Genomic DNA, 49260 nt, shown 5'->3' on the forward strand with positions numbered 1-49260 from the left:
AGCTGCTCGCGCGCACCGGAAACCAGCAGGACCGGCCGCGCGACCTCGCCTACGACGACCGGACCGGCGTGCTCGTGATGCCGACCCAGCCCGAGCCCGGCCACATGAACGGCGCGCTGTCCTTCTACTCCCCGCGCACCGGCGAGTACGTCACCCAGCGCCCCGCCGTCGAGCGCCAGACGGTCTACTCGGTCGTCACCCGGAAGGGCATCGCCTATCTCGGCACGCTCACCCAGGAGGGCCTCGGCCTGCCGCCGGTCACCTCCACCGCGCGCCTGGCCGCCTACGACCTGTCGGCGCGGGCGTTGTTGTGGGAGGTCGAACCGGTCCCCGACGCCCGCTACATCTCCTCGCTCGCGCTCGGCCCGCGGCATGTGTACGGCATGGCGAGCACGGGCGTGGTCTTCGAGTTCGACCCGCGGACCCGGAAGGTGACCCGTACGCTCCAGGTCGGCGCGAAGGGCGGGGACCTGTTCGTCGTGGGCCGGGTGGCGTACTGCGGCGACGGCGACAAGGTGTACAAGATCGACCTGGCGGGGTTCACCGCGAAGGCCATCGTGACCGGGCTGGCGGGTCAGTGGTTCGGCGGCGAGCCCAAGCTGGCCCTCGACCCGTCCCGTCGCGCCCTGTACGGAGTCAAGAACCGCAATCTGGTGCGCATCGCCATCAGCGGCAAGGGGTGAGCTCGGCCAGCGGCCACCACGTGATCCGGCTCTGACGGAGCACGTGGTGGCCGTCCTCATGTCCGCCGCAGCACCGAAGATCGTGAACGACCACGAGGAGCACGAACTAGAGAAAACTCGCGATTTTTTCTCCGCAGAATACTGGCTAGTAGTGCAGATTTCAGAAATTTCCGTGAATCTTATCTTCGTCGCCGACTTTCGACCGGGTGTCCGGGGGCAGAGACTCGGCGTAAGCCCCAGGGGACGACGAAGGAGTGATCATGACGGATCGCCTCAAGGGAGCTGCGGAGCAGCTGCAGGACGAATGGGACGGGGACCCGCGCTGGGCGGGCATCGAGCGCACCTACAAGGCCGAGGACGTGATCCGGCTGCGCGGCAGCGTCCAGGAAGAGCACACTCTGGCCCGGCTCGGCGCCGAACGGCTGTGGGGCCTGCTGCACACCGAGGACTATGTCGCCTCCCTCGGCGCGCTGACCGGCAACCAGGCCGTCCAGCAGGTGAGAGCGGGCCTCAAGGCGATCTACCTGTCCGGCTGGCAGGTCGCCGCCGACGCGAACCTGGGCGGGCAAACCTACCCGGACCAGAGCCTCTACCCGGCCAACTCCGTGCCGGCCGTCGTGCGCCGGATCAACAACGCGCTGCTGCGGGCCGACCAGATCACCTGGTCGGAGGGCGTCGAGAGCCCGTACTGGCTGGCGCCGATCGTGGCCGACGCCGAGGCCGGGTTCGGCGGGGTGCTGAACGCCTTCGAGCTGATGAAGGCCATGATCGCGGCTGGTGCCGCCGGCGTGCACTGGGAGGACCAGCTCGCCTCCGAGAAGAAGTGCGGACACCTCGGCGGCAAGGTGCTGATCCCCACCGGCCAGCACATCAAGACGCTCAACGCCGCCCGCCTCGCCGCCGACGTCTGCGGCGTCCCCTCACTGATCATCGCGCGGACCGACGCCCAGGCCGCGACGCTGCTGACCAGTGACGTGGACCCGCGCGACCAGGCGTTCACCACCGGCGAGCGCACCGCGGAGGGCTTCTACCGGGTCAGGAACGGCCTGGAGGCGTGCATCGCGCGCGGCCTGGCGTACGCGCCGTACTCCGACCTGCTCTGGATGGAGACCGGCACGCCCGACCTGCAGGTGGCCCGCGAATTCGCCGAGGCGATCAAGGCCGAGCACCCGGAGCAGATGCTCGCCTACAACTGCTCTCCGTCCTTCAACTGGAAGAAGCACCTGGACGACTCCACGATCGCCAAGTTCCAGCGGGAACTGGGGCACATGGGGTACAAGTTCCAGTTCATCACGCTCGCCGGGTTCCACTCCCTCAACCACTCCATGTTCGACCTGGCCCAGGGGTACGCCGGCGACGGCATGCCGGCGTACGTGGAACTGCAGGAGGCGGAGTTCGCCGCCGAGGCGCGCGGTTACACCGCGACCCGGCACCAGCGCGAGGTCGGCACCGGCTACTTCGACCTGGTCAGCACGGCCGTGGCCCCCGACTCCTCGACGACCGCGCTCAAGGGCTCCACCGAGGAGGAGCAGTTCACCCGCTGAGCGCCTGAACGCGCCGGCCACCTCCAGGGCATGGGGGGTTCCCCGGCGTCTCACAGGGAAAGGCCGCGCCAGTCCTCCCCAGCACTGGCGCGGCCTTTCCTCATGACGAGCCTGTGGGCGTCGGCGTCGGGGTGTCCTGGCCGGGCGTGGAGGGACCCGGCGACTCGCCGGGTCCGTCCTGGGGGATCGTGGTGATCGACGATGACGGCCGCGGGCAGTCCCCCCTGGCCATGGGGCCGCGCCTCCTGCCGGCCGGGTCCGCGCACGCGCCGGGGCCGTCCTCGCGGGGCTCCTCCGGCCTGGCAACGCCGGACGGGCGGCCTCCCGGCGGCCGGAACGTGTCCCACCGATGGGATGAAGGGCTGCGCACGCCCTCCTTCGTACGGGTGCGCGTGACGAACACCGTGGGCGTGGCGGGCGCCGTCGCCGGCACGGTCCGGGTGGGCGGCACGCGCCCTGCCGGGGTGGCGACGGGGCGTGTGGTGGACGCGCCGCTGCCCTCCGACCGCACGGCGGGCGGCGGGTCACCGGGCAGCAGCGAGCCGCCACCGACGGGCGCGCCGTCCGCCCCCGACGCCGCGATCACCGTGATGGCCGCGATCGAGACCGTGGCCAGCGCGGCGAAGCTGGCGTGCGACAGGCTCGCTCCGGCTTTGGCCCTCCGGCGCTTGCGGGATCGTTCCAACCCCGTCTCCGCGGCGAGCGCGCCGGACCCCGTCCCGGCACCCCCGTGCCCTACCCGCCCCCCTCCTGGCGGGTACGGCACGGGGGTCCAGATCTCTGTCAGCACCTCGTCGACCGCCTGGCGCAGATCCCACGGATCGCCCACGCCGCCGGCGGCCAGTAACACCCGCAGCAGGTCGGCGGCCCTGGGCCGGTCGGCGGGATCCTTGGCCAGCGCCGCCTCGACGGCGGGCCGCAGCAGGGCGGGCACGCCATCGATCCGCGGCGGCTCGAACAGGATCCGCCGGGTCAGCGCATCCGCCTCCCCGCTCCCGAACGGGTGGTGGCCCGTGGCGGCGAACGCCACCAGGCACCCCCACGCGAACACGTCGGACGCCGGCAGCGCGCCCCTGCCCTCCGGCCGGCCCGTCAGCCGCTCCGGCGCCACCCACCCGGGACTGCCCATGACCTGCCCGGCCTGCGTGTGGGCAGACAGCGTGTCGACGTCGCGGGCGATGCCGAAGTCGATGACCCGCGGCCCTTTCGTGGACAGCAGCACGTTGCCCGGCTTGAGGTCCCGGTGCACGAGCCCGGCCTCGTGGACCGCGACCAGCGCGGCGGCGACGCCGAGCGCCACGCCGTAGGCGCGGTCGGGCGTCAGCGGCCCCTCCGCCAGGACGACCTGGGAGAGCGCGGGGCCCGGGATGTACTCGGTGACCAGGTAGGGCCGGCCGTGGTCGGCGCCGTCCTCGACGACGGCGGCCGTGCAGAACGGCACCAGTCTGCGCGAGAAGGCCACTTCCTCGGCGAAGCGGGCGCGTAACGTGGCATCGTTGAGATGCACCGTATGTGGTGTCTTGAGCGCCACCAGGCCACCACGAGGGTGTTCGGCCAGATAGACGGTTCCCATCCCGCCCGCGCCGAGGCGGCCCAGCAGCAGATATCGCCCGATGATGACCGGGTCGCCCACCGTAAGCGGTCGCACGCCGGCAGGCAGGTCGCTCGCACCACGCGCCATCCGGGTTTCGCCCTTCCTGTCTGGAACACGGCACAGCACACTGTGACCGCATCCAGGCAGGCTTTGCGCATGTCTTGCACAAGCGGTATCAGAGGTAAGGCGTTCGTTCCTCCGAGGTGAGGAAGCCGTGTGGCGGAAGTGGCGTCATGCCCCTGGGGATCAGGAGGCGATCGCGGCCGCCTCCTCCGCCTCGACCTGGCGGTTCCAGTCCTTCTTGACCGCCCGCCAACCCTCGTCGTCCACCCCCGCGCGCCAGTAGCCGGATATGGAGAGCCGGTCCAGCGGGACGCCCCGCTCGAGCCGCAGGTGCCGGCGGAGCTGCTTCACGAACCCCGCCTCCCCGTGCACGAACGCGTGCACGTCGCCCTCGGGGAAGTCCAGTTCCCGCACCGCCCGCACGAGCGCGTGGCCCACGGGACGGTCGCCTCGATACAGCCACAGGATCCGCGCGTCGGCGGCGGTGTCGAGCTTCTGCTCGTCGCCGGGCCCGTCCACCTCCACCAGGACGTGCGCGATCGCCCCTTGGGGCAGCGCCTCGAGCGAGGCCGCGATCGCGGGCAGCGCGCTCTCGTCGCCCACGAGGAGGTGCCAGCCCGCCTCGGAGGCGGGCGCGTAGCCGCCGCCGGGGCCCAGCATGAGCAGGACGTCGCCCGGCTTCGCCGCGGCGGCCCACGGCCCGGCCAGCCCCTCGTCGCCGTGCACGACGAAGTCGAGGGTCAGCTCGCGCGCGTCGGGGTCCCAGGCGCGCACGGTGTAGGTGCGCAGCCGTGGCCAGTGCTCGCGCGGCATGGTCTCGCGGCACGTCTTCACGCTGAACGGCTCGGGATAGTCGACGTCTTCGTACGGGAAGACCAGCTTCACGTAGTGGTCGGTGAGCCCCGTGGTGGCGAAGCCGGACAGCCCGTCGCCCCCGAGCACGACGCGGACCATGTGCCGCGAGATCCACTCGGTCCGCAGGACGACGCCCTTATGATGATCTGTGGGCTTATCAGCCATTCGCACAGCCCCCTGACTCAGGTTAGGTATACCTAACCTTACATGGTGTCGATCTGCCGCCGCATGCCGATCGCCGGAAAAAGGACACGACACTATTCAAGCCACTGCCGGATCCCCCAGCGAACCCGGCCGGTCGGCCACCGCCCCCAGGAACGTCGCCATGTGCCGGAATGCCAGCCGCGCCTCCGGCAGCACGTCCGCCAGGATCGGGAAGACGTGCGGCATGCGGTCCCATTCCTCGTACCTGACCGGCACCCCGGCCTGGCGCGCCCGCTCGGCGACACGCTTGCCCTCGTCGCGCAGCACCTCCGTCGACCCCGTCACGATCATGAGGGGCGGCAGCGCCGTGAAGTCGCCGTGCACCGGCGACACCAGCGGATCCCGCGGATCCAGCCCGGCGGTCCATCTGCGGGCCAGCCAGCGCACCCGGCCGGCCGGCAGCATGGGGTCCTGCCAGCGGTTCGCCTGGCGCGGAGCGTCGGTCAGGTCCGTCCACGGCGACAGGCAGATCGCCGCCGCGGGCAGCGGCAGCCCCTGGTCGCGCAGCGCGAGCAGGGTCGCCAGCGTCAGGTGACCGCCGGCCGAGTCGCCCGCGAGCACGATGTCCCCGGCCTCGTGGCCGCGCCGCAGCAGGCAGTCGTAGGCGCCCATCGCGTCCGCCAGCGAGTCGGCCAGCGTGTGCACGGGCCCCTGCCGGTAGTCGAGCGCCAGCACCGGACGCCCGGCCGCCGCCGACAGCCGCCACGTGATGGGCCGGTGCGTGCCCGGCGAGCACGAGAAGTATCCGCCGCCGTGGAAGTAGAGCACCACCTTGTGCTCGTCTAGCCCCTCCCCGCCGCGCACCCACTCGCCGCCGCACGACGAGAGCGACGCGGGCGCGATCGCGACATGCTCGGGATACGGCATCTGCACGAGCCGCGCGAGATCCCCGAGCCTGGCCGCGCAGACCAGTGCCAGCGGATGGCGCATGAACAGGAGGGACGCGGGCTTCAACGTGCCGCGCATGAAACCGGTGAGCGCGCGGGCCTGCCAGCTCAGAGGGTATTCAGGAACTACGTCCCCGTCGATCCGCATATCGGTCCTCCGATACGTTCCCTTCCCCCTCTCGCCCGCTCCTACCGGCCAGTAAGTAACTGATCCCCGCAGCGCGAAAAACGCGTTGCGAGCCGCCGGGGCCGCAACGGATAATTTCCTGCTTCTCGCCGGCAGACCCGTGCACGGGTCCGGACACGGTGTGTCACCGTGCCATCACCCCCCGGAGGTGCAAAACCATACCGCTCTATGCCCGGCTCGTCCGGTACGGCTTCAGGAAACACGCCACCTACGTCGCAGCCGCGCTCGCCGGCGCCTTCACCAACAGCGTGTTCGGCATCCTGCGCGCCTCCATCCTCATCGCGCTGTGGCAGGCCCGCCCGGGCCTGGCCGGCTACGACATCGCCGACGCCGTCACGTACTGCTTCGTCACCCAGGCGTTCATCGCGCCGATGCAGCTGTTCGGCGGCGGCCTCGGCATACCCGAACGCATCCGCAGCGGCGACATCGCGCTCGACCTCGTCCGCCCCGCCCCGCTCCAGGCCTGGGCCCTCGCCGAGGACGTCGGCAGGGCCGCCTACCTCTTCCTGGTCCGCGGCATCCCGCCCATGCTGGTGGGCGCGGCCGTGTTCGGCGTCGTCGTCCCCGGCGACCCCGGCAGGTGGGCTGCCTTCATGACCGGGTTCGCGCTCGCCGTCGTCGTCAGCTTCGGCTGGCGCTATCTGATCGCGCTGTCGGTCTGCTGGCTCATCGACGACCGCGGCGTGGCCGTGCTGTCGATGGTGCTCACCACGTTCTTCAGCGGCATGATGGTGCCCCTGCACATCTTCCCCGGCTGGCTGGCCGACGTCGCCAGGTCCCTGCCGTGGGCCGCCATGGTCCAGTTGCCCACCGACCTCTATCTCGGCAAGGCCCCCGTCATGGAGACGCTCGCGTTCCAGGTGTTCTGGGCGGCGGTCCTGCTCGGCCTCGGCGCGCTGGCCACCAGGGCGATCCGCCACAAGGTGGTGATCCAGGGTGGTTAGCACCTATGTCCGGCTGGCCTGGACCTGGACCCGCGCCGCCGCCGCATATCCCGCCTCGTTCGCGCTGATGACCGTGCTCGGCTTCGTCACGACCGGGCTCGAACTCGCCGTGGTCCTGATCATCTTCGCCAACACCACCACCCTCGCCGGATTCTCCCGCGACGAGGTCCTTTTCCTGTACGGCGCCGCGGGCGTGTCCTTCGCCCTCAGCGACATGTTCGTCAGCAACATCGACCGGGTCAGCCAGCACATCAAGGCCGGCACCTTCGACACGTTCCTCATCAGACCGGTGAGCGCGTGGCTGCAGCTCACCGCCGACCGCTTCAACGCCAACAGGATCGGCCGCGTCCTGCAGGCGGGGCTCGTGCTCGGATACGCCGTCGCGGCGCTCGGCCTCGAGTGGCGGCGCGCCTGGATGATCCCCGTCATGGTGGCCACCGGGTTCGTCATCTTCGCCGCGCTCTGGACGCTGGCCGGCGCGGTGCAGTTCGTGCTCACGGACGCGCCGGAGCTGGCCAACGCCTTCACCTACGGCGGCCAGCAGCTCACCCAGTACCCGTTGAGCATCTACGGCCGCGACCTGGTCAGCGGCGTGACCTACGTGCTGCCGATGGCCTTCGTCAACTGGCAGCCGGGCCTGTACGTCCTGGACAGGGGCGACCCCCTCGGCACGCCCGAGTTCATGCGTTTCCTCGGGCCGGCCGCCGCGCTGGCCCTCGCCCTGGCGGCCGCGCTGGCCTGGCGGCAGGGCATCAGGCACTACCGATCCACGGGGAGTTGACCATGATCGAACTTGATCGGGCCGGGCGCTCGTTCAAGGTGAAGAGAAAACTCGTCCACGCCGTGCGCGACCTGTCGTTCACCGTGTCGCCGGGAGAGTTCGTCGGCTATCTCGGCCCCAACGGCGCCGGCAAGTCCACCACGATCAAGATGTTGTGCGGCATCCTCACGCCGACCTCGGGCACGGTGCGGGTGGCGGGCCTGGATCCGTCGCGCAGGCGCACGACTCTGGCCCGGCGGATCGGCGTGGTGTTCGGGCAGCGCACGACGTTGTGGTGGGATCTGCCGCTGGCCGACAGCTTCGAGCTGATCCGGCACCTTTACAAAGTAGATCGCAGCGCGTTCCGTTCGAGGCTCGCCGAGCTGGCCGACACGCTCGACCTCGGCGCGTTCATCCGCACGCCGGTGCGCCAGCTCAGCCTCGGGCAGCGCATGCGCGGCGACCTCACGGCGGCGCTGCTGCACGCGCCCGACGTGCTCGTGCTCGACGAGCCGACGATCGGGCTCGACGTGGTCAGCAAGGCCGGCATCCGCGACTTCCTCAAGCGGCTCAACGCCGAACGCGGCACGACCGTGCTGCTGACCACGCATGACCTCGGCGACATCGAGCGCCTGTGCCGCCGGGTCATGCTGATCGACCATGGGCGGCTCGCGTTCGACGGGACGCTCGACGACCTGATGGCCACGGCCCCCGACCAGTCCAGCATCGAGGACGTGGTCGCCCGCCTCTACACCGGCAGCGGCGCCACCTAGTAGTAGCTGCTCTCCGGCGTGGTCTCGTACTCCTCGTCCAGGTCGTCGTCCCGCCTCGACCAGCGCGACGGCATCAGCACGGGGATGAACAGGGCCACGCCGAGGAGGGCGAACACTCCTGTCGTCAGCAGCGTCCTGGCGCCGGCGCCGGCCTCCCTGACCAGCTGGTGCATCGAGGGTTCGGCCGGGATGAACGACAGCGCCCTGTTCACGTCGAGCGCGTAGACGATCGTCCAGGCCAGCAGCACCATCGACGGCAAGAACGTCGCCAGCGGCGAGACCCGGCCCGCCACCACGAGGCCGACCACCAGCCCGACCGCGGCCATCGAGCCCAGCGCGATCCACAACGTCTGGCTGTCGGGTGCGGTCGCCACGGAGCTTCCGGCCGCCTGCTGGACGGCCCATCCCCCGCCGGCCAGCACAGCCGCCGTCACCACCACTCCGATGAGCAATCCAGCTAAGTGCCGCAACGTTTCTCACCTCAATGTCGACGTGGTGGGCACGACCCTAGCGACAAAAGCCATATTCGGCCCAGGCATTGCACAGCTTCGGCCTCAGGACCTCATGAGCCCCCGCCCCGTGAGAACATGGGGCACACTCATGCGCGCGCGACTTCCCCTCAGGCTCGCGCGGACGGCCGCCTTCGCCGCCGTCTGCGTGACCCTCGCCGCCCTGGCCCACGTGCTGGGCGGCGGCGTGGCCCCCGCGCCGTGGACCGCCGCGCTCGGGCTCGCGGGCGTGTCCGCGCTGGGGCTGGCGCTGTGCGGCAAGGAGCGCTCGGCGCCGACGATCAACCTCGTGCTCGTCGGCGCGCAACTCGGGCTGCACGAGCTGTTCGCGGGCGAGGGCGCCTCCTACGTCTCGGTGCACGGCCACGCCCAGGGCGGCCTGGCCGTCGGCACCGGCATGCTGCTCACGCACCTGACGGCCACACTGATCACGGGCCTGTGGCTCTCGCGTGGCGAGGCCGCCATCTGGTCGTTGCTGCGCCGCGTCGGCCGCGGGCTCGTGCTGCTGCTCGCACCGGCCGCCGTGCCCTCCGCGCGGCCCGCCGCACCGATCGTCCGCACCCGGGTGGTGCCGCTCCAGCCGGGCTTCCGGCACTGCGTGGCCAGGCGTGGTCCTCCACTTCCCGCCTGACCGTCTGACGCCCCATCACCTTTCGACCAAGTGGAGATTCCGCATGTCCTTCGTACGCCGTGCGGCGACCGTGCTCGCCGCCGCCACCGCTCTCACCGCCGGCCTCGCCCTGCCGGCGCTGGCTCACGTCACCGTCCAGCCCGGCACCGCCGAGCAGGGCTCGTTCACCAAGGTCGCCTTCCGGGTGCCGAACGAGCGCGACGACGCCTCGACCACCAAGATCGAGGTCTCCTTCCCCACCGACCACCCGCTGGCCTTCGTGTCGGTCAAGCCCGTGCCCGGGTGGGAGGTCAAGGTCACCGAGGGCAAGCTGCCCGCGCCGGTCAAGACCGAATACGGTGACCTCGAGGAGGCCGTCACCAAGGTCGTCTGGTCGGGCGGCACGATCGAGCCGGGCCAGTTCCAGGAGTTCGAGGTGTCCATGGGTCAGCTGCCCACCGGCACCGACTCGCTGATGTTCCCGACGAAGCAGACCTACTCGGGGGGCGAGGTCGTCGACTGGTCCGAGGCCCCCAAGGCCGACGGCACCGAGGCCGAGCACCCCGCCCCGCTGCTCAAGCTCGTGCCCGCAGCCGGCGACGGGGCGGCCTCCGCCTCGCCGTCCGCGGCCGCATCCACCGCTGGGACCGCCGCCACGCCGTCGGTCGCCCCCGTGGCGGCCGCGTCGTCGTCCGACGGGACGGCCCGCCTGCTGGGCGGCGCGGGTCTGGTGGCCGGCGTGGCCGGCGTGGTGATCGGGTTCCTCGGCCTGCGCCGCCGTCCCACCTCCTGACGACCCGCCCCGCAACCCCCTGGCGGCCCGCCCCGCGGGTCTCCTGACGGCCCGGGCCCGCGGGCGCCTCTTCTGACGGCCCGGGCCCGCGGATCCCCTCCGCCCGCGGCCCGGGCCGTCCGACGCGCGCCCGGGGCCGCGGCCGGCCGGGCGCGGAGGTCAGGAGGTGATGTCCTTGCCGGAGAACCTGGCCCAGGCGATCGAGCCGAACAACACGATGTACGCCCCGAACGCCAGCAGCCCCTCCCCCAGCGCCGCCGTGTCGATGGGGCTGCGCAGCACCGCGTCGAAGTTCGTGAACCGCGTCGGCAGCAGGTACGGCGTGATCGAGCCGAGTTCCGGGATCGCGCGCAGCACCTGGCAGACGATGATCAGCACGATGGTGGCGGCGATGGCCCCGATGGACACCTCGGTGAAGGTCGACAGGGCCAGCGCGACGGCGGCCAGGGCGGCCATGCCCGCGCCCACGTAGCCGACGGCGATGAGGATGCGCAGCAGCCCCTCGCCCATGGGGATCGTGGTGCCCGACAGCAGTGTCACGTCCCCGGCGGGGAAGAGGGCGAGCCCGGTCGCCAGCGCCGACAGCGCCACCACCGCGGTGACGGCGTACGCGAAGACGACCGCGTTGAGATATTTGACGGCCAGCAGCCGGGTGCGCCCGGCCGGCGCGGCCAGCAGGTAGCGCAGCGTTCCCGCCCCCGCCTCGCCCGCGATCGAGTCGCCCGCCACCACGCTGACGACGACCGGCATCAGCAGCAGCACGAGGAACGAGAACGAGACGAACGTCAGCATGAGGCTGTTGCCCGCGACGTCCTCGATGATCCCGCCCATGCCGTCCTCGCCGGCCACGACCCGCAGCGCGACGCCGATGACGACCGGCACGACGCCCAGCGCGGCCAGCATCAGCAGGTTGCGCGGCCGGCGGAAGGTCAGCCCCAGCTCCGAGCAGAGCAGCCGCCAGAACGACCACGGCGTCCGGGCGGGCGGCGTGCCGGGCTCATCGGGCTGCCGCGGCCGGCGTTCGGTGCTGCGCAGGGTCTCCTCCACCGGCACGAGCCCGGGCGTGCGCCTGGCCTGCGACCCGGCCGCCGTCCCGGCCGTAGACCCGGCCGCCGTTCCGGCCGTCGTTCCGGCCGTCGTTCCGGCCGTCGTTCCGGCCGTCGACTCGGCGGTCGATTCAGCCGTCGACATCGAAGCCCTCCCCTGTCAGTCCGACGAACACGTCCTCAAGGCTGGGCCGTATCACCGCCAGCCCGCGCACGGCCACGCCCTCCCCCACCAGCGTGGCGTTGATCTGCTCCGGCGCGCGCCCGTCCAGCTCGGCCGTGACCTCAGCGCCGGATCGCCGTACGTCGGCCAGGCCCAGCGCGCCGAGCACCCGCGCCGCGTCGTCGGCGTCCGGCGTCTCCACCCGGACGCGGGTGACCAGGCCGCTGCGGAGCGAGGCGATCGTGCCCTGCGCCACGAGCCTGCCGGTCCGCATGATCGCGGCGTGCGTGCACATCTGCTCGACCTCGGCCAGCAGGTGGGAGGAGACGAAGACCGTGGTGCCGTCCGCGGCGATCTCCTTGACCAGCGAGCGGACCTCGCGCGTGCCCTGCGGATCGAGGCCGTTGGTCGGCTCGTCCAGGATGAGCAGCTCGCGCGGGCCGAGCAGGGCGGCGGCGATGGCCAGGCGCTGGCGCATGCCGAGCGAGTAGTTGCGGTAACGCTTGCCCGCGGCGGCCGACAGGCCCACACGCTCCAGCGCCTCGGCGATGCGCCGCCCCGCGGAGCCGCCGCGGGCGGTCGGGTCGGCGGCGTCGAACCGCCGCAGGTTGGCCTCACCCGACAGGTACGGGTAGAAGGCCGGGCCCTCGACCACCGCGCCGACCCTGGGCAGCGCCTGGGCCAGGGGAAGGCCGAGCACGGAGTAGTCGCCGGACGTCGGCGCGACCAGGCCGAGCAGCATGCGGATCGTGGTGGTCTTGCCCGAGCCGTTCGGCCCGAGGAAGCCGAACACCGAGCCGCGGGGCACGGCCAGGTCGAGCGCGTCCACGGCGACCTGGCCCCCGCGGAAGCGCTTCGTCAGGCCGCGCGTGACGATGGCGCTCTCCCCGGAGTCGTCCCCCGGGGGCGGGGCCGCCCCGAGAGGCGCCCCCGCTTCCTGTGTGACGGCGGTCACCTGATGCCCGCCGCCTTGGTGATCTCCTCCGGGCTGACCGGGCCGACCAGGAGGCGGCCGTCGTCGGTCAGCAGGGCGGTGACGAGCTTGGTCCTGATCAGCTTGCCGGAGCCCCACGGGCCGCTCACCGGGGTGGCGGACTTGAGCACGCTGTCGAGCAGCGCGCCCGGGTCGGCGTCGCCGCCGAACCGCTCGCCGCTCTCCGGCGTCCGCTCGGCCTTGGCCGCCAGCTCCTTCTGGTCGAACGGCAGCACCGCCACGCTCGCCCAGCCGTCGCCGACGACCTTCACGCGGTCCTTGACGTCCTCGGCCTTCTCGGCGCGCTTCTCCGCCTGCTCGCCGGACTGCCCGCCGAGCGTCTTCTCCTCCACCTTGGCGCCCGCGGGCGGGGTGAAGGCGAAGTTCTCGGGGGCCGGCGGCGTGAACGTCACCTGCGTGAAGCCGACCTGGAACGCCGGCTCAGCCGAACCCTTGGCGTACACCTGGACCTGGAGCGGGACGTACGTCTCGCCGTCGAGCGCGATGCGCACCTCCTGGACCAGCGAGCCCTCCGCCTTGGGCGCCAGCACGAGCTGGTAGGCCGGGCGGCCCGCCACCTCCGCCGTGTTGATCACCCGGACGTCGGTGTACTTCTCGGCGTCGGCCAGCAGCCGCTCCGCCACCTGCTGCGGCGTCAGATCGCTCGGCCGGGGCATCGGCGTCCTGTGCTCCTGGCCGGCGCCCTCCTTGACCGTCAGCCTGGTGGCGGTGTTGGTCGAGCTGTCCCAGTACCAGCCCTGCTTTCCGTTGAGGATGAGGTTGGTCTCGTTCAGCTGGGTCGGGATGGCCACGCGCATCTTGTCGTGGGCGCCGTACCAGACCTTGACCTCGTGCGAGCCGGACAGCAGGCTGAGCGGCGAGGTGTCGGCGGTCTGCGGCAGCGTGGGCAGGCCGAGCGACGCCGTCTGCTGGACGGTGCCGGACATCGGCGGGACGCCGCCCGCCTTGCTGTTGGCCGCCGCCGCGTCGGCCAGCAACTGCTGGGCCGAGCGCTCCGGCAGCACGGGATCGCCGCTCACGGCGGCGATCACGGGGCCGACGCCGATCGCCGCTCCGATGACGGCCGCAGCCGCGACCGGGACCCCCCACCTCACGTACGTTCCTCTGCGCATCTCACTCCTTTACCGTATGTCGATGCTCAGAGCCTGCGTCATGCATCCTTAGGCGGACCTGAGACTTTCTGAGACGGCTCTCAGCCTTCTCAGCGCCGTCTCAGCCAAGGACAGGAGAATCGCCACATGAGAGTGCTTGTCGTCGAGGACGAGCGGCGGATGGCCGCCGCGCTCCAGCGGGGGCTCCAGGCGGAGGGGTTCGCCGTGGACCTCGCCCACGACGGCGAGGAGGGACTGCACGCCGCCCGGCACGGCGACTACGACGTCGTGGTGCTCGACATCATGCTGCCGAGGTTGTCGGGCTACAACGTGTGCAAGCGGCTGCGCGCCGAGGAGAACTGGGTGCCCATTCTCATGTTGTCGGCCAAGGACGGCGAGTACGACATGGCCGACGGGCTCGACCTGGGCGCCGACGACTATCTGACCAAGCCGTTCTCGTACGTGGTGCTGGTGGCCAGGTTGCGGGCGCTGCTGCGGCGCGACTCGGGGCGGCGGCCGTCGGTGCTCGTGGCGGGCGACCTGTCGCTGGACCCGGCGCGGCGCAGGGTGGAGCGGGGCGAGCGGCCGGTCGAGCTGACGCCCAGGGAGTTCGCGCTGCTGGAATTCCTGATGCGCAGGCGCGACGAGGTGGTGTCGAAGTCGGAGATCCTCGAGCACGTGTGGGACACCTTCGACACCGACCCCAACGTGGTCGAGGTGTACGTCGGCTACCTGCGGCGCAAGATCGACGCCCCCTTCGGCAGGAACGCTCTGCAGACCGTGCGCGGCGCCGGCTACCGGCTGGCGGGCGACGGTGGCTGACTCGCCGCTGGACTGGTGGCGGCGGCAGGGGCTGCGGTTCCGCCTCACGGTGGCGGCCGCCGCGGTGCTGGCGCTGGCGCTCGCGGTCTCGGCGTCGGTGCTGCTCAGCGTGCTCGACCGGGCCCTGATCGACACCGTCGACGAGTCGACGAGGGCGCAGGCGCAGGCCGTGCGCGTAGCGGCCGACGCCGGGACGCTCACCAGCCCGATCACGACCCACGACGGCACGATCGTGCAGGTCATCGACGACCGCGGGCGGATCACGCACGTCACGTACGGAGCCGACCGGCTGGTGCCGCTGCTCGACGCGGAGGCCAGGGAGAAGGTGCTGGCGGACGGGCAGGCCACGCTGCTGGATGGGCGGCCGTACGCGATCCCGGGGTTCCTGCGGGTGATCGTGCTGCGCGCGGACCGCGGCCAGACCGTGGTGGCGGCCCGGCCCGTCAGCGAGATCCAGACGAGCCTCGGCACGGCGGCCAGGGTGCTGTTCGTCGGCACGCCCGCGCTGGTCGTGCTGCTCGCGGTGGCGAGCTGGCTGATGATCGGCCGGACGCTGCAGCCGATCGCCGCCCTGCGCAGGGGCGCCTCGGAGGTCACGCACACGGCCAGGTCGCGGCGGCTGCCGGTGCCGCAGTCGCGGGACGAGGTGCACTCGCTGGCCACCACGCTCAACGACATGCTGGCCAGGCTGGAGGAGGCGGAACAGCGCCAGCGGGCGCTGGTCGCCGACGCCGCGCACGAGTTGCGCAGCCCGCTGGCCAGCATCCGGCTGCAGTTGGAGGTGGCGCTCGGGCATCCGGAGGGCCAGGACTGGCAGGAGACCGCCGAGGGCGTGCTCGAGGACACGATGCGGCTGTCCAGGCTGGCCGAGGACCTGCTGGCGCTGGCCCGCCTGGACGAGCGCGGCGGCGTGCCCGCCAGGCGCGAGCCGGTCGACCTCGACGAGGTGGTGCGCCAGGTCGTGGACCGGTACGGCGAGGCGCGGCTGACGGTGTGCGACCCGGTCGTGGTGCGCGGCGACGCCCTCGACCTGAGCCGGGTGCTGACGAATCTGATGGACAACGCGGTACGCCACACCACCTCCAAGATCGAGGTGGCGCTGACCGCCGACGGCGTGCTGACGGTGACCGACGACGGCCCCGGCATCTCCGAGCAGGATCGCGATCGGGTGTTCAACCGCTTCACCAGGCTCGATTCCGGGCGCAGCCGCGACGAGGGCGGCGCCGGCCTCGGGCTGGCGATCGTCCGCGAGACCGTGCGGGCGCATGGCGGCACGGTCTCGCTGGAGGACGCCGGCCCGGGGTTGCGGGCCGTGGTGCGGCTGCCGGTGTCCCGCTAGGCCTAATCCGTTGGACCTGAGCGGCCACAGCCCTGGCGCGGGCCGGGTGCGCGTGTCAGGCGGCGCGGGTGATCCTGCCGGAGCCCTGCGCCGCGTCGTACGCGAGGACGCTCACTTCAGGCGGGCTTCGCCGGGGACTGCCTGGACGGCGTCTGTCACGTGCCGGGAAGGCACACGCCGGCGGGGGTTTCCGGGAGGTGCTGGAGGATCGAGGGCCGGCGACGACGTCGTCTGCGGCCTTCAGGGGCCCTGCAATGGCGCGGTGTGCTCGCCGGGCCCCCGGGCTCGGATGATCCGGGCCCTGTCGGGTGGACGTGGAGGGAGATGGAGCGTTCCGAAAGTGGTCAGGCGGCGGTCCCCTTCTCTGCGGTGGTCAGGAAGTCCTGGGCGATGAGCGGCAACCGGCGGCGGGCGTGGACGACCGCGATGACCCGGCGCACGGCGGGGTCGAGCGAGCGCACCACCAGACCGGCGCGACCGGCCTGCTCGGCCATGCCGCGATACCACAGCAGGGACGCCTGACCGGCGCGTACCGCGTTGAGCCAGCCGTTGCGCTCGTCGGTTTCGAGCACGACGACGGGCGTCACCGCGAACTTGCCGAACATCGCGTCGAGTTCCCTGCGGCGCAGGCTGCCGCGGGCGGGCAGCGCCAGGCGCATGCCGTTCAGCTTGCCCATCGGCACGGGGTTGGGGAGTTCGAGCCCGGGCGGGGAGATCAGCACGATCTCCTGGCGTTCGAGCGGGTGGGTGATGAGGTCGGTGGGCACGGGGAGATCGGTGAGCCCTAGATCGGCCCGCTGATCCCTGATGGCGCTGACGACGCCGTCACGGCCGTCGCAGCGGACGATGTGCACGCGCACTCCCGGGTGGTGGGCCGCGTAGGCGGGCAACAACCGCCCCGCGAGACCGGGTTCGAGGCTGGGTGTGGCGGCGATGCGGAGCTCGGCCTCGGTGGTCCCGGCCTGGTTGGCCAGTCCCTCGATCTCGTGAACCGCGTCGAGTGCCTCCCTTGCCAGCTTGACCACCCGGCGACCCTGCGCGGTGACGACCACGCCGCGGCCGGAGCGAGCGAAGAGCGTCATGCCGAGCTCTCGCTCCAGATCGCGAATCGCGCGGGAAAGCGCGGGTTGCGCGATGTAGAGCGATCTTGCCGCGTCGGTCATGGTGCGGTGCTCCGCAGTCGCGACCACATAGCGGAGCTGCTGGAGATTCATGCCAAAGAAGCTAGGACACCACCCGCCGCCGGGACCGAAAGATAGCGGAGATCACCTCGAATGATTTCGGACCGTAACCGAGTACCGCTACATCCGTGACGGGTGAGAAATCAGTATGCTTTTGCCCCAAATTTGGCAAAGGTCCGCCAAGTCGCGGCGCAAAGCCACTGAAAGCAGACAACCACGTGAACGGGGAGACACGGTGACAGGGAACGGGCAGTATCCACCCCCGCCACAAGGGCCAGGGCAGCCACAACGGCCACCGTCCTTGCCGTGGCCGCCGCCGGGCTACCGCCAGCCGCAGCCACAGGGGGGCGGCCCGCACCCGCCGCCGCAACCGCCACCGCCGCCCCAGCGCCCCCCGCACCATCCCCCTCGGCATTCCCCCCAGCACTCCCCTCAGGGCCCTCCTTACCAGGGGCCGCCGCAGGGCGGCCGGCAGTACGGGCAGCAGCCCCCTTACGGGCACCAGCCCTCGTACGGGCAGCCGCCGCACCGGCAGCAGCCCTCTCCGCCCCCGCCACCGCCTCCCTTGCCGCCGGCGCAGCGCTGGCCGCATCCGCCGCCACGCAAGAAGTCCGGCATGGGCGCCGTCGGGGTGATCGGCGCCGTGCTCGGCTCGGTGGCGGCGCTGTTCGTGCTGATCGTCGTGGGGGCGGCGTTCTTCAAGGGCACGTCGCGGTCGGAGACCTCGAGGCCGATCGCGATCCCGACGTACGAGCCTTCGGAACGCGCCACCGACGACGAGCCGTTCCCCGAGCGCACGCGGACCCAGGAGCCGACGGACGAGCCCTCCACCAGCGAGCCCACGAGCCGGCCGACGGAGCGGGAGACGGAGGAGGCGGAGCAGGAGCCGCGGCAGACCGTCACGCTGAACACGAGCCTGAAGAACAACACGATGTACCGTGCGGGCATCCTTCCCAGGCTCAGATGCCCGGCGGGCAACGCGAGCATCTTCAGCCACAGCCAGCTCAAGGCGCTGATCCTGAAGACCGGCAAGTGCATGGACCGGGCGTGGAAGCCCATCCTGGAGAAGCAGGGCATCAGGTTCAGCCCGCCCGGCTACGCCATCGCCGCCAGGCGGGGCAGGGGCGCGTGCGGCGACTACCCGTCGCCGGGGAACATCGTCCCGTACTACTGCCCGCAGAACAACACGATCTACGCCTCGACCTCGGCCATGGCCAGGGGCAACGGCAACTCCCGCGGCTACGGGCAGATCATCTCCTGGCACGGCGGGATCATCAGCATGATGGCCCACGAGTACGGCCACCACGTGCAGAACATCACGGGCCTGATGAACTCGTGGTGGCGCTCCACGCTGGACACCTCCAGCAGGAACGCCAAGCTCGCCCTCAGCAGGCGGCTGGAGCTGCAGGCCACGTGCTTCGGCGGCATGTGGATGCGCTCGGTCGCGTCGTCGTACCCGGTGAGCACGTCCGACAGGAGCCGGCTGTTCTCGTTCTACGGCCAGGTGGGCGACCATCCGGGCTATCCGCGCGACACGGCAAGCCGGTCAACAACCACCGCTGGTTCAGGCAGGGCTGGACGAAGAGCAAGGCGTACCAGTGCAACACGTGGATGGCGTCGTCCTCAGCGACCTCCTGAAGTCAATGAGGAATTCATCTCAGGTTGGGCACATGTCGTTGTTGTCCAAGTATGGGGACTAGAATCCTGGCAATCTTGTGGCCATTGGGGGGCAAACGTCAGTTTTGCCTGGTAGGCGAGTAGGGAGCCGGGTGTGCGCAATCGGGATGGGGAAGCAACCGTGCCAGGAGGCAGGAAACGGCGCCCCGCTCGCCGCCCACGCCCCGCTTCCCCTCGCGGTTCCGGTTCCAGCACCGGCACCGGCACCGGCTCCACATCGCGCAATGCCCCGCCGCGCTTCGCCAAGCCGCTGACCCCCGCCTCCGTCCTCGGGTGGACCGCACTGTCCGCCATCGTGCCCGGCGCCGCACACCTGCGGGCCGGGCAGCGTCGTATCGGGCTGGTGCTCGTCAGCGTGTACGCGGTGCTGGTGCTCGCCGTCCTGGCCTACGGGCTCAGCATCGCCGGCAACCTGGAGAACGCCGCCGCACTCGTCGGCGACGGCATGCTGATGACGATCGTCGTCCTCGCCGCGCTCGCCGCGCTGGCGTGGTTCGCGCTGCTGGTGACGTCGTACATCGCGCTCGGCCCGAGCAAGCTCAACCAGCAGGGCCAGATGATCACCGGCATCGTGGTCGGCGTGTTGTGCGTGGCCGTCATGTCGCCGTTCGCCCTCACCGCCAACACCGTGATGACGTTCCGCAGCACCATCAACGGCATCTTTCCCTCGTCGGACGACTCCGACGTGCCGCCGGCGGCCAAGGAGGGCGAGGACCCCTGGCACGGCAGGGATCGGGTGAACTTCCTGCTGATCGGCGGCGACGCGGCGAGCAACCGTACCGGCGTGCGGACCGACAGCATGACGGTGGCCAGCGTGCACGTCAAGAGCGGCGCCACGGTCCTGTTCAGCCTGCCGCGCAACCTGCAGCACGTGCGCTTCCCCGCCTCGTCGCCGCTGCACGACCAGTTCCCGAACGGCTACCTGGCCGAGCTCGGCAACGGCGGCCTGCTCAACGAGGTGTGGCAGTACGCCAACGACCATCCCGAGATCATGGGCGGCAAGAACAAGGGCCCGCGGGCCCTCATGGACGCCATCGGCCACACGCTCGGCCTGAAGATCGACTACTACGCGATGATGAACATGTATGGCTTCGCGGACCTGGTCGACGCCATCGGCGGCCTCAAGATCCGGGTCGAGCAGGACGTCAAGTGGGGCGGCCACTACGGCACCGCGGGCACGATCAAGGCCGGCTACCGGCGGCTCAGCGGCGAGGAGGCCCTCTGGTACGGCCGGTCCCGGGTCAACAGCGACGACTTCTCCCGCATGGGCCGCCAGCGCTGCGTCATCGGCGCCTTCGCCCAGCAGGCCACGCCCGCCGTGATCCTCACCAACTTCACCAAGATCGCCGGTGCGGCCAAGCGGCTCGCGCGTACCAACATCCCGAAGCACCTCGTGCAGCCGCTGGTGGAGCTGGCCGTCAAGGTCAAGGACGCCAAGATCACCAGCCTGCAGTTCGTACCGCCGGAGTTCTGGCCGGGCAATCCCGAGTGGGCGAAGATCCGCACCGCGGCGCGCAAGGCGATCGCCTCCTCGCTCCGGCCGGCCAAGCAGGCGCAGACGGCCCATGTGGGCGCCTCGCCGACCACCACGGCCAGTTCGGTGAAGACCCAGGCCGCCCAGCCGACGCAGACGCCGACGAGGAACAGCCAGAAGCGCAAGGGGGACGACGCGAAGTCCCTCGAGGAACTCTGCGGCCTTTGAGACCCCGGCACACCGCACCGACATTCGCGCTGGCACCGGGACACCTCGCTTTGAGACCCGGCACACCGCGCTGAGGACCCGCCACACCCGCTCCCAGCCCAGGGCCTCCCTTGGACCCGGCGCTCCTCGTCGAGGTCCTGTACACCGCCCCTGAGGCCCGGCCAGAGGCTGCTTCGGCGCGGGACGGCAGACGCGCGGCAGGCGCCGGACGACGAACGCGACGGGGACGGGCGGCCGACGCGACGGGTGCGGCTCAGGGGAATCGCCCTGGGCGGCCGCCCCTCACGTCACACCAGCGCGGCCTTCTTCCTCGGCAGCAGCACCAGCGCCCCGATGTAGAGCAGGGCCGCCACGATCAGCAGGCCCTTGTACCCGATGATCAGCGCGGCGTACTCCAGACAGCCGCCCACCATGGCGCCCAGCAGGTTGGCGCCGAAGGACGTGGTGGCGTCGGCGGTGTCGGCGAAGCGCTTGGCGAAGACGATGTTCGCGGCGAAGATCGGCAGGAAGGCCACGGTCACCGCGGCCACCGCGCGCAGCGGCAGCGGCAGGGACAGCAGCCACGCGTTCGGCACCAGCCAGGCCAGCAGCAGGCCGGCGAGCAGCACGCCGTACATGACGGGCAGCGGCGGGGTGCGGAAGCGGCGGGTCACCTCGACGGCGGCGAGGACCGCGACGAGCACGCCGGCGAAGACGATGGCGTTGACCACCCACGTCGTGCCGAACAGCAGCGCGAAACCGGTCACGCTCTTCGTCTCCAGCAACATGAACGCCACGCCCAGCAGGAACAGGTCGGCGTACGGCCGCATCCGGTCATAAGGGCCCGCGACGACGCGGACGGCGAGGAGGCTGACGATGAGGATCAGGCCGAGCGTGATGATGTAGATCGGCGGGATCGTCGCGTCCTTGAGGTAGAGGAAGGGGCGGTCGTCGTCGGCGGGGGCCGGGGTGCCGGGGGCGGCACCGGCCCAGGCGGCGCCGCAGCGCTGGTCGGCCTCGCTCAGGCCGGCGGTGATGACGGCCTGCTGGCCGGCGATGCTGACGACGTCGACGCACGGCTTGTGGCCGAAGGCGCTCTGCATGGTGGCCGCGAGGCGGTCGACGAGCCAGCTCTCGCGGTAGTAGTTGTACATCGAGAAGGCGCCGCCCGGCTTCAGGTGCTCGCGGGCGGCCTGCATGGCCTCTTCGGTGAACAGGTAGCTCTCCAGGCGCAGCGAGCTGGCTCCGGAGACCAGGGTGAGAGAGTCGGGCAGGGCGAAGAGGATGAGGTCGTACTTCTCGCCTGTGCGTTCCAGGAAGGCGCGGCCGTCGGTGATGTGGGTGGTGACGCGCGGGTCGTCGTAGGGCCGGTCGGGGTGGACGGAGCCGCCGAGCTCGCGCAGCTTGGGGTCGATCTCGACGGCGTCGACGCGGGCGGCGCCCTTGGACAGCGCGATCGCCACGTCGGTGCCGCTGCCGGCGCCGACGATGAGCACGTCCTTGGGCGGTTTCGTGGTCCGTTCGTACGGCAGGCCGTACTGGCGCTCCCACTGCAGCCTGGCGGCGGCGGGCACGGCCTGCTGGTGCGGGATGCCGTTGACCGCGATGTCGGTGACGGCGACGCCCAGCTGCTGGAGCTGCCTGAACGTGACCTTGTAGTACGGCGACCAGATCGCTCCCGCGGTCAGCGTCTCGGCCAGCAGCAGCCCGACGACGGCCAGCGAGGGCACCGTCACCAGCCCCACGTAGAGGGCGCGCGGCCGGGGCACCAGCAGCAGCGCGTAGCAGATCGCGGCGATCAGGCCCCAGAACACCGGCGGCGCGCTCAGGAAGGACAGCGCGGTGAACGCGGCGATGCCGGTGAGGCTGCCGACCAGGTCGTAGCGGTACGCCTCCAGGCGCGGCAGTTCGGGGAAGCAGCGTCCGACGAGCTCGGCGGGGCCCATGAGCACCAGCGCCGCGGCGCAGAAGATCACCGGCAGGATCAGCCACGCGGGCGGGCCGCTGGTGGACAGGCTCGTCCAGTAGAGGACGCCCTCGGTGTTCCTGTCGACGGTCACCGGGAAGATCAGCACGACCACGACCAGGAGGGCGAGCACCACGGGCGAGTAGTAGGGCTGCCGCCGCGACCGGCCGACGCGCAGGAAGCCGAGCCCGATGCCGAGGAACGAGCCGAGCAGCACGAAGTTCGTGAAGTAGCTGAGGTGGACGATGTTGGATCCGGTCCACCTGATCAGTGCCAGCTCGAGGAAGAGCATGAAGGCGCTGGCGAGGATGAGCCTCGGCCGCACCGCCAGCCAGTGAGTCTTCTCCCCGTCGTCGACCGGCTTCCTGGCCTCCAGCGTCATGCTGCCTCACCGTAGTGAAAAGATCGCCGGCACGGAAGTCCGGCGAGCCGCGGACAAAAGTCGTCCACTTCGCGGCGATTAGCGCATTTCCGCAGGTCAAAACCGGTGCGAACCGCTGGACGCGGGCGGGCGGATGCAGGAATGTTGGGACGTTCGCTCCCCCACACACGTTGGTGGTGACACATGCGGGTCCTGATCCAGCTCCGCCCCTCTCCCGACCTGGTCGCGGCCGTCGCCGACCCCGGCCAGGCCGCCACCACGGCCGACGTCGCCGACGGGTTGCCCGGAGTCGAGCTCGACTCGGCGTTCGTGCCCGTGGCCGTGCCGAGGCCCGTCCCCTCGACCGGCGGCGACCCGCTCTCGCTCAATCAGCCGCTCGACTTCTCGCTGGCCGCCGAGGACGCGTCCGTCCTGGTCCGGGGGACGATCTCCGACGACGAGCTGGCCTCCAGGGTCACGCTGCTTCCCGGCATCAGGACCGACGTGGTCGGCATCTTCGCCGATCCGGTCATCGGGTCGGCGCCGCTGTGCGGGGGCGATCCGCCGGCCGGCGACTGGCACGACGTCGAACGCCTGCTGCACGTCCCCGGGCTGCACGCCGAGGGCCTCGACGGCGCCGGGGTCGCGCTGGCCGTGCTCGACAACGGCATCAACGCCGCCCACACGGCCAGGCAGCTCGGCAGGGCCGTCACGCTGGACGCCGAGCGCTCCTGGAGCCCGCCGGGAGTGTCGGGCACGCCGGGCGAGTTCGAGGTGGACCACGGCACGATGTGCGCGTTCGACGCCCTCATCGCGGCCCCTCACGCGTCGCTCGTCGACATCCCGGTGTTGCTGTCCACCCGGCCGGGCGGCTCGGTGATGGACGGGCTGCTGTCGGACGCGGTGTCGGCCTTCGCGCACCTGCGCAACGTGCTCGACGCCCAGCCCGCGGGATCCAGGGCGCTGGTGGTGAGCAACTCGTGGGGATCGTTCTCGCCCGAGTGGGACTTCCCCGTCGGGCATCCCGGCAACTACTCCGACAACGCCGCCCACCCGTTCAACCTGATGGTGGCCGGCCTGGACCGGGCGGGCGCGGACGTGCTGTTCGCGGCGGGCAACTGCGGCCGCGAGTGCCCCGACGGCCGGTGCGCCTTCCCCTCCCGGCCGATCGTGGGCGCCAACTCCCATCCGAAGGCCCTGTCGATCGGCGGCATCGACATCAACGGCGAGCGGGTGGGCTACTCCTCGCAGGGGCCGGGACGGCTGACCGCCCGCAAGCCGGACCTCTGCGCGTACACACATTTCTCCGGGTCCCAGGCGCTGGGCCCCGGCTCGCCCGATTCGGGCACGTCGGCGGCGGCGCCGGTGGCGGCCGGGCTCGTGGCGGCGGTGCGCACCATGTGGCCGGCGGACAGGTTGTCGCCCGCCCAGCTGCGCGCGCTGCTGCGGCGCACCGCGGAGGACCGCAGCGAGGTGGGGTTCGACTACGGCTACGGCTACGGGATCGTGGACCCGGCGGGCGTCATCACGGCCCTTCAGCGCCGCGCCAGAAGCGCGGCCTGACCCGCGCGGGCGTGGCCGGAGCGGTCCGGCCACGCCCGCGCTCCTTACGCGTTCTCCCTGTTGAACACGCGCGTCCCGATGGTGAGGCTGACCACGGCGAACACCGCGGTCACCGCCACGCCGGCGCCGACCGTGCCCGTCAGGTAGTGGCCGTGGAACAGGTCGCGCAGCGCCTCCAGCACATACCGGAACGGGCTGACGTGCGAGATGGCGTCGAGCCAGCCCGGCGCCATCGACATCGGCAGGAACGAGCCGGACAGCAGGATGAGCGGGATCACCGCCGTGGACATCACCGGCGCGAACAGCTGCTCGTTCATCGTCAGGGCGACGGCGTACGACAGCGCGGCCAGGCTCAGCCCGAGCACGACGATCAGCACGAACCCGGCCGCCAGCCCGAGCGCGGGTGCGCGCAGGCCGAAGGCGAAGCCGACCACCAGGAGCAGCAGCGTCTGCAGGATCAGCGTGACCGCGTTGGTGAGCACGCGCCCGAGCAGCAGCGCCAGCCGGCTGGCCGGGGTGACACGCATCCGTTCCAGCACTCCGGAACGTTTCTCGAAGACGATGCCGAACCCGGCCAGCCCCATGCTCATCAGGCCGAGCTGGATGATCAGGCCCGGCACGAGCGTCTCCCAGGTGCCGAACGTGGCGAAGATGGGCCCGAACAGCACGAGGAAGAGCAGCGGCTGGACCGCGCCGAAGACGACGCCGACCTTCTGCCGGAGCGTGACGCCCACGCCGTGGCGGAACAGCACCCAGGTGTCGCGGAGCATCAGACGCCCTTCCCCGACAGCTCGCTCTCCTCGCGGAGTGACCTGCCGGTGATGTCGAGGAACACCTCGTCGAGCGTGCGTCCGCCGGTCTTGAGCTCGGCCGGGGCGCCCTCGGCCACGATCCGGCCGTGGTCGATGATCAGCAGCCGGTCGCAGAGAGCGTCGGCCTCGTCGAGGTAGTGGGTCGTGAGGAACACCGTCATGCCCTTCTCCTCGCGCAGCGCGCGGATGTGGCCCCACAGGTTGGCCCGGCTCTGCGGGTCGAGGCCGGTCGTCGGCTCGTCGAGGAAGAGCAGCGCCGGGTCGTGCAGCAGCGCGAACGCGATGTCGAAGCGGCGGCGCTGGCCGCCGGAGAGCGCGCCGCCGAGCCTGGTCTCCAGCCCCGCGAGGTCCAGCCTGGCCAGGACCTCACCTGCCTTGGCGCCGGACTCCCGGCGGCTCAGCCCGTAGAGCATGCCCTGGAGTTCGAGCTCTCCCTTGAGCGGCGTGGTCGGCAGGATGCCGCCGCCCTGGGAGACGTAGCCGATGTGCCTGCGCACCTCCTTCGCGTCGGCCCGCAGGTCGTGCCCGGCCACCGTGGCGGTGCCGGACGTGGGGCGCAGCAGGGTGGTCAGCATGCGCATGGTCGTGGTCTTGCCCGCGCCGTTCGGACCGAGGAAACCCACGATCTCACCGGGCTCCACCGCTATGCCGAGGTCTCTGACGGCCTCCACGCCGCCATCGAAGGTCTTGCTCAGACCCGAAGTCTTGATCATTTCATCGCCTCCAAAATTGAGGTAACCATAAAATTGGTGTCACTGCAATTTGGGTACGATGGGGACATGGGTGAAGGGCTGCGGGAGCGGAAGAAACGCGAGACCAGGGAGCGCATCGCCGACATCGCGATGGGCCTGTTCATGGCCAAGGGGTTCGACAACGTGACCGTGGCCGAGGTGGCGCGGGCCGCCGACGTGTCGGTCAACACGGTGTTCAACTACTTCAGCACCAAGGAGGACCTGTTCGCCGACCGGCAGCACCTGGCCGTGGACCACCCCGTGCGGGTGCTGCGGGAGCGCGAGCCCGGCGAGAGCGTGGTGCGGGCCTTCCGGCGCGACGTGCTCCACGCCATCGACACCCAGGACTGGCGATACGGGTTCAACCTGGGCACCGACGTGTTCGCCAGGATCGTGGACGCCAGCCCGGCGCTGGTCGCCCGGATGCGCGAGGTGCACGAGCAGCGAGAGAAGGTGCTGACCCGAGCGCTCGCCGACGAGCTCGGCGCGGATTCCGACGACCTCCGCCCCAGGCTCGTCGCGGCGCACATCCTCACCACGGCGCGGCTGCTCACCGACTATTCGGTGAGCAGGAGGCTCGCCGGCGAGGAGTGGGAGAGCATCGAACCCGACCTCAGAGCGCAGGCGGAGAAGGCGTTCGACCTGCTGGAGCCGGGCCTCGGCGACTACGGCCGGCGGCGCTAACCGCTGCTCTCGAAGCCGCCGGTGAGGAACGCCATGCCCAACCCGAAGATGATGAACCCGAACGTGAGCATCATCAGGACGCTGCTGATGATGCCGCAGATGCGCCCCGCCTGGATCGAACCGCGGTTCTCGTAGTAATAACCGCTCTCGTCGATCTCGCTAAGCGCTCTGTTGCCCATCACCCAGGCGAAGGGCCCGAGGAGGCTGCAGACCACCAGGCTCAGGATGCCCAGCACGAGGATGGCGGTGCCGTTGGGGTGGCTCTGAGGGGGTGGGCCGTAGTGCGGATAGGACATGTCGTCCGGCCCCTCCCGAGCCTGGTCGTGTGGGTTATACCACGGTCTCCTGCTTGATCATCTTGCGCCATCATGGTGGGGCAACACGATCATTGCCTTAGGAGCCTACCCCCGTGCGTGAACGCATGCGCGACTTCCTCGCCCACCGGCGCTTCCAGCGGTTCATCATCGCGGTCATCCTGACCAACGCGGCCGTTCTGGGACTCGAGACCTTCCCTCAGGTGGTCGAGCGCCACGGCGACCTGCTCACCCTCATCGACCATGTCGCGCTCTACATCTTCGTCGTCGAACTGCTGGCCAAGGTCTACGTCGAGCGTTCGGCGTTCGTCCGCGACCCGTGGAACATCTTCGACGCGGTGATCGTCGGCATCGCCCTCGTCCCGGCGACCGGCGGCCTGTCGGTGCTGCGCTCCCTGCGCATCCTGCGCGCGTTGCGGTTGTTGTCGGTCGTGCCGAGCCTGCGCCGCGTGGTCTCGGCGCTGCTGCGCGCCCTGCCGGGGATGAGCTCGATCGTGGTGCTGCTCTCCCTGGTGCTCTACGTGGCCGCCGTCATGGCCACCAAGCTCTACGGGCAGGCCGCCCCCACCAGGTTCGGCAGCCTGCCCACGTCGTTGTTCACCCTCTACCAGACGATGACGGGTGACGACTGGGGCAACATCGCCAAAGAGGTGATGGATCGTCATCCGTCGGCCTGGATCTTCTTCACGATCTTCATTTTGGTGTGCACGTTCGTCGTGCTGAACCTGTTCCTCGCCGTCGTGGTCAGCGCGATGGACGAGGAGAACTCCGAGGAGCGCGCCGCCGCCAGGCAGGACACTGGCGATCGCACCCAGCGCATCCTCGACGAGCTCGCCGAGCTGCGCAAGGAGCTGGCCGAGCTGCGCGCGCAGCGGGCCCTGGACTGAGCTAGCGGGAGTAGAACTCCACGACGAGCTGCTCGTCCACCGGGAGGTCGATCTGCTCGCGCTCCGGCCGGTGCGTCAGCGTGAAGCGGAGGTCGGCGTGCTCGACCGCGAGGTAGGGGGCGATCCGGTCGTCGGCGTACACGCCCTCGGCGGCGGCCACGAACGGCTGCAACCTGCGCGAGCGCTCCCTGACGGTGACCACCTGTCCCGGCCTGACCAGGTAGCTGGGGATGTCCACCTTGCGGCCGTCCACGGCGATGTGACCGTGGTTGACGTACTGCCTGGCCGCGTAGATGGACGGCGCCAGCCCGGCGCGCAGCACGAGCGAGGCCAGGCGGGTCTCCAGCAGCGTGACCAGCTCGGCGCCGGACGCGCCCGGCTTGCGCAGGGCGAGGTCCCAGTAGCGGCGCAACTGCCGCTCGGACACGTCGTAGTACCAGCGCAGTTTCTGCTTCTCCATCAGCCGCAGGCCGTAGTCGCCGGTGTTGCGGCGGTTGGTCTTACGGCCGTGCTCGCCCGGCGGATAGGGGCGCTGCTCGAAGTAGCGGACGGCTTTCCTGGTCAGCGGGACGCCCGCGCGACGTGACAGTCGCACCTTCGGACCGGTGTAGCGCACGTTCACCTCGATGTGATTAGGTATGGCTTACTTAGGCTTGCCTAACCTAACATACGATTTCCGCCCTCAAGGAGGCGTCATGCTGCCGATCCCCGAGCGGGTCCGCACCCTCGCCGCGACCGCCGGCGTCGCCAAGCTGTCCGTCGACGGCGCCCCGTCACCCGCGCGCGGAGGAGTTGACGAGCGCGGGCGTCCGGTGCTCCTGGTGCTGCCCGGGGAGACGCTGCACGGCCTGCGCGAGGACGCCGTCGTGGCGGTGAACCTGACGGCGATGCGGCAGCTGGGCTCCGCCACCCACCCGCGCGGGCTGATCGAGGTGCAGGGCTGGGCGGAGGCCGTTCCCGAGGGCGAGGCGCGCTCATCGGCGGTCGCGGTGGCCACGCACTGCCCGGACGAGAGCCTGTTCAAGGCGCTGGAGCGGTACGGGCGGCCGGACGCGCCCCGGCTGCTGCGGCTGGACGTCGGCCAGGTCGTCTACCTGACCGGGCAGGAGTCGGGGGTGCTCGACGCCGACGACTACCTGGGCGCGGCGCCCGACCCGCTCTCCGAGGCGGCCGAGCGGGTGCTCGCCCATGTCAACGCCTCGCACCGGCCGCAGCTCACGGCCGGCGTGTCCAGGCAGTTGGGCGAGCAGGCGGGCGAGGTGTGGTTGTGGGAGCTGGACCGGTTCGGGGCGACCGTACGGGTGGACGAATCACTCGTGCGTTTCCCGTGGCCGCGCCCCGCGCGTTCCGGCCTGTGCCTGGAGACGGCGCTGCGCGGGCTGCTGTGCACGTGCTGAGCTCGCCTCACCGGACATCAATGGATTTTTGGTGATTTACCAGCACATTGCCCGATCGGTGCGCCACATCTCTAGCATGTGAGGGATGACTGGACCGCGCCGTGGACCTGGGCCCGCCGCGCCCGCCGACGAGAGCGGGTGGCGCGGGCGGGCGTTGATGGTCACCGGCGTCCTGCTCGGCGTGGTCATGCTGATCGCGGCCGCCATCCTGGTGGTACGTACGCCGTACCCCAGCGACCTGGACCCGCTCGACTGGCCCGCCGTCTCCGACCGCGTGCCCGGCGACGTCCCGCCCTTCCCCCCGGTCACGGAGCGTCCCACCGCCACCCGCACGGCCACCCCGTCGCCGGGCGGCACGCCGGCCGCCTCCACCCAGTTCGCCTCCGCCGAACCGGTCCGGTCCACCTCCACCCGGCTCGCCCCGCCCGCCTCTCCCCAGCGCGCCACCCGGCCCGCCCAGCCCGTCGTCGCCCAGTCCGACGCGCGCCCCGTCCCACCTGACGCGCGGACCTCCCCACCCGGCTCGCGCACCTCCCGGCCTGGCTCTCGCGCCGCCCCGCCCGGCTCGCGCACCTCCCGGCTCGACGCGCGCGCCCCCGGGCTTGACGCGCACACCGCCGGCCCCGGCACGCGTACCTCCCGGCTCGTCTCCCGCACCGCCCCGCCCGCCGCCGTCCCGTCTGCGCGGCCCGTCGTCGCGCGTTCCGTCGCCTCCCGGCTGACAGCCACGCGCTCCGCCTCGGCGCGGCGCGTCAGGGCGAGGTCCACCGCGCCGCGGTCCGGCTCGGCGGGCTCCGCCGCCGGCCGGGCCGAAACGGCGCGATCCACCCCGGCGCGGCGCGCCGTCGCCGGATCCACCGCACCACGGGCGGGCAACGCGGACACCGCCAGGCCTGGGGCCGGCAACGCGGACACCGCCGGGCCTGGGGTCGGCTCGCGCTTCACGGCATCCCACCCGCCGTCCGCGCCCGCGCCGGGCCCCTCCCCTTACGGCAGGCCGGCGGCACCGCACGCGCCGCCCCCCGTGACCGCCCGTCCTGGCCGGTCGTGAAGGCCAACGGGTTGCTCGCCGTGACGACGCGCCCTGCCGGCCGTGCGCCGTGGCGACATGTCGCCCGTATCGCGAACGATCCTCCGCCACATCTCCGGCGTGAAGCGTTCTGCTCTGCTTTTTACGAGCCGGTCCAGCCGGGGCCGCCGGTCTCGCGTCGCCGCGCCCGCTCGGCCTGCTCCATCCCGTCGAGGAGGTAGCCGAGACCTTCGGCGAACGTGGTGTCCCACTCGGCGGAGGGATCGTTCGCGGGCCCGCCGGGGAAGTCGAGACCGTGCTCGGCGAGGGACGGATAGAGGTCCGCGCGCTCCTTCAGTATGGCGCCCGTGCCGCCCTCGTCGCGTTCCTGCCAGGTGACCTGCATGATGACCGCGCCCATGACGTAGTTGGCCAGGCTGTAGGCGGCGATCTTAGGCGCGGGGAAGCCCGCCTCGGCCAGGGTCTCGTACAGGAACTCGGTGCGCTCCAGCGCGTTCGGGCCCATGAGCGGCCGGTCGAGGATGGTGGCCGACCAGGGATGGCGTAGCAGCGCGCCCCGCCAGCCGCTCATCAGCTCGCGGGCACGGTGCTGGTGGTCACGCACGACCGGTGGTTCGCCGCCGACCTCGACCGTCACCTGATCTTCCGCGCGGACGGGGGCGTGCAGGAGAGCTCCGAGCCACGCTGGGACCTCTAGCCGGAGGCCGCGCGCTCCTGGCGCAGGGCGGAGACCGTCATCGCCTCGTCGACGGCCTCGGGCGACAGCACGTGGTCGAGCACCATCACCGCGCACCCGCTGATGCCGGCACCCGCCCCGAGCCGGCTCGGCTCGATGCGCAGCCTGCGGGTGGCGAGGGCGGTGGAGCGGCGGTAGACGACCTCGCGGATGCTCGACACGAGCGGCCCGAACGCCTCGGCGACGTCGCCGCCCAGCACCACCACCGACGGGTTGAGGATGTTGACCGCCCCGGCGAGCACCTCGCCGATCCTGCGCCCCGCCTCGCGCACGGTGGCCATCGTCTCGGCGTCGCCCGCCCGCACCAGCGCCGTCACGTCGGCGATCGTCGTGACGTCCTTGCCGCGCGCCCGGAGGTCGCGCAGCAGCGCGGTGCCGCTGGCGACGGAGTCGACGCAGCCGGTGTTGCCGCACCGGCACAACACGTCGCCACCGTCGAGCACGGGGATGTGCCCGATCTCGCCCGCGGCGCCCAGCGCGCCGCGCAGGATCCCGCCGCCGGCGACGACGCCCGCGCCGATCCGCGTCGAGATCTTCACGAACATCAGGTCGTCGAGGTCGGGGTAGGCGCCGCGGTGCTCGCCGATGGCCAGCACGTTGACGTCGTTGTCGACCAGCACCGGGACGGGGAACCGCTCGCGGATGATCGGCGGGATCACCACGCCGGTCCACGAGGCCATCACGCGGGCGCTCTCCGTGCGGCCCTGCGCGAACTCGACCGTCGCCGGCACGCCCATGCCGACGCCCGCGACCATCGAGCGGGGACGGCCGCCGAGCAGTTCGTCCCAGGTGTCCATGAGCAGCGGCAGCACCACGTCGGGGCCCTGTTCCACGTCCATCGCGAACTCGCGGCCGTCGAGCCGGCGCCCGGCCAGGTCGCAGACGGCGACGCTGGTGCGGCTCGCGCCGAGCGCCGCCACCAGCACCACGCCGCCCGAGGCGTTGAACTCCAGCCGGACGGGCGGCCGCCCGCCGGTGGACGGGGCGTCGGCGCGCTCCACGACCAGGCCGCGTTCCAGCAGCTCGCCGACGCGCAACTGCACCGCGGGACGCGACAGGCCGGTCACCCGGCCGAGATCGCCGCGTGTCACGGCCTCTCCGGAGCGGATGAGGCGGAGCACCTCACCACTTGTGGCGAGGGTCGCGGCAGTACGTCGAGGCATCGGCCAAGTGAACCACATGGGGTTAGGTAATGAAAAGTCGAGACTTTTTTATCTCAGATGCCAAAACTCCGCTTGTGCATGCACCAAACTCTGGTTAGTGTCCGTTCTGTCCCTGCTTGGTAGATCATGGAGCTCTCAACCGTGTCCCCCCTCTCGACCTCACCCGCAGATCGCCCTACGAATCAGCCCGCGGATCACCCCGGTGCGCACACCGCCGACCTCGTCGTCTTCGGCGGGACCGGCGACCTGTCCATGCGCAAGCTGATCCCGGCGCTCTACCACTGCGACAGGGACGGCCGGCTCTCCCATGAATCCCGCATCATCGCCATGTCCAGGGGCGGGCTGACCGACGCCGACTTCCGCGGCAAGGTGGACGCCGAGGTGCGCGACCAGGTGCCGGCCGACGACCAGGCCGGCTGGCAGCGGTTCCTGGGCCGCCTGCACCACGTCTCGATCGACGTCGGCGCGGACGCCGGAAGGGACGCCGGCGGGGCCGACAGAGCGGGCTGGGGCGCGCTCACCAGGCTGCTGGCCGGGCACGAGCAGCGCGATCGCGTGTTCTACCTGGCCAGCCCGCCCCGCACGTTCGGGCCGTTCTGCCGCGAGCTCGACCAGGCCGGGCTGGTGACGCCGCTCTCACGCGTGGTCCTGGAGAAGCCCCTTGGCCACGACCTGCCGAGCGCGCAGCGCATCAACGACGAGGTCGGCGCCATCTTCGACGAGCACCAGATCTTCCGCATCGACCACTACCTGGGCAAGGAGACCGTCCAGAACCTCCTGGTCCTGCGCTTCGCCAACGCCTTCCTCGAGCCGATCTGGAACTCCTTGTGGATCGACCACGTCCAGATCACCGCGGCCGAGACCGTCGGGACGCCCGGCAGGCGCGGCTACTACGACCACGCCGGCGCGCTGCGCGACATGGTGCAGAACCACCTCCTCCAGCTCCTCACGCTGACCGCGATGGAGCCGCCCGCCCGCAGCGACCGCGAGGCCGTGCGCGACGAGAAGGTCAAGGTGCTGCAGGCGCTGCGGCCGATCACGGGCACCGAGGTCGACCGCTTCACCGTGCGCGGCCAGTACGTCGGCGCGGACGGCATGCCCGGCTACCTCGACGAGCCCGCCTCCACGCCGCCGACCGAGGCCTCGCGGCGGGTGGAGACGTTCACCGCGATCCGGGCCGAGGTGAAGAACTGGAGGTGGGCGGGGGTGCCGTTCTACCTGCGCACCGGCAAGCGGATGCCGTACCGGCGTTCGGAGATCGTGGTGCAGTTCAAGGACGTGCCGCACTCCATCTACCCCGGCGGCGCACCGAACCGCCTGGTGCTGCGGCTGCAGCCGGAAGAGGGCATCCGGCTGCACATCATGGCCAAGGAGCCGGGCGCGGGAGAGGTGACGCCGAAGCCGGTGCCTCTGTCGTTGAGCTTCGGCGAGACGTTCACGACGCGGGTGCCGGAGGCGTACGAGCGGCTGCTGACCGACGTGCTGGCCGGGAACCCGACGCTGTTCATGCGGCGGGACGAGGTGGAGGCGGCCTGGCGCTGGATCGACCCGATCCTGCACGCCTGGGAGTCGCGGGCCGGGCTGCCCGAGCCCTACCCCGCGGGAACGACCGGCCCCGCGGGAGCCCACGAACTGCTCGGCCGCAGCGGTCGTGCGTGGCACGAGGAGGACGCGTGAACGAGCGCGGCGGGCCGACCACCAGACCGGTCATCACACGGAGCGACCTCGGGTTCACCGGCCCGACGAAGGAGGGTGCATGAACCCCGTCATTCAGGAGATCACCGACCGGATCGCCGAGCGGAGCGCCGCCAGCCGGACCGCGTACCTCGCGCGGATCCGCCGTGACGGCGAGGCCGCGCGGGCGAAGGGGCCCGCGCGGGCGCACCTCGGCTGCGCGAACCTGGCGCACGGCTTCGCGGGCGCGCCGGGCGAGGACAAGCCCGCCCTGCGCGGCACGGCGAAGCCGGGCGTGGCCATCGTGACCAGCTACAACGACATGCTCTCCGCGCACCAGCCGTACGAGACGTACCCGCAGGAACTGAAGGCGGCCGTGCGCGAGGCCGGGGGCGTCGCGCAGGTGGCGGGCGGGGTGCCCGCGATGTGCGATGGCATCACGCAGGGGCGGCCCGGCATGGAGCTGTCCCTCTACAGCCGCGACGTGATCGCCATGGCCACCGCGATCGCGCTGTCGCACGACATGTTCGACGCGACGCTGCTGCTGGGCGTGTGCGACAAGATCGTGCCGGGGATGTTCATCGGGGCGCTGCACTTCGGGCACCTGCCCGCGCTCTTCGTGCCGGCCGGGCCGATGACCTCCGGCCTGCCGAACAAGGTCAAGGCCCGCACCCGGCAGCTGTTCGCCGAGGGCAAGGTGGGCAGGGACGAGCTGCTCGACGCCGAGGCCAAGTCGTACCACTCCCCCGGCACCTGCACCTTCTACGGCACCGCCAACTCCAACCAGGCGCTGATGGAGGTCATGGGCCTGCACCTGCCGGGCTCGACGTTCGTCAACCCGCACACCGAGCTGCGCCACGCCCTGACCGGGGCCGCGGGACGCAGGGCGGTGCAGATCACCGCGCACGGCGGGGAGTACACGCCGATCGGCGAGGTGGTCGACGAGAAGGCCATCGTGAACGCCTGCGTCGCCCTGCTGGCGACCGGCGGCTCGACCAACCACACGCTGCACCTGGTGGCCATGGCGGCCGCCGCGGGAATCGTGCTGACCTGGGACGACCTGGCCGGGCTGTCGCGGGTGGTGCCGTCGCTGACGAAGGTCTACCCGAACGGCCAGGCGGACGTGAACCACTTCCGCGACGCCGGCGGCATGCAGGTGCTCATCGGCGATCTGCTGGACGAAGGGCTGCTCCACGGCGACGTGCTCACCGTCGCCGGACGCGGCCTCGACCGCTACCGCGAGGCGCCCGCCCTGGTGGACGGCGAGCTGCTCTGGTCGCCGGTCACCGGCGGCAGCGCCGACCTGGACGTGCTGCGTCCCGTCGCCGGGCCGTTCGCCGCGGACGGCGGGATCCACATGGTCGAGGGCAACCTGGGCCGCGCGGTCAGCAAGGTGTCGGCGGTCAAGCCCGAGCACCTGGTGATCGAGGCGCCGGCCAAGGTCTTCGACGACCAGCTCGATCTGCTGAAGGCGTTCGAGGCGGGCGAGCTGGACGGGCAGGACTTCGTGGCGGTGATCCGCTACCAGGGGCCCAGCGCGAACGGCATGCCCGAGCTGCACAAGCTGACCTCGCCGCTGGCCGTGCTGCTCGACCGGGGGCAGCGGGTGGCCATCGTGACCGACGGGCGGATGTCCGGCGCGTCCGGCAAGGTGCCCGCGGCCATCCACCTGTCGCCCGAGGCCGCCGACGGCGGGCCGATCGCGCTGGTGCGCGACGGCGACGTCGTCAGGCTCGACTCGGCGGCGGGCGTCCTGGAGCTGCTGGTGCCCGCCGAGGAGCTGGCCGGTCGTACGCCGGAGGGGCGGCCGCTGAGCGACGCGCAGTGGGTGGGAACGGGACGCGAGCTGTTCGCCGCCTTCCGCCGGATGGCGGGGCATGCGGAGCAGGGGGCCGGGATCTTCGGGGTGAGCGGCGCCGAGTCGCCGCACCACGGCCCCGGGCTGGGGTTCCCCGCCGAGGCGGGCTCCTCCCACCTGGAGGCCGGCGCCCCCGCGGCCGCCCGCCCCGCCGGACTGGCCCGGTGACGACCCGGCGAAGGCGCCCGGCCGTACGGGACGGTGAGGGGCGCCCGGCCGTCTGGGACGGCGCGGACGATCATGGCATCCTGCGGGGGAGGCGAGCGATCTTGACGCCGCCCGTGGACGCCGGAGGTATGCGTGAGTGCCTTTGACCTTCCCTGGCTCGTCGCCGACATCGGAGGGACCAACGCCCGGTTCGGCCTGGTCACCTCAATGGGGGCGCGGCCGTCGAACGTCGCGGTCCTGGCAGGGGCGGCGTACGCCACGCTGCCGGAAGCCGTGGACGCCTATCTCGCGGAGCACGCGGCCGGGGCGCGGCCAGGAGCGGTCTGCCTGGCCGTGGCCGGGCCGATCGACGGCGACCGCTACCGGCTCACGAACTCCCCGTGGGCCGGGTCCGTACGCGACCTCGACGTCCCGTACGCGCGGCTGCTCAACGACTTCGAGGCGCTGGCGGTGTCGCTGCCGCACCTGGAGGGCGACGACCTGGTGCACCTGGGCGGCCCCGGCCTCTGCCACGGGGTCAAGGCCGTGCTGGGGCCGGGCACCGGGCTGGGCGTGGGCGGCTTGGCGCCGGCGGATGGCGGCTGGACGCCGATCCCGGGCGAGGGCGGGCACGTCACGGTGCCGGTGGTGGAGCGGCGCGAGTTCGAGATCGTACGGGTCCTCCAGTCGCAGGGGTTGCCGCACGTCGTCGCCGAGCACGTGCTGTCCGGGCCGGGCCTGGTCCGGCTGCACCGGGCGCTGGCCCAGGTGAACGGGGTCGCCGCGCCCGAGCTGACCGCCTCGGACATCGTGGCCAGGCTCGACGACTCGTTGTGCGCCGAGACGGTCGAGGTGTTCTGCGGGATGCTGGGCGGCTTCGCCGGGAACGTGGCGCTGACCCTGGGCGCGAGGGGCGGGGTCTACCTGGGCGGCGGAGTGCTGCCCCGTATCGTGGAGCGCGTGCGTGCCAGCGGCTTCCGTACGCGGTTCACCGCCAATCCCGACATGGCGGACTACCTTTCCGCCATCGGGACGGCGCTGATCGTCGCGCCGCAGCCGGCGTTGACGGGCGCCGCGGCCTGGCTGAGCCGGCGCGCGCGCAGGGAACTGGTGGGTTGAGGCCGTACCCCGGGGGCCTCAGGCGGCCTCGCCGGGGGCGCGGGCCATCAATATGAGTACGGAAGGTCCCACACGGGGCCGACGAGGAGAAGAACGTATGAGTAGTCTGCTCGATCTCGCCCCGGTGATCCCCGTCGTGGTGATCGACGACGCGGAGAGCGCCGTGCCGCTGGCCAGGGCTCTGGTCTCCGGGGGCCTGCCGGTCATCGAGGTGACCCTGCGCACGCCGGCCGCCCGTGAGGCGATCGCCAGGATCGCCGCCGAGGTGCCGGAGGCGACCGTGGGCGCCGGCACGATCCGGACTTCTGACGATATTTCAGCATCGGTGGCGTCCGGGGCCAGGTTCCTGGTCTCGCCGGGCACCACCCTGTCGCTGGTCGAGGCGCTCGACGCGAGCGGCGTCCCCTACCTGCCCGGCGCGGCCACCGTGTCGGAGGCGATGGCGCTGGCCGAGCGCGGGATCAAGGAGCTCAAGTTCTTCCCCGCCGAGGCCGCGGGCGGCGTCCCCTACCTCAAGGCGCTGGGCGGGCCGCTGCCGGACGTGCGGTTCTGCCCGACGGGCGGCATCCGGGCGGACACGGCGGCCGCCTACCTCGCGCTGCCGAACGTGGGCTGTGTCGGCGGCACCTGGCTGACCCCGGCCGACGCGCTCGCGGCGGGCGACTGGGGCCGGATCGAGAAGCTCGCGTCGGAGGCCGCCGCGCTGAAGTAGCGCCCGGAAGCGGGCGTACGCGCGCAGGCCCGGCTAAAGGCCTGAAACCGCCGTGACGTGGACATTTCCGGATCCGCGAAGATCATCATCCCGCCGTTGACCGGGTATCAACGAGAGGTCAACCGGGTAGGTCAAGGCATGCACAACCGCAGCCCCGGGAAGCCCCTTTCGCTCCTCGGAAAGCGAAAGGACAGTCATGCCGACACAGACGGCCGGTCACGAGCAGCGCGTCACGGACGACCGCCGGGCGGCGCAGCCGGGCAGCCTGGAACGCGGGATCGACATCCTCCTCGCGCTCAGCGTGGCCGCCCGCCCGGTGAGCCTGTCGGAGCTGTGCCGGAGCACGGGGCTGCCCAAGTCGACCGCGCACCGCATCCTCGGCGTGCTGTGCGCCCGCGAGCTGGCTCGACGGGTCGGCAACGGCTACGTGCCCGGCGAGCTGCTGGAGACGATGGCCGGCACCGCCCGCGCCCTCGTGCCGGGCACCCGCGCGGTGGTGCTGCCGTACCTGCTCTACCTGTACGAGGCCACCCGGCAGACGGTGAACCTGGCCGTGCCGGCCGGCCTGGAGGCCCGTTACGTCGAGCGCCTCTACGGTCACAACCGCGTCGGCTCGCGCTCCGACGGCACCGACCGGGCGCCGCTGCACTGCACGGCCACGGGCAAGGCGCTGCTGGCCTTCGATCCCCGGCTGCGCCACGAGCTGATCGCGCGCGGCCCCTTCGAACGCTGGACGCGCCGCACCGTCACCACCCTGACCGGGCTGGAACGCGAGCTGGCCCAGGTCCGCAGGCACGGCGTGGCGTACGCGCAGGAGGAGTACACCGAGGGCGTGGCCTGCGTGGCCGCGCCCGTGTTCGGGCCCGCGGGCACGGTGTGCATGGCGCTGGGCGTGGCCGCGCCCGCGCACGCGGCCCAGCTCGCCAGGCTCGGCATCTCCGTACGCGGCGCGGCCCAGGCCATCTCGGCCGCGCTCTCCCCCTCCAGCTGCTCCTGGCCGCCGCGCGTCCCGTGACGCCGACGTGTTCCGGTCAACGGAACACCTCCGGCGCGCGGCCGCGGGCGTTCCGTTGACCGAAACCCCGGATTGCGAACGGGGGCCCGCGGCGATCACATCGACATATGAACTTCCTCCCCGCTCCGGCCATCCAGGAGGCGCCCGCGGGCTCAGGGCCGAGGGCCCACCAGGCCCGGACCTCGCGGGCGCCGGCCGGGTTCCGGGAGGCCGCGCGTGCCTAGAGGGCTGCCCAGGGCCACCGCGCTGGAGAGCCTGCGCCTCAAGGCCTCCCTCGTCCCGCCCGGCACGCCCCACCTCACGCCCGGACGCGACCTGCTGCGCTCCCGCACGCTGCTGTCGGAGCTCGAAGCCCGGTACGGCGGCCGCCCCGTCCTGGTCCGCGGCCCGCGCGGCCCGGCACTGCTGATCATGTCCAAGCGCGACGCGCTTCGCGTGCTGGCCGAGGACGACGACGCGTACGCGCCGGCCGTCGAGACGCGCCCTCTGGGCCTGCCCACGGACGTGCTGCGCCCGTCGTTCATCGAGATCGCCCGCGAGGAGGCCAAGGAGCTCACCGAGGGCGTGGTGGACTACGCGCGGCTCAACGGCCGCTGGCAGCGCGTCGCCCGGCGCTGCGTCTACGGGGATGGCGCGGCCGGCGACGAGGAGCTCACCCGGCTGCTGGCGGACCTCACGCGGGCGGGACGGCTGCGGGCCAGGCGGCGCCAGCAGCTCCTGTCCGGACGCTACGACGCCCGGATCATCGACCACCTGCGCCGCGCCGAGCCGGGCAGCCTGGCCGGGCTGATCGCCGAGACCCCCGGGCAGGCCGAGTCGCGCGGGCTCATGCAGGCGGCGTTCTGGCTGATGGGGCTCGGCGTGACCGCGCCAGGCCTGATGCAGACCCTCGCTCTGCTGGCCGCCCACCCGGCACACCGCAAGGCGGCCCGCGCCGACCCCTGCCATCTGCGCGCCTGCCTGCGCGAGGGCCTGCGCCTGTGGCCGCCCGTGCCGGCGCTGACCCGCCTCACCACGGTGGAGACCTCCTGGTACGGCGCCGCCCTGCCCGCGGGCACCACCGTCATGGTGCCGATGGCCGTCCACCAGCGCAGCCCGCGCCTGCCGTACGCGAACACCTTCGCACCCGAGATCTGGCTGGACGGCACCGCCGCCGGCGAGTGGTGGGCCAGACCCGGCTGCGAGGGCGTGCACCTGACGCTCGTCGTCGGCACGGCCTTCCTGGCGGGCATCCTGCGCGGTTCCCGGCCCAAGCCGGTCGGGCGGCTCATCTCACCGCACCGGCCGCTGCCCCACGCGCTCGATCTCGCGCGGCTGCGGGTGACGATGATCTCCGCGCGCCGCAAGCCCGCTCACGCCTAGTGGCCGACGAGTAGGTCCTTCCTCCGTTAGAGTCTTGGGTACAAACGGGATGCCGTGCGGCGGAACGGTGCGGGTCGCGGCATGACGACCGGCCGGGGCGGAGGATCGGGTCGGGTTGAGACGGGATGACGACGGCGAGAGGACGGCGACGTTGGGGCGCTCCGCTGGCTCTCCGCTGAAGCCGGACGATCCGCCGGCGATCGGCCCCTATGAGCTGCTCAGCCGTCTCGGCTCCGGCGGCATGGGGGTGGTCTACCTCGCCAGGGCCGCCGACGGGTCACGGGTGGCGCTCAAGGCGATCCGGCGCGACTTCACCGCCGACCCCGTCTACCGCGCGCGCTTCCACGAAGAGGTGTCCAACGCGCGCAAGGTGGCGTCGTTCTGCACCGCGCGGGTGCTCGACCACGGCGAGGACCGCGGCCGCCTCTATCTCGTCACCGAGTTCATCGACGGCATCTCCCTCGAGGACCACCTGATCGAGCACGGCGCGTTGTCGCCGTCGGTGCTGCACGCCGCGGCCGTCGGCGTGGCCGCCGCGCTGACCGCCATCCACGCGGCCGGGCTGGTGCACCGCGACCTCAAACCGGCCAACGTGATGCTGACGCTGGCCGGGCCGCGGGTGATCGACTTCGGGCTGGCGCGCTCGACGCACGTCGACTCCCGGCACACCAACGCCGGCATGGTGATGGGCACGCCCGGGTGGATCGCTCCCGAGCAGGTCTTCGAGGGGCGCACGAGCCCGGCGGGCGACGTGTTCGCCTGGGGCTCGCTCATCGCGTACGCGGGGCTCGGCGGGCATCCGTTCGGCGAGGGCGACGCCTACGTGATGGCGGCCAGGGCCCGCACCGCGCCTCCCGACCTGCGGGGGCTGCCTGCCCCGCTCGACCGGCTGGTGGCGGCGGCCATCCATCCCGACCCCGCGCGGCGGCCCGCGGCCAGGCAGCTGCTGCTGGAGCTGGTGGAGGCGGCCGACGAGCCGGCCGCGCAGCTGGCCGCGACCAAGCACCTGACCAGCGCGTGGAACCCGTCGGAGTTCGGGCCGCTGATGCCGCGGGCTCCGCATCGCCCGCCGCCCGACCGTGCCGCGCCGGGTTCGCCCCCTCCGCACCGCCATCCCGAGGCCGCCCACCGCGGCCCGCGGCCCGATGCGGCCGGCCACGGCGCTCAGGCGCGGCACCCGGACGGTCGTGTCCCGCAGCAGGCCCACCACGAGCGCACGGGGCCCGGTCCCCTGCCCGGCGCGGGCGGGCGGGCGAGCCAGCCCCCTCCCGCCGAACGCACCGGACCCACACCCGGTTCCGGCCGGGGCGCGCAGCAGGTCCCGCCCGCCGAGCGCACGGGCCCCACCCCCGGCTCCAGCCGCATCCCACAACCGCCGCCCGCGGAGCGCACGGGGCCGACGGCGACCGGGCAGGGCCACCTGCCCCATCCCGAGCGCACCGGGCCCACGGCGACCGGGCAGGGCCGCCTGCCCCATCCCGAGCGGACGGGGCCGCTGCCGCACACCGCGCGCGGCCCGCAGGCGCCGCATCCCGAGCACACCGGCCCGCTCACCACCGGACGCGGGCCGCTGCCGCACCACCGGACCGGCCAGGCGCCGCCGCACCACACCTTCACCGGCCCAGTCACCGGCACCGGCACCGGCACCGGCACGGGCACCGGGCAGGGCCCGCTGCCCGGCTACCGGCCGCCCGAGCGCAAGCGCAGCGTGGTCGGCGGCTGCCTGACCGTCCTGGTGGTCGCGGCGGTGCTGCTTGTGCTGCTGCTGGCCGTGCTGGCCTGGGTGTTCCGCCCTCCTCCCGCGGCCGGTGCGGACGGGCCCGTGCAGGACGGCAAGCTGAAGTTCGCCGTGACGAGCACGAAGTGTTCCAAGCCCGCGAAGTCCGCGGCCGAACGGGTCTGCCGGATCGGCGTGAAGATCGACAACGTCGGCCCTGACGCCCGCGTGCTCTACCCCGGGCAGCAGAAGCTGATCGACGAGGACGACGCGGCGCACGCCGGCACCAGGCTGCTCGACAGGGCGGGCAAGGAGATCACGCCGGTCAGGATCGAGGCCGGGAGCTCGTTCACCGGCGCTCTGGTGTTCGAGCCGGCCAAGGGCAGCACGCCCGTGGGGCTCGAGGTGCACGACTCGGGGCTGAGCGCGGGCGCGCGGATCAACCTGCGCAACCAGCCCGACGCCGCCGCCCCCGGCACCCGTCACCACCCGTCGCCCGCCTGACCCACCCGCCTTACGCCCGCACCGCGACGCCCGCTCACCGCCCGGAGAACGAGCCCGCGCCATGTGCCGGAAACGCCCGCATCACCCGCCTCACGCCGGCGGCGCCCGCCGGGCAGGCTCCGTCCTCCGGCGGACGCTCGTACCTCGCGCGACAGGCCGGATGACGGCATCGGTGGTCACCTCGATCGCCGCTGGAGGAGGGCGGCCATGGCGGGACCGCGGTCATGTGGCCCGGCGACGCCGGTGGCGGGGTCAGAAGCCCTGGGACGGGGAGACCACGCCTTCGAGCGCGGCGCCTTCGGCGAAGCGGCGCACGTTGGCGGTGACGCGTTCGGCCAGGCCGCGCCAGTAGGCGTCGCGCGGGTTGGCGCAGTGCGGTGTGATCAGGACGTTGTCCAGCTCCCACAGCGGATGCCCGTCCGGCAGCGGCTCGGGGTCGGTGACGTCGAGGGCGGCGCCCCCGATGTCGCCCGCGCGCAACGCGTCCACCAGGTCTTCGGTCACCACGAGCCCGCCCCGCGCGACGTTCACCAGCCAGGCGTCCGAGCGCATGAGGCCGAACTCGCGCGCCCCGAACATCCCCCGGGTCTGCGGGGTGGCGGGCGCCGCGACCACCACGTAGTCGGCCTCGGGCAGCGTCTCGCGGTAGCCGGCGCGCGGCACGATCTCCGCCGTCCCCGGCGCCTCTCCCCTGTCGGTGACCGCCAGGACCCGGCAGCCGAACGGCTCCAGCATCGGCATGAGCGCCCGCCCGATGCCGCCGAAGCCGACGATCGAGACCGTCGAGCCGGCGAATACCTTCGAGGTGTTGGGCCCCCACGAGGTGGCCCTGGCGTGCCGGTGCAGGCCGCGTGCGGCCGCCAGCATCAGGGCCAGCGCGTGCTCGGCCACGGCCGGCCCGTAGGCGCCCGCGGCGGCGGTGAAGACCGGCTGCTCGGTGATGACCCCGGCGGCAGCCCATCGTTCGACGCCCGCGTGCGGCAGTTGCACCCAGCGGATGCCGCCGTGGATCATCGCCCGGATCTCCGCGGGCTCGTCGCTGCCGTAGTAGACGATCGCCTCGGCCCGCTCCAGCGGCACGACCTTGCCGCCCGCCCGCTCCACGGCCTCGACGAGGACGGGCACGGGCTCGGGGCCGACGTGGACGGCGACGGTCATGATGGATCCTCCTGATAGCCGAGATGCTCGGAGATGGCGCCGGCGCACCGGCGCACCGACGGGAGCAGGGCGTGCAGGGCGGCGCGATCGGCCTGGGCGCGCAGCGCGGTCAGCGAGACCGCCGCGGTCACGTCGCCGAAGGCGTTGCGCACGGGCACGGCCACGCAGTGGACGAACTCCTCGAACTCCCCCTCATCGGCCGCCCACCCCCGTTCACGCACGGCCCGCAGCTCCTGGTCGAGCGCGGCCCTCGTGATCAGCGTAGCGGGAGTGTACGGGGTGAACTCCCAGCCCTCCAGCACCTCGTCGGCGTGGGCGGCGGGCAGGTGGGCGAGGATCGCCTTGCTCACACCCGCCGTGTGCAGGGGGACGGGCCGCCCGATGCGGGCGTACATGCGGACGGGACCGGGCGGCGAGAGCTTGTCGACGTAGACGATCGTGCTCTCGCGCAGGGCGGCCAGGTGGACGGTGTGGCCGGTCGACTCCTGCAGCGCGGCGAGGTGCGGGTGGGCGAGGTCGCGCAGCCCGAACTGGCCGCCGGCGCGGGCCGCCAGCGCGGCGAGCCCGCGCCCCGCGCCCCACGTGCCGTCCGGCAGCCGCCGGACCAGGCCGGCCTCGGCGAGCGTGTGGAGCAGGCGCAGCGCGGTGGTGCGGTGCACGCCGAGCCGGTCCCCGATCTCCGCGAGGCTGCGCGGGCCGTCGCACGCCAGTTGGAGGATCGTGGTCGCCCTGCTCACGGTCTGCGACATCAGGCTCTGCCCTTTACAGCGGTGTTGACACGACCGAATACCTGCAGCAGGGTAATGATAGCACCATTAATTCGCAGTGTGCATATGTTGCACAGGAGGTCACGGGATGAGCGTCGGCGAGCTGGAGCGAGAGACGATGCGCCGGGTGACCGGCCGCCTGATGCCGCTGATCGTCATCTGCTACATCGTGGCCTACATCGACCGGTCGAACGTCTCGGTCGCCGCCCTGAGCATGAACGAGGCGATCGGGCTGACCGCCGCGCAGTTCGGGCTCGGGGTCAGCATGTTCTTCGTCACGTACGTGATCTTCGAGGTGCCCAGCAACATCGTGCTGGCCAGGATCGGTGCCCGCCGCTGGATCGCGCGCATCATGATCAGCTGGGGGATCGTGTCGGCCTGCATGGCCCTGGTGCAGGGCGAGAAGTCGTTCATCATCGTGCGGCTGCTGCTCGGCGCCGCCGAGGCGGGGTTCACACCGGGCATCATCTGGTATCTGGCCCGCTGGTTCCCCGCCGGCCACCGGGGGCGGGCGATGGGCCGCTTCTACATCGGCGCCGCGCTGGCCACGGTCATCGGCGCGCCCATCAGCGCCTTCATCATGCAGATGGACGGGTTCCTGGACGTCGCCGGATGGCAGTGGCTGTTCGTCATCGAGGGCCTGCCCGCCGTCGCGCTCGGGTTCGTGGTGCTGAGGTTCCTCACCGACGAGCCGCGCGAGGCCGGGTGGCTGCCGGAGCGCGGGCGCACGTGGCTCGCCGAGCGGCTCGCGCGCGAGCAGGCGGAGATCGACGGTCAGCGGGCGATCTCCGTGCGGCAGGCGCTCTCCAGCCCAGGGGTGCTGCTGCTGGCGCTGTTCTTCTTCCTGTACTCCTTCAACAGCATCGGGCTGACGCTGTGGATGCCGCAGGTGATCCAGGGCGGGTTCGGCGAGCCGAACGATTTCGTGACCGCGCTGCTGACCGCGGTGCCGTACGCGCTGGCCGTGGTGGCGATGGTGCTCGTGGCTCGCGGCGTCGACCGGCGGGGCAGGCACGCGCTGCACATGGCGGTGCCGATGGCGGCCTCCGGGGTGATGCTGGTGGGCAGCGTGCTGGCCGGGCCGGGCGTGCTCGGGTTCGCGCTGCTGGCGCTGTCCACCGGTGCCGCGTGGTCGGCCGTGCCCGCGTTGTGGGGCAGCGCCACGTCGTTCATGACGGGCGTGGCCGCGGCGGCCGGGGTGGCGCTCATCAACTCCGTCGCCAACATCGCGGGCCTGGCGGTCACGCCGCTGATCGGGGTGGTCAAGGAGGCCACGGGGTCGTTCGACGCGCCGTTGCTCGCCATCGCGGGGGCCATGTTCCTGGGGGCGGTCGTGGCGATGGCGTCGGCGCCGTTCACGGCGCCCGGACGGCTGGCCGCCGAGACCGCCGCCAGGAGTGAGCGCGACCCCGCCTGAGCCACCGCGGCCCCGCCAGCGCGAGCGTGTCCGTGCCTGAGCGGGCGGCGCTCTGGCTAAGCGAGCGTGGTGTCGCCGTCGAGAAGGCGTTCGACCTCGTCGCGGGCGGACTCCACGATCGAGCGCACCGCCTCGGCAGCCTCCGCCCTGCGGCCCGCCGCGACGGCCTCGGCCACGTCGAGGTGCCGCCTCACGGCGGCCGTGTCGAGCCGCTCGGGCAGGAGCAGCAGGTCGCGCCGGGCCCTGAGCAGTTCCTCGGTCACCTCGGCGAGCTGGGCGAACATGCCGTTGCCCGACGCGGCGAGCAGCACGCGGTGGAAGGCGGCGTCGGCCGCCACCAGCCCCTCGCTGTCGCCGTCGCGCGCCGCGCTCGTCAGTGCCTGCGCGTGGGCGACCAGCTCCTGCCGCACGCCCTGCCCCGCGAGGCCGGCGGCCAGCGCCGCGGCGGCGGGCTCCACCGCGGCGCGCAGCTCGGCCAGCTCGCGCAGCTGCGCCGCGCGCCCGGGCGAGGCGAGCCGCCACCGGATCACCTGAGGGTCGTAAAGGTTCCAGGCGCTCATCGGGCGCACGGTGACGCCGATGCGCGGGCGGCTGGTGACCACCCGTTTGGACTCGAGCACGCGCACGGCCTCGCGGGCGACCGTGCGCGAGACGGCGTACCGCGCCTGGACGTCCTCCAGGCGCAGCACCTCGCCGGCGCGCAGCTCACCCGCCGCGAGCGAACCGCCGATCCTGTCGACCACCTGCCCGTGCAGGCCCTGTAGCTCCACGCCGCTCCCCGTCGCTGGTAAGGGTCTCCCCTATGAAGGAACACGGGCCGGCCCGCCGGCGATCATGCCGCGGGCGCCAGCCCGAACTCCTCGACGAACCGGTCGATCATCCGGTGTTCCTCCACGTCGAGCCGGTGGCCGGGGGCCCGGCAGTGCGCCGAGCCGATCCAGCCGCGGCGGCGCGAGATCTCCTTCTCCGCGGCGACGATCAGCTCCACGCCCTGCATCCAGTAGGACAGGTAGGGCAGCATGCGGGTGTGCAGGGCCAGCGCCCCCTCTTCGTCACCGCTCTCCCAGCGCCGCCACAACTCCACGTAGAGGTCGGTGAACGAGCAGCCCGGCTGCACGCCGACCGCGCCGCGGCGCAGCGCGTCGGGCAGGTGCAGCCCGGCGTAGCCGACCAGGGCGGGCAGCGGCCGCTCCCCCTCCGCCAGCGCCGCGACCAGCCGGCCCGGCGGCGCCGACTCAACCTTCACCCAGCGCAGGTTGGGGTGCTCGGCGGCGAGCCGGTGCAGGGTGCCGGCGTCGAGCGCGGTGCCGGTCTGGGCGGGGGCGTACTGCAGCACGACCGGCAGCGGCGCCACCGCGGCCAGCACCGCGCGCACGTGCGCCAGCACGGCCTCGCGGGAAGGGCTCATGAAGTGCGGCGGGAGCAGGTTGATCGCGTCGGCGCCCCGCTCGGCGGCGCGTACGGCCTGCGCGACCGCGTGGTAGGTGGCGTGGTCGGGGATCGAGACGATCGCGGCCACGTCGTCGCGCGGGCGGGTCACGTCGAGGAGCAGGGTGGTGAGCAGCTCGCGCTCCGCGTCGTCGAGTTTGTGGAACTCGCCGGCGAAGCCGGGGAACATGACCGAGGTGACGCCCGTGGCCAGCACCTCTGCGGCCACCCTGGCGAAGCCGTCGGGATCGAGGGCGCCGTCGTCGTGGAAGGGCACCTCCAGGACGGGCGAGACACCGCGTACGAGATCGAGCACGGCTCAATCGTACTATCACATTACTGAAGCGTGGCTCTCGCGAGCAGCAGGGCTTCCGTGATCGGCGACTCGTGCGTGCCGGTGACCGTGCAGGCGTGCGCGCCGGCGATCGAGCCCAGCCGCACGCACTCCTCCAGCGGCCTGCCGCGCACCGTGCCGTACAGGAAGCCGGAGACGAACGCGTCGCCCGCCCCGTTGCTGTCGGCCGCCGGGCCGGGCAGTGGCGCGGCCGGGAAGGCGCGCACGCCGGAGCCGCGCGCCAGGACGAGACAGCCGCCGGCGCCGCGCGTGCACACGACCGTGTGAGCGCGCCCGCGCGCGATGAGGTCGCGCATGGCCCCGGCCGGATCCGGCAGGGCGGCCTCCGACATGAACACGAGGTCGGCGCGGTAGGCGAAGTCCTTGTGGTAGTCGGAGGCGCCGTCCCAGTCGTGCAGATCGGTGGAGATGGGGACGCCGTCGAAGTCGCCGAGGGCGTGGCGGCAGAAGTCCATGATCGACACGTGCACGTGCCGGGGGCGTACGTCCGCGTAGAGCGCGCGCGGCAGGCGCTCGCCCGGCGTGACCTTCGCGTCGTAGAACGAGGTGCGGCGGCCGTCAGGCCCCACGAGCAGGACGCTGCGCCGGGTGCCCGCCTCGGCGTGCCCCCAGCGGCACTCGACCGCGTCCAGCGCCCGGCGGACCAGCGCGCCCTGCGGGTCGTCGCCGATCAGGTCGGCGAACGCGACCGCGAGGCCGAGCGCGTGGCAGCCCAGCGCCACGCCCGCGCCGGTGTTGCCGATCCGGTCCACGACCGGCGGCACCTGGTAGGTGTCGCGGTAGGGGAGCGGCAGCTCAGGCACGTAGACCGTGGTGTCGACCCCGGCGCCGCCGAGGACGAGGACGTCGCGGGTCACCGGTTGACCAGGGGGCCCGAGCCGGTGGAGCCGCGGACCACGAGCTCCGGCTGGAAGATCAGCTCGACGTGTCTGGCGGGGGCGCCGTTGACCTCTTCGAGCAGCGTCTGCACGGCCGCCGACGCCATCGCGCCGATCGGCTTGCGCACGGTGGTCAGGGGCGGGTCGGTGAACGCGATCAGCGGCGAGTCGTCGAACCCCACCACGGACACCTCACCCGGCACCGACAACCCCTTCTGCCGGCAGGCACGGATCGCCCCCAGCGCCATCAGGTCGCTCGCGCACGCGATGCCGGTGCAGCCGCGGGCCAGCAGTTGCGTGGCGGCCGCCTGCCCGCCCTCGACGGAGAACAGCGAGTGCGCGATCAGCTCGTCGACGTCGGAGGTGGCGAGCAACTGCGCCATCGCCTGTTTGTAGCCCTCGATCTTCCTGATCACAGGGACGAACCGGTGGGGCCCGAGCGCGATGCCGATGCGCTCGTGGCCCAGGTCGACCAGGTGCTGGACGGCCAGCCGCGCGGCCAGGCGGTCGTCGGGCGAGATGAAGGGGGCGTCGATGTGCTCGCTGTAGCCGTCGACCAGCACGATCGGCAGCCCGCGGTCGGTGAGGCGGGTGTATCGGTCCATCCGCGCGGTGGTGTCGGCGTGCAGCCCCGACACGAACACGATGCCGCTCACCCCGCGATCCACGAGCAGCTCGGTGAACTCGTCTTCGGGGGCGCCGCCCGGCAGCTGCGTGCACAACACCGGCGTGTAGCCGTGCTGGGTCAGCGCCTTCTCGATGGCCTGGGCGAAGGCGGGGAAGATCGGATTGTCCAGCTCGGGCGTCACCAGGCCGATCAGCCCGTTGCTGCGCTGCCGCAGCCGGGGCGGCCGCTCGTAGCCCATGAGGTCGAGCGCCGTCATGACCGCCTGGCGGGTGGCGGCCGAGACGCCGGGTTTGCCGTTGAGCACCCGGCTGACCGTGGCCTCACTCACCCCGGCCTGGGCGGCGATGTCGGCTAGTGCTTTGACCGGAAACGATCACCGGGTTGGCGCGTAAGGCGGTCCGGCCGGTTGGATGGTGCTGATCACGTTCGATCGGAAGTCGGGAGGCCCGGTGACGCATCCGGTCAAGGTCCGCAGGC

45 protein-coding genes (1 of these 45 running past the window's edge) are annotated in these 49260 nt (G+C 72.2%); 24 read left to right on the forward strand and 21 right to left on the reverse strand.

Annotation, left to right across the window (positions count from 1 at the left end; translation table 11 throughout):
- Window positions 1-683, forward strand: the 3' portion of a protein-coding gene (locus ABGB01_RS20990; protein WP_347775233.1) for a hypothetical protein. Its footprint begins 1255 nt before the window's first position; the window shows 683 of its 1938 coding nt (coding positions 1256-1938); the start codon falls outside the window, past its left edge; the stop codon is at window positions 681-683.
- A 254-nt stretch (window positions 684-937) separates the two neighbouring features.
- Window positions 938-2227 carry an isocitrate lyase gene (aceA, locus tag ABGB01_RS20995; RefSeq protein WP_347775234.1) on the forward strand — a complete coding sequence of 430 codons (1290 nt, stop codon included), beginning with the start codon at window positions 938-940 and terminating at the stop codon, window positions 2225-2227.
- 100 nt (window positions 2228-2327) lie between these two features.
- Here the strand turns inward: aceA and ABGB01_RS21000 are convergent, their stop codons facing one another.
- The 3 genes from ABGB01_RS21000 to ABGB01_RS21010 all read right to left on the reverse strand — a co-directional run bounded on the left by ABGB01_RS21000 (window position 2328) and on the right by ABGB01_RS21010 (window position 5978).
- Entirely contained in the window at window positions 2328-3875 is a 1548-nt protein-coding gene (locus ABGB01_RS21000; protein ID WP_347775235.1) for a protein kinase, read from the reverse strand.
- 192 nt (window positions 3876-4067) lie between these two features.
- On the reverse strand, window positions 4068-4904 hold the full coding sequence (locus ABGB01_RS21005; RefSeq protein ID WP_347775236.1) for a siderophore-interacting protein: 837 nt from the start codon (window positions 4902-4904) through the stop codon (window positions 4068-4070).
- 96 nt (window positions 4905-5000) lie between these two features.
- Entirely contained in the window at window positions 5001-5978 is a 978-nt protein-coding gene (locus tag ABGB01_RS21010; RefSeq protein ID WP_347775237.1) for an alpha/beta hydrolase, read from the reverse strand.
- 158 nt (window positions 5979-6136) lie between these two features.
- Here ABGB01_RS21010 and ABGB01_RS21015 point away from each other — a divergent pair, with 158 nt between their 5' ends.
- Genes ABGB01_RS21015 through ABGB01_RS21025 form a run of 3 tightly spaced genes read left to right on the forward strand, consistent with a single transcriptional unit; the run spans window position 6137 to window position 8494 of the window.
- The gene (locus ABGB01_RS21015; RefSeq protein WP_347775238.1) at window positions 6137-6961 is read left to right on the forward strand and encodes an ABC-2 family transporter protein; all 825 of its coding nucleotides are present in this window, start codon (window positions 6137-6139) and stop codon (window positions 6959-6961) included.
- On the forward strand, window positions 6954-7742 hold the full coding sequence (locus tag ABGB01_RS21020; RefSeq protein ID WP_347775239.1) for an ABC-2 family transporter protein: 789 nt from the start codon (window positions 6954-6956) through the stop codon (window positions 7740-7742). The genes ABGB01_RS21015 and ABGB01_RS21020 overlap by 8 nt, the downstream gene beginning before the upstream one ends.
- Window positions 7743-7744: 2 nt before the next feature.
- Window positions 7745-8494, forward strand: coding sequence for an ATP-binding cassette domain-containing protein (locus tag ABGB01_RS21025; protein ID WP_347775240.1), 750 nt, complete (start codon window positions 7745-7747; stop codon window positions 8492-8494).
- On the opposite strand, the gene ABGB01_RS21030 is transcribed toward ABGB01_RS21025, so the two are convergent.
- Window positions 8491-8928, reverse strand: a complete 438-nt coding sequence (locus ABGB01_RS21030) for a hypothetical protein (protein WP_347775241.1) — start codon at window positions 8926-8928, stop codon at window positions 8491-8493. The genes ABGB01_RS21025 and ABGB01_RS21030 overlap by 4 nt on opposite strands.
- Before the next feature lie 166 nt (window positions 8929-9094).
- Between ABGB01_RS21030 and ABGB01_RS21035 the strand changes: the two genes are divergently transcribed.
- Both ABGB01_RS21035 and ABGB01_RS21040 read left to right on the forward strand, forming a co-directional pair.
- Window positions 9095-9634 (forward strand): MFS transporter, encoded by a 540-nt coding sequence (locus tag ABGB01_RS21035; protein WP_347775242.1) that lies wholly within the window; start codon window positions 9095-9097, stop codon window positions 9632-9634.
- 43 nt (window positions 9635-9677) lie between these two features.
- On the forward strand, window positions 9678-10406 hold the full coding sequence (locus tag ABGB01_RS21040) for a YcnI family protein (RefSeq protein WP_347775243.1): 729 nt from the start codon (window positions 9678-9680) through the stop codon (window positions 10404-10406).
- A gap of 159 nt (window positions 10407-10565) precedes the next feature.
- Here the strand turns inward: ABGB01_RS21040 and ABGB01_RS21045 are convergent, their stop codons facing one another.
- From ABGB01_RS21045 to ABGB01_RS21055, 3 genes are read right to left on the reverse strand one after another with little or no spacing between them, the layout of a single operon-like run.
- Window positions 10566-11597 (reverse strand): ABC transporter permease, encoded by a 1032-nt coding sequence (locus tag ABGB01_RS21045; RefSeq protein WP_347775244.1) that lies wholly within the window; start codon window positions 11595-11597, stop codon window positions 10566-10568.
- Entirely contained in the window at window positions 11584-12570 is a 987-nt protein-coding gene (locus ABGB01_RS21050; RefSeq protein WP_347775245.1) for an ABC transporter ATP-binding protein, read from the reverse strand. The genes ABGB01_RS21045 and ABGB01_RS21050 overlap by 14 nt, the downstream gene beginning before the upstream one ends.
- Window positions 12567-13721, reverse strand: coding sequence for a DUF2092 domain-containing protein (locus ABGB01_RS21055; RefSeq protein WP_347775246.1), 1155 nt, complete (start codon window positions 13719-13721; stop codon window positions 12567-12569). The genes ABGB01_RS21050 and ABGB01_RS21055 overlap by 4 nt, the downstream gene beginning before the upstream one ends.
- A 126-nt stretch (window positions 13722-13847) precedes the next feature.
- On the opposite strand from ABGB01_RS21055, the gene ABGB01_RS21060 reads away from it, so the two are divergent.
- Both ABGB01_RS21060 and ABGB01_RS21065 read left to right on the forward strand, forming a co-directional pair.
- Entirely contained in the window at window positions 13848-14522 is a 675-nt protein-coding gene (locus ABGB01_RS21060) for a response regulator transcription factor (protein WP_347619003.1), read from the forward strand.
- Complete coding sequence (locus ABGB01_RS21065) at window positions 14515-15861, forward strand: ATP-binding protein (protein ID WP_347775247.1); 1347 nt, start codon at window positions 14515-14517, stop codon at window positions 15859-15861. The genes ABGB01_RS21060 and ABGB01_RS21065 overlap by 8 nt, the downstream gene beginning before the upstream one ends.
- Before the next feature lie 344 nt (window positions 15862-16205).
- Here ABGB01_RS21065 and ABGB01_RS21070 read toward each other — a convergent pair whose 3' ends face one another.
- Window positions 16206-17075, reverse strand: coding sequence for a LysR family transcriptional regulator (locus ABGB01_RS21070; RefSeq protein WP_347775248.1), 870 nt, complete (start codon window positions 17073-17075; stop codon window positions 16206-16208).
- Window positions 17076-17658: 583 nt separating this feature from the next.
- On the opposite strand from ABGB01_RS21070, the gene ABGB01_RS21075 reads away from it, so the two are divergent.
- A complete protein-coding gene (locus tag ABGB01_RS21075; protein WP_347775249.1) occupies window positions 17659-18795 on the forward strand; it encodes a neutral zinc metallopeptidase in 1137 nt (378 codons plus the stop codon).
- Between the two features lie 219 nt (window positions 18796-19014).
- Window positions 19015-20421, forward strand: a complete 1407-nt coding sequence (locus ABGB01_RS21080) for an LCP family protein (RefSeq protein ID WP_347775250.1) — start codon at window positions 19015-19017, stop codon at window positions 20419-20421.
- Window positions 20422-20708: 287 nt separating this feature from the next.
- Here ABGB01_RS21080 and ABGB01_RS21085 read toward each other — a convergent pair whose 3' ends face one another.
- Window positions 20709-22748: a spermidine synthase gene (locus ABGB01_RS21085; RefSeq protein ID WP_347775251.1), complete on the reverse strand. Its 2040-nt coding sequence runs from the start codon at window positions 22746-22748 to the stop codon at window positions 20709-20711.
- Between the two features lie 183 nt (window positions 22749-22931).
- On the opposite strand from ABGB01_RS21085, the gene ABGB01_RS21090 reads away from it, so the two are divergent.
- The gene (locus tag ABGB01_RS21090; RefSeq protein ID WP_347775252.1) at window positions 22932-24290 is read left to right on the forward strand and encodes a S8 family serine peptidase; all 1359 of its coding nucleotides are present in this window, start codon (window positions 22932-22934) and stop codon (window positions 24288-24290) included.
- Window positions 24291-24334: 44 nt separating this feature from the next.
- Here ABGB01_RS21090 and ABGB01_RS21095 read toward each other — a convergent pair whose 3' ends face one another.
- Together ABGB01_RS21095 and ABGB01_RS21100 are read right to left on the reverse strand one after the other, a co-directional pair.
- Window positions 24335-25060: an ABC transporter permease gene (locus tag ABGB01_RS21095; protein WP_347775253.1), complete on the reverse strand. Its 726-nt coding sequence runs from the start codon at window positions 25058-25060 to the stop codon at window positions 24335-24337.
- Window positions 25060-25815, reverse strand: coding sequence for an ATP-binding cassette domain-containing protein (locus tag ABGB01_RS21100; RefSeq protein WP_347775254.1), 756 nt, complete (start codon window positions 25813-25815; stop codon window positions 25060-25062). Before ABGB01_RS21100 ends, ABGB01_RS21095 begins: the two co-directional genes overlap by 1 nt.
- Before the next feature lie 66 nt (window positions 25816-25881).
- Here ABGB01_RS21100 and ABGB01_RS21105 point away from each other — a divergent pair, with 66 nt between their 5' ends.
- Window positions 25882-26517 (forward strand): TetR/AcrR family transcriptional regulator, encoded by a 636-nt coding sequence (locus tag ABGB01_RS21105; RefSeq protein ID WP_347775255.1) that lies wholly within the window; start codon window positions 25882-25884, stop codon window positions 26515-26517.
- Here ABGB01_RS21105 and ABGB01_RS21110 read toward each other — a convergent pair.
- Window positions 26514-26813 carry a DUF4190 domain-containing protein gene (locus ABGB01_RS21110; RefSeq protein WP_347775256.1) on the reverse strand — a complete coding sequence of 100 codons (300 nt, stop codon included), beginning with the start codon at window positions 26811-26813 and terminating at the stop codon, window positions 26514-26516. The genes ABGB01_RS21105 and ABGB01_RS21110 overlap by 4 nt on opposite strands.
- A 113-nt stretch (window positions 26814-26926) precedes the next feature.
- Here ABGB01_RS21110 and ABGB01_RS21115 point away from each other — a divergent pair, with 113 nt between their 5' ends.
- Window positions 26927-27718, forward strand: coding sequence for an ion transporter (locus ABGB01_RS21115; protein WP_347775257.1), 792 nt, complete (start codon window positions 26927-26929; stop codon window positions 27716-27718).
- A 1-nt stretch (window position 27719) separates the two neighbouring features.
- Here the strand turns inward: ABGB01_RS21115 and rpsD are convergent, their stop codons facing one another.
- A complete protein-coding gene (gene rpsD / locus ABGB01_RS21120; RefSeq protein ID WP_347775278.1) occupies window positions 27720-28334 on the reverse strand; it encodes a 30S ribosomal protein S4 in 615 nt (204 codons plus the stop codon).
- 79 nt (window positions 28335-28413) lie between these two features.
- On the opposite strand from rpsD, the gene ABGB01_RS21125 reads away from it, so the two are divergent.
- Complete coding sequence (locus ABGB01_RS21125; protein ID WP_347775258.1) at window positions 28414-29115, forward strand: DUF2470 domain-containing protein; 702 nt, start codon at window positions 28414-28416, stop codon at window positions 29113-29115.
- A gap of 85 nt (window positions 29116-29200) precedes the next feature.
- Complete coding sequence (locus ABGB01_RS21130; RefSeq protein ID WP_347775259.1) at window positions 29201-30166, forward strand: hypothetical protein; 966 nt, start codon at window positions 29201-29203, stop codon at window positions 30164-30166.
- A gap of 121 nt (window positions 30167-30287) precedes the next feature.
- On the opposite strand, the gene ABGB01_RS21135 is transcribed toward ABGB01_RS21130, so the two are convergent.
- Entirely contained in the window at window positions 30288-30716 is a 429-nt protein-coding gene (locus ABGB01_RS21135) for a TetR/AcrR family transcriptional regulator C-terminal domain-containing protein (protein ID WP_347775279.1), read from the reverse strand.
- Window positions 30717-30838: 122 nt separating this feature from the next.
- Entirely contained in the window at window positions 30839-32044 is a 1206-nt protein-coding gene (locus tag ABGB01_RS21140; protein ID WP_347775260.1) for an ROK family transcriptional regulator, read from the reverse strand.
- A gap of 141 nt (window positions 32045-32185) precedes the next feature.
- Here ABGB01_RS21140 and zwf point away from each other — a divergent pair, with 141 nt between their 5' ends.
- The 7 genes from zwf (at window position 32186) to ABGB01_RS21175 (ending at window position 42152) form a co-directional block, all read left to right on the forward strand.
- Entirely contained in the window at window positions 32186-33721 is a 1536-nt protein-coding gene (zwf, locus tag ABGB01_RS21145; protein ID WP_347775261.1) for a glucose-6-phosphate dehydrogenase, read from the forward strand.
- A gap of 79 nt (window positions 33722-33800) precedes the next feature.
- The gene (gene edd, locus ABGB01_RS21150) at window positions 33801-35744 is read left to right on the forward strand and encodes a phosphogluconate dehydratase (protein WP_347775262.1); all 1944 of its coding nucleotides are present in this window, start codon (window positions 33801-33803) and stop codon (window positions 35742-35744) included.
- A gap of 132 nt (window positions 35745-35876) precedes the next feature.
- Window positions 35877-36842 (forward strand): glucokinase, encoded by a 966-nt coding sequence (locus ABGB01_RS21155; RefSeq protein WP_347775263.1) that lies wholly within the window; start codon window positions 35877-35879, stop codon window positions 36840-36842.
- A gap of 97 nt (window positions 36843-36939) precedes the next feature.
- Window positions 36940-37554 carry a bifunctional 4-hydroxy-2-oxoglutarate aldolase/2-dehydro-3-deoxy-phosphogluconate aldolase gene (gene eda, locus ABGB01_RS21160; RefSeq protein WP_347775264.1) on the forward strand — a complete coding sequence of 205 codons (615 nt, stop codon included), beginning with the start codon at window positions 36940-36942 and terminating at the stop codon, window positions 37552-37554.
- Window positions 37555-37750: 196 nt separating this feature from the next.
- Window positions 37751-38569, forward strand: a complete 819-nt coding sequence (locus ABGB01_RS21165) for an IclR family transcriptional regulator (protein WP_347775265.1) — start codon at window positions 37751-37753, stop codon at window positions 38567-38569.
- Between the two features lie 216 nt (window positions 38570-38785).
- Complete coding sequence (locus tag ABGB01_RS21170; RefSeq protein ID WP_347775266.1) at window positions 38786-39931, forward strand: cytochrome P450; 1146 nt, start codon at window positions 38786-38788, stop codon at window positions 39929-39931.
- Window positions 39932-40082: 151 nt separating this feature from the next.
- Window positions 40083-42152 (forward strand): protein kinase, encoded by a 2070-nt coding sequence (locus ABGB01_RS21175; protein WP_347775267.1) that lies wholly within the window; start codon window positions 40083-40085, stop codon window positions 42150-42152.
- Between the two features lie 252 nt (window positions 42153-42404).
- Here ABGB01_RS21175 and ABGB01_RS21180 read toward each other — a convergent pair whose 3' ends face one another.
- Window positions 42405-43310, reverse strand: coding sequence for a D-isomer specific 2-hydroxyacid dehydrogenase family protein (locus ABGB01_RS21180; protein ID WP_347775268.1), 906 nt, complete (start codon window positions 43308-43310; stop codon window positions 42405-42407).
- The gene (locus tag ABGB01_RS21185; protein WP_347775269.1) at window positions 43307-44059 is read right to left on the reverse strand and encodes an IclR family transcriptional regulator; all 753 of its coding nucleotides are present in this window, start codon (window positions 44057-44059) and stop codon (window positions 43307-43309) included. The genes ABGB01_RS21180 and ABGB01_RS21185 overlap by 4 nt, the downstream gene beginning before the upstream one ends.
- Window positions 44060-44165: 106 nt before the next feature.
- Here ABGB01_RS21185 and ABGB01_RS21190 point away from each other — a divergent pair, with 106 nt between their 5' ends.
- On the forward strand, window positions 44166-45494 hold the full coding sequence (locus ABGB01_RS21190; RefSeq protein WP_347775270.1) for an MFS transporter: 1329 nt from the start codon (window positions 44166-44168) through the stop codon (window positions 45492-45494).
- Window positions 45495-45550: 56 nt separating this feature from the next.
- Here the strand turns inward: ABGB01_RS21190 and ABGB01_RS21195 are convergent, their stop codons facing one another.
- The 4 genes from ABGB01_RS21195 to ABGB01_RS21210 all read right to left on the reverse strand — a co-directional run bounded on the left by ABGB01_RS21195 (window position 45551) and on the right by ABGB01_RS21210 (window position 49129).
- On the reverse strand, window positions 45551-46264 hold the full coding sequence (locus tag ABGB01_RS21195) for an FCD domain-containing protein (protein WP_347775271.1): 714 nt from the start codon (window positions 46262-46264) through the stop codon (window positions 45551-45553).
- A 62-nt stretch (window positions 46265-46326) separates the two neighbouring features.
- Window positions 46327-47238: a dihydrodipicolinate synthase family protein gene (locus ABGB01_RS21200; RefSeq protein ID WP_347775272.1), complete on the reverse strand. Its 912-nt coding sequence runs from the start codon at window positions 47236-47238 to the stop codon at window positions 46327-46329.
- 20 nt (window positions 47239-47258) lie between these two features.
- On the reverse strand, window positions 47259-48134 hold the full coding sequence (locus ABGB01_RS21205) for a PfkB family carbohydrate kinase (protein ID WP_347775273.1): 876 nt from the start codon (window positions 48132-48134) through the stop codon (window positions 47259-47261).
- Window positions 48131-49129, reverse strand: coding sequence for a LacI family DNA-binding transcriptional regulator (locus ABGB01_RS21210; RefSeq protein ID WP_347775280.1), 999 nt, complete (start codon window positions 49127-49129; stop codon window positions 48131-48133). The genes ABGB01_RS21205 and ABGB01_RS21210 overlap by 4 nt, the downstream gene beginning before the upstream one ends.
- Window positions 49130-49260: the final 131 nt, after the last annotated feature.

This window comes from Nonomuraea sp. B5E05 (assembly GCF_039880665.1).
In the GTDB taxonomy this organism is placed as follows: domain Bacteria; phylum Actinomycetota; class Actinomycetes; order Streptosporangiales; family Streptosporangiaceae; genus Nonomuraea.

What these genes read in the sequence shown, in the direction of transcription:
- ABGB01_RS21100 (WP_347775254.1), bottom strand. Translation starts at nt 25,815, where the DNA reads ATGATCAAGACTTCGGGTCTGAGCAAGACCTTCGATGGCGGCGTGGAG.
- ABGB01_RS21070 (WP_347775248.1), bottom strand. Translation starts at nt 17,075, where the DNA reads ATGAATCTCCAGCAGCTCCGCTATGTGGTCGCGACTGCGGAGCACCGC.
- ABGB01_RS21010 (WP_347775237.1), bottom strand. Translation starts at nt 5,978, where the DNA reads ATGCGGATCGACGGGGACGTAGTTCCTGAATACCCTCTGAGCTGGCAG.
- ABGB01_RS21105 (WP_347775255.1), top strand. Translation starts at nt 25,882, where the DNA reads ATGGGTGAAGGGCTGCGGGAGCGGAAGAAACGCGAGACCAGGGAGCGC.
- ABGB01_RS21035 (WP_347775242.1), top strand. Translation starts at nt 9,095, where the DNA reads ATGCGCGCGCGACTTCCCCTCAGGCTCGCGCGGACGGCCGCCTTCGCC.
- edd (WP_347775262.1), top strand. Translation starts at nt 33,801, where the DNA reads ATGAACCCCGTCATTCAGGAGATCACCGACCGGATCGCCGAGCGGAGC.
- eda (WP_347775264.1), top strand. Translation starts at nt 36,940, where the DNA reads ATGAGTAGTCTGCTCGATCTCGCCCCGGTGATCCCCGTCGTGGTGATC.
- ABGB01_RS21040 (WP_347775243.1), top strand. Translation starts at nt 9,678, where the DNA reads ATGTCCTTCGTACGCCGTGCGGCGACCGTGCTCGCCGCCGCCACCGCT.
- ABGB01_RS21110 (WP_347775256.1), bottom strand. Translation starts at nt 26,813, where the DNA reads ATGTCCTATCCGCACTACGGCCCACCCCCTCAGAGCCACCCCAACGGC.
- ABGB01_RS21130 (WP_347775259.1), top strand. Translation starts at nt 29,201, where the DNA reads ATGACTGGACCGCGCCGTGGACCTGGGCCCGCCGCGCCCGCCGACGAG.
- ABGB01_RS21055 (WP_347775246.1), bottom strand. Translation starts at nt 13,721, where the DNA reads ATGCGCAGAGGAACGTACGTGAGGTGGGGGGTCCCGGTCGCGGCTGCG.
- ABGB01_RS21005 (WP_347775236.1), bottom strand. Translation starts at nt 4,904, where the DNA reads ATGGCTGATAAGCCCACAGATCATCATAAGGGCGTCGTCCTGCGGACC.
- ABGB01_RS21095 (WP_347775253.1), bottom strand. Translation starts at nt 25,060, where the DNA reads ATGCTCCGCGACACCTGGGTGCTGTTCCGCCACGGCGTGGGCGTCACG.
- ABGB01_RS21025 (WP_347775240.1), top strand. Translation starts at nt 7,745, where the DNA reads ATGATCGAACTTGATCGGGCCGGGCGCTCGTTCAAGGTGAAGAGAAAA.
- ABGB01_RS21180 (WP_347775268.1), bottom strand. Translation starts at nt 43,310, where the DNA reads ATGACCGTCGCCGTCCACGTCGGCCCCGAGCCCGTGCCCGTCCTCGTC.
- ABGB01_RS21060 (WP_347619003.1), top strand. Translation starts at nt 13,848, where the DNA reads ATGAGAGTGCTTGTCGTCGAGGACGAGCGGCGGATGGCCGCCGCGCTC.
- ABGB01_RS21085 (WP_347775251.1), bottom strand. Translation starts at nt 22,748, where the DNA reads ATGACGCTGGAGGCCAGGAAGCCGGTCGACGACGGGGAGAAGACTCAC.
- ABGB01_RS21140 (WP_347775260.1), bottom strand. Translation starts at nt 32,044, where the DNA reads ATGCCTCGACGTACTGCCGCGACCCTCGCCACAAGTGGTGAGGTGCTC.
- ABGB01_RS21090 (WP_347775252.1), top strand. Translation starts at nt 22,932, where the DNA reads ATGCGGGTCCTGATCCAGCTCCGCCCCTCTCCCGACCTGGTCGCGGCC.
- ABGB01_RS21165 (WP_347775265.1), top strand. Translation starts at nt 37,751, where the DNA reads ATGCCGACACAGACGGCCGGTCACGAGCAGCGCGTCACGGACGACCGC.
- ABGB01_RS21190 (WP_347775270.1), top strand. Translation starts at nt 44,166, where the DNA reads ATGAGCGTCGGCGAGCTGGAGCGAGAGACGATGCGCCGGGTGACCGGC.
- ABGB01_RS21125 (WP_347775258.1), top strand. Translation starts at nt 28,414, where the DNA reads ATGCTGCCGATCCCCGAGCGGGTCCGCACCCTCGCCGCGACCGCCGGC.
- ABGB01_RS21075 (WP_347775249.1), top strand. Translation starts at nt 17,659, where the DNA reads ATGGGCGCCGTCGGGGTGATCGGCGCCGTGCTCGGCTCGGTGGCGGCG.
- ABGB01_RS21045 (WP_347775244.1), bottom strand. Translation starts at nt 11,597, where the DNA reads ATGTCGACGGCTGAATCGACCGCCGAGTCGACGGCCGGAACGACGGCC.
- ABGB01_RS21135 (WP_347775279.1), bottom strand. Translation starts at nt 30,716, where the DNA reads ATGAGCGGCTGGCGGGGCGCGCTGCTACGCCATCCCTGGTCGGCCACC.
- ABGB01_RS21185 (WP_347775269.1), bottom strand. Translation starts at nt 44,059, where the DNA reads ATGTCGCAGACCGTGAGCAGGGCGACCACGATCCTCCAACTGGCGTGC.